The sequence below is a fragment of the Gilliamella sp. wkB292 genome, assembly GCF_001690235.1.
Lineage (GTDB): Bacteria > Pseudomonadota > Gammaproteobacteria > Enterobacterales > Orbaceae > Gilliamella > Gilliamella apicola_F.
In genome coordinates this window covers 1-57,671 of sequence record NZ_LZGO01000063.1, presented here as the reverse complement: position 1 = coordinate 57,671, position 57,671 = coordinate 1, and the positions used below count along the sequence as shown (strand labels likewise).

Annotated in this window: 52 protein-coding genes and 1 pseudogene (1 of these 53 running past the window's edge); 25 read left to right on the top strand and 28 right to left on the bottom strand. The window is 34.9% G+C overall.

Annotated elements, in window-relative coordinates; all coding sequences use genetic code 11:
• Together A9G09_RS07925 and A9G09_RS07920 are read left to right on the top strand one after the other, a co-directional pair.
• Positions 1 to 313: the end of an MFS transporter gene (locus A9G09_RS07925; RefSeq protein ID WP_065634328.1), read on the top strand. The gene continues 863 nt to the left of window position 1, outside the view; only the last 313 of its 1,176 coding nucleotides appear in the window; its start codon lies beyond the left edge, outside the window; it ends in the stop codon at positions 311 to 313.
• Positions 314 to 865: 552 nt separating this feature from the next.
• Positions 866 to 1,906, top strand: coding sequence for an NADH:flavin oxidoreductase/NADH oxidase (locus A9G09_RS07920; RefSeq protein ID WP_065634327.1), 1,041 nt, complete (start codon positions 866 to 868; stop codon positions 1,904 to 1,906).
• A gap of 63 nt (positions 1,907 to 1,969) precedes the next feature.
• Here A9G09_RS07920 and A9G09_RS07915 read toward each other — a convergent pair whose 3' ends face one another.
• Positions 1,970 to 3,154, bottom strand: a complete 1,185-nt coding sequence (locus A9G09_RS07915) for an FAD-dependent monooxygenase (protein ID WP_065634326.1) — start codon at positions 3,152 to 3,154, stop codon at positions 1,970 to 1,972.
• 14 nt (positions 3,155 to 3,168) lie between these two features.
• Positions 3,169 to 3,345: a Sec-independent protein translocase subunit TatA gene (locus tag A9G09_RS07910; RefSeq protein ID WP_065634325.1), complete on the bottom strand. Its 177-nt coding sequence runs from the start codon at positions 3,343 to 3,345 to the stop codon at positions 3,169 to 3,171.
• Here A9G09_RS07910 and A9G09_RS12895 point away from each other — a divergent pair.
• The 3 genes from A9G09_RS12895 (at position 3,339) to A9G09_RS07900 (ending at position 6,770) form a co-directional block, all read left to right on the top strand.
• Positions 3,339 to 3,515, top strand: coding sequence for a hypothetical protein (locus A9G09_RS12895; protein WP_176700967.1), 177 nt, complete (start codon positions 3,339 to 3,341; stop codon positions 3,513 to 3,515). The two genes, A9G09_RS07910 and A9G09_RS12895, sit on opposite strands and share 7 nt — an antisense overlap.
• 478 nt (positions 3,516 to 3,993) lie before the next feature.
• Complete coding sequence (locus A9G09_RS07905) at positions 3,994 to 4,680, top strand: LexA family transcriptional regulator (RefSeq protein WP_065634324.1); 687 nt, start codon at positions 3,994 to 3,996, stop codon at positions 4,678 to 4,680.
• 254 nt (positions 4,681 to 4,934) lie between these two features.
• Positions 4,935 to 6,770 (top strand): ABC transporter ATP-binding protein, encoded by a 1,836-nt coding sequence (locus A9G09_RS07900; protein WP_065634323.1) that lies wholly within the window; start codon positions 4,935 to 4,937, stop codon positions 6,768 to 6,770.
• 60 nt (positions 6,771 to 6,830) lie between these two features.
• Here the strand turns inward: A9G09_RS07900 and dacB are convergent, their stop codons facing one another.
• Positions 6,831 to 8,264: a serine-type D-Ala-D-Ala carboxypeptidase gene (gene dacB / locus A9G09_RS07895; RefSeq protein WP_065634322.1), complete on the bottom strand. Its 1,434-nt coding sequence runs from the start codon at positions 8,262 to 8,264 to the stop codon at positions 6,831 to 6,833.
• 175 nt (positions 8,265 to 8,439) lie between these two features.
• Between dacB and A9G09_RS07890 the strand changes: the two genes are divergently transcribed.
• On the top strand, positions 8,440 to 9,474 hold the full coding sequence (locus A9G09_RS07890; protein WP_065634321.1) for a TerC/Alx family metal homeostasis membrane protein: 1,035 nt from the start codon (positions 8,440 to 8,442) through the stop codon (positions 9,472 to 9,474).
• 37 nt (positions 9,475 to 9,511) lie between these two features.
• On the opposite strand, the gene cycA is transcribed toward A9G09_RS07890, so the two are convergent.
• Positions 9,512 to 10,885: a D-serine/D-alanine/glycine transporter gene (gene cycA / locus A9G09_RS07885; protein ID WP_065634320.1), complete on the bottom strand. Its 1,374-nt coding sequence runs from the start codon at positions 10,883 to 10,885 to the stop codon at positions 9,512 to 9,514.
• Positions 10,886 to 11,084: 199 nt separating this feature from the next.
• On the opposite strand from cycA, the gene mltA reads away from it, so the two are divergent.
• The 3 genes from mltA to asmA all read left to right on the top strand — a co-directional run bounded on the left by mltA (position 11,085) and on the right by asmA (position 14,751).
• The gene (gene mltA / locus A9G09_RS07880; RefSeq protein WP_065634319.1) at positions 11,085 to 12,173 is read left to right on the top strand and encodes a murein transglycosylase A; all 1,089 of its coding nucleotides are present in this window, start codon (positions 11,085 to 11,087) and stop codon (positions 12,171 to 12,173) included.
• Positions 12,174 to 12,243: 70 nt separating this feature from the next.
• Positions 12,244 to 12,825 carry a dCTP deaminase gene (gene dcd, locus A9G09_RS07875; protein ID WP_065634318.1) on the top strand — a complete coding sequence of 194 codons (582 nt, stop codon included), beginning with the start codon at positions 12,244 to 12,246 and terminating at the stop codon, positions 12,823 to 12,825.
• A 36-nt stretch (positions 12,826 to 12,861) separates the two neighbouring features.
• Positions 12,862 to 14,751, top strand: a complete 1,890-nt coding sequence (gene asmA, locus A9G09_RS07870; protein WP_065634317.1) for an outer membrane assembly protein AsmA — start codon at positions 12,862 to 12,864, stop codon at positions 14,749 to 14,751.
• A gap of 72 nt (positions 14,752 to 14,823) precedes the next feature.
• Here the strand turns inward: asmA and hslU are convergent, their stop codons facing one another.
• The 11 genes from hslU to sucC form a co-directional block, all read right to left on the bottom strand.
• Complete coding sequence (gene hslU, locus A9G09_RS07865) at positions 14,824 to 16,152, bottom strand: HslU--HslV peptidase ATPase subunit (protein WP_065634316.1); 1,329 nt, start codon at positions 16,150 to 16,152, stop codon at positions 14,824 to 14,826.
• A gap of 26 nt (positions 16,153 to 16,178) precedes the next feature.
• A complete protein-coding gene (hslV, locus tag A9G09_RS07860) occupies positions 16,179 to 16,706 on the bottom strand; it encodes an ATP-dependent protease subunit HslV (RefSeq protein WP_065556332.1) in 528 nt (175 codons plus the stop codon).
• Positions 16,707 to 16,845: 139 nt separating this feature from the next.
• Complete coding sequence (gene tolA, locus A9G09_RS07855; RefSeq protein ID WP_218056868.1) at positions 16,846 to 18,060, bottom strand: cell envelope integrity protein TolA; 1,215 nt, start codon at positions 18,058 to 18,060, stop codon at positions 16,846 to 16,848.
• Between the two features lie 32 nt (positions 18,061 to 18,092).
• Positions 18,093 to 18,512: a colicin uptake protein TolR gene (gene tolR, locus A9G09_RS07850; RefSeq protein ID WP_065634314.1), complete on the bottom strand. Its 420-nt coding sequence runs from the start codon at positions 18,510 to 18,512 to the stop codon at positions 18,093 to 18,095.
• 6 nt (positions 18,513 to 18,518) lie between these two features.
• On the bottom strand, positions 18,519 to 19,199 hold the full coding sequence (gene tolQ / locus A9G09_RS07845) for a protein TolQ (RefSeq protein WP_065634313.1): 681 nt from the start codon (positions 19,197 to 19,199) through the stop codon (positions 18,519 to 18,521).
• Entirely contained in the window at positions 19,200 to 19,595 is a 396-nt protein-coding gene (gene ybgC, locus A9G09_RS07840; protein ID WP_065634312.1) for a tol-pal system-associated acyl-CoA thioesterase, read from the bottom strand. It lies immediately after the preceding gene.
• Positions 19,596 to 19,779: 184 nt separating this feature from the next.
• Entirely contained in the window at positions 19,780 to 19,890 is a 111-nt protein-coding gene (locus tag A9G09_RS12740) for a cytochrome bd oxidase small subunit, CydX/CbdX family (protein ID WP_141671549.1), read from the bottom strand.
• A 9-nt stretch (positions 19,891 to 19,899) separates the two neighbouring features.
• On the bottom strand, positions 19,900 to 21,036 hold the full coding sequence (cydB, locus tag A9G09_RS07835; RefSeq protein WP_065634311.1) for a cytochrome d ubiquinol oxidase subunit II: 1,137 nt from the start codon (positions 21,034 to 21,036) through the stop codon (positions 19,900 to 19,902).
• A 19-nt stretch (positions 21,037 to 21,055) separates the two neighbouring features.
• Complete coding sequence (locus tag A9G09_RS07830; RefSeq protein WP_065634310.1) at positions 21,056 to 22,627, bottom strand: cytochrome ubiquinol oxidase subunit I; 1,572 nt, start codon at positions 22,625 to 22,627, stop codon at positions 21,056 to 21,058.
• Positions 22,628 to 22,726: 99 nt separating this feature from the next.
• Positions 22,727 to 23,599, bottom strand: a complete 873-nt coding sequence (gene sucD, locus A9G09_RS07825) for a succinate--CoA ligase subunit alpha (RefSeq protein ID WP_065634309.1) — start codon at positions 23,597 to 23,599, stop codon at positions 22,727 to 22,729.
• Between the two features lie 25 nt (positions 23,600 to 23,624).
• Positions 23,625 to 24,794: an ADP-forming succinate--CoA ligase subunit beta gene (gene sucC, locus A9G09_RS07820; protein WP_065634308.1), complete on the bottom strand. Its 1,170-nt coding sequence runs from the start codon at positions 24,792 to 24,794 to the stop codon at positions 23,625 to 23,627.
• Between the two features lie 179 nt (positions 24,795 to 24,973).
• Between sucC and fldA the strand changes: the two genes are divergently transcribed.
• The 5 genes from fldA (at position 24,974) to cls (ending at position 28,590) form a co-directional block, all read left to right on the top strand.
• Positions 24,974 to 25,486: a flavodoxin FldA gene (gene fldA, locus A9G09_RS07815; RefSeq protein ID WP_065634307.1), complete on the top strand. Its 513-nt coding sequence runs from the start codon at positions 24,974 to 24,976 to the stop codon at positions 25,484 to 25,486.
• A gap of 78 nt (positions 25,487 to 25,564) precedes the next feature.
• Entirely contained in the window at positions 25,565 to 26,023 is a 459-nt protein-coding gene (gene fur / locus A9G09_RS07810; RefSeq protein ID WP_065634306.1) for a ferric iron uptake transcriptional regulator, read from the top strand.
• Positions 26,024 to 26,095: 72 nt separating this feature from the next.
• Positions 26,096 to 26,638, top strand: coding sequence for an inner membrane-spanning protein YciB (locus A9G09_RS12735; protein WP_065634305.1), 543 nt, complete (start codon positions 26,096 to 26,098; stop codon positions 26,636 to 26,638).
• Between the two features lie 24 nt (positions 26,639 to 26,662).
• Positions 26,663 to 27,121: an acyl-CoA thioester hydrolase YciA gene (gene yciA / locus A9G09_RS12730; RefSeq protein ID WP_065634304.1), complete on the top strand. Its 459-nt coding sequence runs from the start codon at positions 26,663 to 26,665 to the stop codon at positions 27,119 to 27,121.
• 5 nt (positions 27,122 to 27,126) lie between these two features.
• Complete coding sequence (cls, locus tag A9G09_RS07795; protein ID WP_065634303.1) at positions 27,127 to 28,590, top strand: cardiolipin synthase; 1,464 nt, start codon at positions 27,127 to 27,129, stop codon at positions 28,588 to 28,590.
• 24 nt (positions 28,591 to 28,614) lie between these two features.
• Here the strand turns inward: cls and cpdA are convergent, their stop codons facing one another.
• Positions 28,615 to 29,445 (bottom strand): 3',5'-cyclic-AMP phosphodiesterase, encoded by an 831-nt coding sequence (gene cpdA, locus A9G09_RS07790; protein WP_065634302.1) that lies wholly within the window; start codon positions 29,443 to 29,445, stop codon positions 28,615 to 28,617.
• 168 nt (positions 29,446 to 29,613) lie between these two features.
• The gene (nudF, locus tag A9G09_RS07785) at positions 29,614 to 30,243 is read right to left on the bottom strand and encodes an ADP-ribose diphosphatase (RefSeq protein WP_065634301.1); all 630 of its coding nucleotides are present in this window, start codon (positions 30,241 to 30,243) and stop codon (positions 29,614 to 29,616) included.
• A 140-nt stretch (positions 30,244 to 30,383) separates the two neighbouring features.
• Between nudF and tolC the strand changes: the two genes are divergently transcribed.
• Positions 30,384 to 31,739, top strand: coding sequence for an outer membrane channel protein TolC (tolC, locus tag A9G09_RS07780; protein WP_065634300.1), 1,356 nt, complete (start codon positions 30,384 to 30,386; stop codon positions 31,737 to 31,739).
• 148 nt (positions 31,740 to 31,887) lie between these two features.
• Here the strand turns inward: tolC and A9G09_RS07775 are convergent, their stop codons facing one another.
• Positions 31,888 to 32,778, bottom strand: a complete 891-nt coding sequence (locus A9G09_RS07775) for a LysR family transcriptional regulator (RefSeq protein ID WP_065634299.1) — start codon at positions 32,776 to 32,778, stop codon at positions 31,888 to 31,890.
• 84 nt (positions 32,779 to 32,862) lie between these two features.
• On the opposite strand from A9G09_RS07775, the gene A9G09_RS07770 reads away from it, so the two are divergent.
• Positions 32,863 to 33,543: an NADPH-dependent F420 reductase gene (locus A9G09_RS07770; RefSeq protein ID WP_255307699.1), complete on the top strand. Its 681-nt coding sequence runs from the start codon at positions 32,863 to 32,865 to the stop codon at positions 33,541 to 33,543.
• Between the two features lie 124 nt (positions 33,544 to 33,667).
• Positions 33,668 to 34,447, top strand: coding sequence for an SDR family oxidoreductase (locus A9G09_RS07765; protein ID WP_065634374.1), 780 nt, complete (start codon positions 33,668 to 33,670; stop codon positions 34,445 to 34,447).
• 140 nt (positions 34,448 to 34,587) lie between these two features.
• On the opposite strand, the gene A9G09_RS07760 is transcribed toward A9G09_RS07765, so the two are convergent.
• Positions 34,588 to 34,890 carry a MerR family transcriptional regulator gene (locus tag A9G09_RS07760; RefSeq protein ID WP_065634297.1) on the bottom strand — a complete coding sequence of 101 codons (303 nt, stop codon included), beginning with the start codon at positions 34,888 to 34,890 and terminating at the stop codon, positions 34,588 to 34,590.
• A 147-nt stretch (positions 34,891 to 35,037) separates the two neighbouring features.
• Between A9G09_RS07760 and A9G09_RS07755 the strand changes: the two genes are divergently transcribed.
• Together A9G09_RS07755 and A9G09_RS07750 are read left to right on the top strand one after the other, a co-directional pair.
• Complete coding sequence (locus tag A9G09_RS07755; protein WP_065634296.1) at positions 35,038 to 36,201, top strand: MFS transporter; 1,164 nt, start codon at positions 35,038 to 35,040, stop codon at positions 36,199 to 36,201.
• 3 nt (positions 36,202 to 36,204) lie between these two features.
• Positions 36,205 to 36,873, top strand: coding sequence for a YcdB/YcdC domain-containing protein (locus tag A9G09_RS07750; RefSeq protein ID WP_141671548.1), 669 nt, complete (start codon positions 36,205 to 36,207; stop codon positions 36,871 to 36,873).
• Positions 36,874 to 36,979: 106 nt separating this feature from the next.
• On the opposite strand, the gene metG is transcribed toward A9G09_RS07750, so the two are convergent.
• Positions 36,980 to 39,007, bottom strand: coding sequence for a methionine--tRNA ligase (gene metG, locus A9G09_RS07745; RefSeq protein WP_065634295.1), 2,028 nt, complete (start codon positions 39,005 to 39,007; stop codon positions 36,980 to 36,982).
• Positions 39,008 to 39,264: 257 nt separating this feature from the next.
• Between metG and apbC the strand changes: the two genes are divergently transcribed.
• Positions 39,265 to 40,332: an iron-sulfur cluster carrier protein ApbC gene (gene apbC / locus A9G09_RS07740; protein ID WP_065634294.1), complete on the top strand. Its 1,068-nt coding sequence runs from the start codon at positions 39,265 to 39,267 to the stop codon at positions 40,330 to 40,332.
• An 88-nt stretch (positions 40,333 to 40,420) separates the two neighbouring features.
• Here the strand turns inward: apbC and A9G09_RS07735 are convergent, their stop codons facing one another.
• Together A9G09_RS07735 and A9G09_RS07730 are read right to left on the bottom strand one after the other, a co-directional pair.
• Positions 40,421 to 41,167 (bottom strand): phosphatase PAP2 family protein, encoded by a 747-nt coding sequence (locus A9G09_RS07735; RefSeq protein WP_065634293.1) that lies wholly within the window; start codon positions 41,165 to 41,167, stop codon positions 40,421 to 40,423.
• Positions 41,168 to 41,488: 321 nt separating this feature from the next.
• The gene (locus A9G09_RS07730; protein WP_065634292.1) at positions 41,489 to 41,842 is read right to left on the bottom strand and encodes a DMT family protein; all 354 of its coding nucleotides are present in this window, start codon (positions 41,840 to 41,842) and stop codon (positions 41,489 to 41,491) included.
• A 264-nt stretch (positions 41,843 to 42,106) separates the two neighbouring features.
• Between A9G09_RS07730 and tpx the strand changes: the two genes are divergently transcribed.
• Entirely contained in the window at positions 42,107 to 42,622 is a 516-nt protein-coding gene (gene tpx / locus A9G09_RS07725; RefSeq protein WP_065634291.1) for a thiol peroxidase, read from the top strand.
• A gap of 143 nt (positions 42,623 to 42,765) precedes the next feature.
• Positions 42,766 to 43,941 (top strand): sugar transporter, encoded by a 1,176-nt coding sequence (locus A9G09_RS07720; RefSeq protein WP_065634290.1) that lies wholly within the window; start codon positions 42,766 to 42,768, stop codon positions 43,939 to 43,941.
• A 15-nt stretch (positions 43,942 to 43,956) separates the two neighbouring features.
• Here the strand turns inward: A9G09_RS07720 and A9G09_RS07715 are convergent, their stop codons facing one another.
• Positions 43,957 to 45,882 (bottom strand): ABC transporter ATP-binding protein, encoded by a 1,926-nt coding sequence (locus tag A9G09_RS07715; protein ID WP_065634289.1) that lies wholly within the window; start codon positions 45,880 to 45,882, stop codon positions 43,957 to 43,959.
• 195 nt (positions 45,883 to 46,077) lie between these two features.
• On the opposite strand from A9G09_RS07715, the gene A9G09_RS07710 reads away from it, so the two are divergent.
• Positions 46,078 to 48,249 carry a phage holin family protein gene (locus A9G09_RS07710; RefSeq protein ID WP_218056866.1) on the top strand — a complete coding sequence of 724 codons (2,172 nt, stop codon included), beginning with the start codon at positions 46,078 to 46,080 and terminating at the stop codon, positions 48,247 to 48,249.
• 69 nt (positions 48,250 to 48,318) lie between these two features.
• Here A9G09_RS07710 and glyA read toward each other — a convergent pair whose 3' ends face one another.
• The 3 genes from glyA to A9G09_RS07695 form a co-directional block, all read right to left on the bottom strand.
• Positions 48,319 to 49,575: a serine hydroxymethyltransferase gene (gene glyA, locus A9G09_RS07705; RefSeq protein WP_065634287.1), complete on the bottom strand. Its 1,257-nt coding sequence runs from the start codon at positions 49,573 to 49,575 to the stop codon at positions 48,319 to 48,321.
• Positions 49,576 to 50,016: 441 nt separating this feature from the next.
• Positions 50,017 to 50,580 (bottom strand): hypothetical protein, encoded by a 564-nt coding sequence (locus A9G09_RS07700; RefSeq protein WP_065634286.1) that lies wholly within the window; start codon positions 50,578 to 50,580, stop codon positions 50,017 to 50,019.
• A gap of 292 nt (positions 50,581 to 50,872) precedes the next feature.
• Positions 50,873 to 52,525 carry a PT domain-containing protein gene (locus A9G09_RS07695; RefSeq protein ID WP_065634285.1) on the bottom strand — a complete coding sequence of 551 codons (1,653 nt, stop codon included), beginning with the start codon at positions 52,523 to 52,525 and terminating at the stop codon, positions 50,873 to 50,875.
• Between the two features lie 727 nt (positions 52,526 to 53,252).
• On the opposite strand from A9G09_RS07695, the gene A9G09_RS07690 reads away from it, so the two are divergent.
• Complete coding sequence (locus A9G09_RS07690; RefSeq protein ID WP_065634284.1) at positions 53,253 to 54,695, top strand: LTA synthase family protein; 1,443 nt, start codon at positions 53,253 to 53,255, stop codon at positions 54,693 to 54,695.
• A gap of 8 nt (positions 54,696 to 54,703) precedes the next feature.
• Positions 54,704 to 55,129, top strand: a pseudogene (locus A9G09_RS07685) (LysE family translocator); the annotation flags it as partial.
• 140 nt (positions 55,130 to 55,269) lie between these two features.
• On the opposite strand, the gene A9G09_RS07680 reads toward A9G09_RS07685, so the two are convergent.
• Both A9G09_RS07680 and A9G09_RS12890 read right to left on the bottom strand, forming a co-directional pair.
• On the bottom strand, positions 55,270 to 55,833 hold the full coding sequence (locus A9G09_RS07680) for a hypothetical protein (RefSeq protein ID WP_065634282.1): 564 nt from the start codon (positions 55,831 to 55,833) through the stop codon (positions 55,270 to 55,272).
• A gap of 149 nt (positions 55,834 to 55,982) precedes the next feature.
• Positions 55,983 to 57,671: PT domain-containing protein (locus tag A9G09_RS12890; RefSeq protein WP_176700966.1), on the bottom strand; the 1,689-nt coding region annotated here is incomplete at its 5' end.

Genomic DNA, 57,671 nt, shown 5'->3' with positions numbered 1-57,671 from the left:
ACTACTATCTTGGCTACCACTTTCACTAGCGCAGTATTCAATCATAGCGCTAATTTTAGGCGTAATATTGCTCGATTTTTCGGTACAAGTTACCCATGTTTCTAATATGAGTGCTATTTATCAAATTAGACCTGAAGCCCGCAGTCGAATGAACACGGGTTATATGGTTTGCTATTTTATAGGTGGCATGCTGGGCTCGGTTACCTCAACCTACTTATTTAGCCACTACGGTTGGGTATCGATAGCCATTACCGGAACGCTATTGGGTTTGTTTGGTATCATCAGTTGGTATATTTACAATAATAAAAAATAGTTCAATCATTTAGATCTAACTCATTAATATCATAAAATAGCTCAACCCTATTTTTTAATAAAAATATTTGAGCTTTAGTTAATAAAGTTTTACGCATTGTTTATAATCTTATTTTTTCTTCTGCTTAAACAAACCGAATTGTTGATTGTTTAAGATGATCGATTAAATAACCATAATTAACTCTTGATTTTATTATAGATTGGCCTAATTAAGATTCTTGGCACAAGGATTAATCCGAATTGAAAATAATAAAAATTGATATCGTTCATATCATTAAATAGAGTAAAAACTAATACTATACCCTTTTGCACATAACAAGGTGAAACTAAATAATCCTCTTCTTGCTTAGAATAAGATTATTTATAATACAACAGCTCAATAGCAGTTAATATTGAAAAGTACATCGTTGTTCTATAAATTAAAGCAACCATTATGGTCGTAATCATCACTAAAATGCTTTCATTAATATTTAATAATCATAAAGATACCATCAATATTTTTAAATAAAAAACGGTTTAATGATCCAATTACTCAATACTTAAGGAGTCATTTATGGCAAAAATTTCATATCTTAATACGCCATTTACTGTAAAAAAATTAACACTAAAAAATCGTATTGTGATGCCGCCAATGTGTCAATATCAAGCAACGGATGGCGTGCCTAATGATTGGCACTTTGTTCACTATGTATCGCGTGCGGTAGGGGGTGTTGGATTAATTATTGTAGAAATGACTAATATCGCACCAAATGGTCGAATCTCGCCAAATTGTCTGGGTTTATGGAATGATGAGCAAAAAGATCAATTCAAACGAATTGTTGATGCGGTACATGCACAAAATGGCAAAATCGCTATCCAAATTGCCCATGCCGGACGCAAAGCATTAGGTACATCTGATGTTGTTTCCTGCTCACCAATTAAATATGATGGCGCTAACGAAGCCATGGAAAAATGGCAATACCAAACACCTCGCGAATTGTCGAAAGATGAAATCATCGAGATAATTGAAAAATTCAAACAATCGACCCAAAGAGCAATTGCAGCTGGGTTTGACGCGATTGAAATACATGCGGCACATGGCTATTTGATCCATCAATTTTGCTCACCAAAAAGTAATCACCGGACTGATGAATATGGCCAAGATAAATTATTATTTGCTAAGCAAGTTATCAAAGCCGTCAAATCAGTAATGCCATCGGATATGCCTTTAATTGTTCGTTTTTCAGCCCAAGAATATGGAAAGGACGGCTATGATGTTGAGTATGGGCGTAAGTTGGCCAAATGCTTTGCTGATGCTGGAGCAGACGTATTAGATGTCAGTGGTGGGGGTGACGGGCAGTTAGATCCAGCACATACCCCTGAATTTCATGCTGGTTATCAAGTTTATTTAGCGCAAAGCATTCGCAAAATAACAAATTTGCCGATTATTACCGTAGGTATGCTCGAAGATCCTTATGTAGCTGATTATGTATTAAGTACCAAAGATGCTGATCTTATTGGCATTGGACGAGGATTATTACGCGATCCATATTGGGCTTTACATATCCCATCCTCACCATTTATACCAAGCTCTTATGCTGTAGCTTTTAAATAACTCAGTTTTATACTTCATTATCCATCAAGTCATGCTTAAGGGTAATGAAGTAATAAATTTCACTTAAATATGCATAGCATATTTAATTAACTGTTTTTTGATAGGAGAGCAATGATCAATAGTATTCATACCAACTGTTCTTATTAATTTTTTAACAAGGTTATCACCGTTAAACATATCCTGTATGGTTCGCATAGCAGTTAACATCACTAAGGTATCTTTTCGACGCATAAATTGAAACAATTTTAAATTATCAACTAATCCAAAATCTTTTTGTTGATTAATTAATTTTTTAATTGTTGTAACCAGTAATGCTGAATCTTGAAATCCTAAATTGACGCCTTGCCCTGCTAAAGGGTGAATGGTATGAGCAGCATCACCAATTAACACTAAACGATGTTTAATAAATTGTCTTGCTAAACGTGCTTTCAACGGAAAAACCATTCTTGGATTGATTAACTGACATTGACCGACTTTATCACCCGTTAAATGAAATAATTCATTGCAGAAATCTGATTCTGACATTGAAGATAGCATTGCCGCATTATCAGGCTTGGTTGACCAAACCAAACAACTTTTATTTTGTTGCCAAAGAGGCAAAAAAGCGACAATACCGTTCGGATAAAAAATCTGTCTTGCACAAGATTGATGTGGGTAACTCGTTTCAACTGTCGTTATTACAGCATGATGAATATAATTACGCTCAAAAACAGAAATGTTTTCTTGCTTGCGAATCCAAGAGTGAGCACCATCGGCACCAATAACTAATTTAGCATATAATACAGTTTCATTAGATAATGTTAGGCAAGCGTAATCTTGGCTAAACTCACTATTAATTGCTTGATCATGATAAATGGTGATGTTAGTACGTGATAATGCGTATTGATAAAGATAGTGAGATATTACATCATTTTCAATGATATAACCAAGATTAGTATAACCATAATCTTTGGCATGAGCAGCTAAATGTGCTTGACCATTTTTTTCCCAAACACCTATTTCAGAAAAATCTTGTACTCGTTTACTTGCTAATAAATCATCCCATATCCCAATTTGCGCAAAATAACGCTGACTAGCATTATTTATTGCAGACGCTCGAATACCTATCTCATCATAAAATAATTGTTGATGCTGATGAATGTTAACATCGATAAGCGCAATGTTTAAACCATGTTGACTAAGTGCGCAAGCAGTTGCTAAACCAACTAATCCGCCACCAACAATAGCAATATCAAAATTTTTATTCATACCAACAAATATCGCTACTTATTATCAAGTTTATTATCGTTTTTGACTTCAGTGTCATCATCATTCATCGCTTTTTTAAACCCTTTTAAAGCTGAACCCAAATCAGACCCTAAATTACGTAGTTTTTTTGTGCCAAATAATAAAATGACTACAGCAAGAAACACTAAAAGGTGTGGAATGCTAAATGACATATGAAAATCCTCTTTTAAAAAGTATTACTGCTATGCTTGATCCAAAACAACAAAACAGCGCTTATAGTATTGGCTCAATTATACTCTTTTTATTAAGGGATTTCACAACAAGTTATTTCAGAATAAAAAAAAGACCTGTATATAAATATACAGGCCAACATGAAATATAAGGAATATAAGGAAAGAAAACAATGAAAAATCCTTACCCTGCTTATTATCCATTTTTTTTCGTTTTAGTCAACGTTTTTTCTTTGCTTTCTTGTTTATTTAAAGAAAGGGTGCAAAATTAAAAATAAAACAAATAAAATCAGTAAAATACAATATAATAACCACTTAATTATTTCATTTTAAATATTTTAACTTAAATCAAAAATCATTAAAAAAAACATATTAAATTATAAAAATACTTTATTTTTCGTATAAAATAACTTTTTTAAAACAGAAAAAAACACATCATCATTTTTTTAAAAACTCTAATTTTAAAACGTAAAATTAAAAAAAAATCAGAATATAAAACGAATAATTTAACCAAAATTAAGAAAAAACATTTTTAAATACAAACTATTCTGATAATCATATGTATAAAACTAAAAAAATATGCTCTATAATTAGTAAACGGATGAAAATAAAAAGTAGACAGAAATAAATATGATTAAAAATAAAAATGTTAAAACATTTAAAGATAGATTATATAGCTCTATGCAAGGTTTATCTGTTTCTGCCTTTGCTAAAAAATGTGATATGTCAGAGACTGTTATCAGAGACTACTTATCAGGTAAAACATATCCATCTCTTACACGCTTAGAAGTCATTGCAGAAAAATGTAATGTATCTTTCAACTGGCTTGCTACCGGTTATAAATTAGAAGTTTTCGATCCTAAAGACGAAGATGATGGTATTTATAACGAAAATATTTATCGAATTCCTGTTTATAAAAAACAGTTACCCACTAAAGAAGAAGCGCAAACTCAGCGTTATGTTCGTGAAACCCCACCAGTGATGAATTATCCTATTGTTGAGGGTTGGGCAGCTCATCGAGGCCTAGATATCCGAAAATTAATAATTTATTGGGCTAAAGGCGATCTAATGGCGCCAGACATTGAAAATAATAATGGGGTTATCATCAACACACAAGAAAGTGAACTTATTGATGGTGCCATTTATTTAATCGAATATGAAAATTTTACCTTGCTTAGGAAAATACGATTAACACTGGGCAGTTGGATCTTAATTTGTAACAATAACCAATATCCCACTATTGAGGTTCCGAAAGCTCATTTCGAAAAATACAATATTGTGGGTCGTGCAGTACAAATCATTAAAGATGTTTTTTAACACCATAAGTAGCAATCCAAATTAGTTCAGGCTATAATTTAAACACGAGGAAATTTACAACCTGTAATTTCCTCATTAATTTACTAATAGGTATAATTTTCCTACATCAGGTAGAAAGCTAAATAATGTTCATCTAAAAATATCACTCAACAATTTAGTGTTTAGATAATTTATATCTATAACTATTACCCGCATATTTCTATTGATCATTGATAAAAAATCAATGGCTAACCTTACTAATTATTGGGTCAATTATGTATCGATTTTTTGAAAAATTGGTGTCAGCTTATCCTAAAGATGACGCACAACCTACCGCTAAAAACTTTTTTAAATTTATTTGGCAATCCACAAAGGGAATTCGCATATTTATATTATCACTTATTATACTTAGTGGTTTAAGTGGCGCTTTTGAAGCTTTCTTATTTGCAGCTCTAGGTAAAGTAGTTGATTGGCTGGCTGTCATTGAGCCAAGTAAATTTTGGCAACAAGAAAAAAGTACCTTAATTTTATTTAGCTTAATCATTCTAGCAAGCACATTGATTATTGGCTTACAAACCATTATTAAGCATCAATCACTAGCTGGTAATTTTCCAATGAGATTACGTTGGAATCTACATCGCTTAGTCCTAAATCAAAGTATGCGATTTTTTCAAGACGAATTTGCAGGCAGAATATCAGCAAAAGTCATGCAAACAGCTCTTGCCGTTCGAGATACCTGTTTTTTAGTAGCAGATATTTTAGTTTATGTGCTTATCTCATTTATCACTATGGCAGCAATTATTGGACAACTCGATCCTTGGTTCTTATTACCTTTTTTTGGCTGGTGTATCCTTTTTGGCATAGCTATGTACTATTTCATTCCACGCTTAAGTAAAGTGGCGAGTATGCAGGCAGACGCCAGATCAACCATGACAGGGCGCGTGACAGATGCTTATACCAATATTATGACAGTAAAACTTTTTTCACATGCTGGCAATGAAGCTAAATATGCCCAAGAGTCGATGGATGAATTTTTAATTACAGTTAATAAACAAATGCGCCTAGTGAGCAGTTTTGAAATTGTGAATCATTTGCTTTCTATTTCACTGATTTTAAGTACGACAGCGATTTCACTATGGCTATGGAGCCAGCAATTAGTCGGAGTGGGTGCGATTGCCACAACAACCGCAGTTGCACTACGATTAAATGGTTTTTCACATTGGATCATGTGGGAAATAGCCTCCTTATTTGAAAACATTGGTGTTGTTAAAGATGGAATAAAAACTTTTTCAGCGACTCAAGCTGTCACAGATAAACCGGATGCAACTGAGCTTAAAGTCAATCAAGGTAAAATTGAATTTCAGCATATAGATTTTAATTATGATAAAAAACGGTTGAATGCGGTAATCGAGAATTTAGATCTTACTATCAATCCTGGTGAAAAAATTGGATTAGTTGGTCGTTCTGGTGCTGGTAAATCGACACTAATTAACTTGCTGCTACGTTTTTATGATTTACAAAGTGGTAAAATTACTATTGATGGTCAAGATATTACCAATGTTACCCAAGAAAGCTTACGTGCCAAAATTGGTATGGTCACCCAAGATACCTCACTACTGCATCGTTCAGTAAAAGAAAATTTACTTTATGGTAATAATCAAGCCAGTGAGCAAGAGATGATCATAGCGGCGAAAAAAGCCCATGCCGATGACTTTATTCAAACATTAGTCGATGCTAAAGGTAGAACAGGTTATAACGCCTATGTAGGCGAGCGAGGTATAAAATTATCAGGAGGGCAAAGACAACGTATCGCAATTGCTAGAGTCATTTTAAAAAATGCCCCTATTTTACTTTTGGATGAAGCAACAAGTGCACTTGATTCTGAAATAGAGCAAGCCATTCAAGAAAGTTTATATACCTTAATGGAAGGAAAAACCGTTATTGCGATAGCCCATCGTTTATCCACCATTGCAGCAATGGATAGATTAGTGGTATTAGATCAAGGTAAAATCATTGAGCAAGGTACCCACCAACAGCTATTAAATAAAAATGGCTTATATGCACAGCTTTGGAAACATCAAAGTGGCGGCTTTTTGGGTGATAACCTTTAGCGAATTATCGATTAAAAAAGGAAGAATATACGCGCAAGTATAATCTTCCTGTAATACACATTAGTTAACAAAATTCTTATAAAATTCAGATTCAAATTTCATAATTGCACTTTTAGGCTCATTTTGGCTTTCAGCTTGATATCCTGACAGTAACTGAACAAAGGCAATATAACGACCATCTGATTTTTGAATAAATCCAGCTAAATTATAACTACCTTGTATATAACCAGTTTTCGCAATGATAGCTTCTTTAAACGGTGGTTGGCTAAAGCTTTTACGATACTGCAAAGTACCATCTATTCCTGCAATGGGCAGTTTTTCAATTATTCCTAAGCGTGCATTATTAGCTGCAATATATTGTAATACTTCCATTAATTTATCGGCACTAACTAAATTTAATCTAGACAATCCTGAACCATCCGCAATGACAAGATTCTCTAAATTAATTCCTGCTTTTTTGCGTAAAATTTGCTTTACCGCATCACTTCCATTACGCCAGGTGCCAGAGATATTAAAATAGTGGGCACCCAGAGTTCTAAATATAGCATCAGCATACAAGTTATTAGACTTTTTCAACATCACTGTTAATAAATCAGACAAAGGAGCTGACTGACTTGAGGTTAACAAGGTAAGTTGTGAGTTAGTTTTTTTGTTTTTTTCTATTATGCCACCGGTATAACTTATTTTTTGTGTTTTCAGTTCATTCTTTAAAATCGTTGAAAAATATTCAATACTATCAAGAACGGCAAACTTTAATGGCGTTTTATCGGCACTAGCTGAGATACACCCAGACAAATAATATCTATTTTTATCTGAATAACTCACATCAAGTTCGCAATATTTATCATTTAAATCTTTACTATTTGCAGCAACAGTCCGCACATCACTGGTAATTATCACAGGATTACTAGCGGCAACAGAAGCAGATGCAATTGCCCCAACTTTATTCGGTGTAATTGTTGCGTAAAAACAGTTATCATCAATTGTTGCGGCTGATGAAGGTGCGCTATAGCAAGCCGTTAAGTTATTCCATGACCAGCCTGGTGCTTTATCATGACTGGTAAAAATCGAGGTATCTAAAATTATATTACCTGCAATCTTTTCAATCCCTTTTTGGCGTAAAGCAATGAGCATACTGCGTAATTTTTCACGCGAAAACGTTGGATCACCACTTAATTGGATAATTAAATCACCATTTAATTGCTTATTGCTTATTGTGCCATTAGTTTGCATTCGCGTAATAAACCGAAAATCGCTACCTAACTCAAGTTCGGCTGCTAAAGCAGTAATCACTTTTTGCGTACTAGCCGGTTGCTTGAATTGATCACTTTTATATTTAGCTAAAAGTTTAGGATTATTCTCAACCGTCTGTACTAAAATTGATATATCACTGCCCTTGGGTAAAGTAGAAATATAAGGTTCAACAGATTGTGCTTGGAGTAGACTGGAAAAAAAAGCGATAATAAATAAGATAAATAGCCGAAAATTTAGCATGGAAGTTTGCTCGAAAGTTTAATAAACAAAGACAGTTTAAAGAATTTGATAAATATATCTTTTTTTGGTTTTGCTATCAATATATACTCAATCATTTTTATGATGATGTTTGATGCAACTCAAAACAATACTTACATTATGTCATAAATCAATCTGAATATTAGGTAATGTCACTATGATTCACAACTCATTAGGTTTCCCTATAGAAACCATTTTAGTTTTTATTATACTAGCAATTGTAGCAATAAGTATTGATTTATATGCTCATCATAATGATAAGCCTATTAGTCTAACCAATGCTATAATCTGGTCTATTTTTTGGATTGTTATTGCATTATGTTTTGCGCTATTTTTATATATTCATCACGGCGCTGAAATAGCAAGCTTATTTTTAACAGGTTATGTGCTTGAAAAGGCGCTTTCAATCGATAATTTATTTGTCATTATGGCACTGTTTTCGTGGTTCAGCATTCCTGAAAATTATCGTCATCGATTACTTTACTTAGGCGTGATAGGCGCAATTATTTTCCGAGCTATTTTTGTCATCATTGGTACAGAATTATTAGCGCTAGGTCCTTGGATGGAATTGGTTTTCTCCGTCGCTGTTGCCTACAGTGGCATAATGATGTTAAAAAATCAAAATCATGACGAAACTATCAAAGATTACTCACACCATATCGCTTACCGAATTGCTAATCGTCTGTTTCCAACCTATCCCAAACTAGTTGGCCATCACTTTTTTTTGTCACAAAAACAAGTGCAAAATGAATTGACTAAACCAGAAAATAAAAATTTAAGCAATATCAATACGAATAAAGCGTTATATGCAACACCGCTTTTTTTATGTATTGTCGTTATCGAGCTAAGTGATGTCATGTTTGCTTTTGACTCCGTGCCAGCAGTTATTGCGGTGAGCCAAGAACCTTTAATTGTCTATAGTGCAATGATATTTGCTATTTTAGGTTTAAGAACAATGTACTTTGTATTAGAAGCGATGCAACAATATCTAGTACATTTAGGTAAAGCTGTTATTTGCTTATTATTTTTTATCGCTATCAAATTGGCTCTGAATGCTAGCAACCATTTGTTCGGATACGGGATCGATATAACCCCAACAATGAGTTTATATATTGTGTTAGGTCTATTAGCTTTAGGTATTATTGCAAGTTTTATCTGGCCTAAAAAGAATAAACCCGCAAACAATTCATAATATTAGGCAGGTGAAAAACCTGCCTAAATGTTAGATTTTACTGTCTTTTTAAACCACGAACACAATAACTTACCGCTAAAATAACAAACCAAATTGGTGTTGCTATAAGCGCTTGGCGGGTATCTGTTTCAAACGTCAATAATACAATTACGAAAGCAAAAAATGCCAAGCATACATAACACATTAAAACGCCACCAGGCATTTTAAATTTAGATTGCTGATGTAAATCCGCTTTTTTTCGATAATAGGCAATATAAGAAATCAGAATCATCGACCAAATAAACATAAATAAAATAGCGGAAATGGTAGTAACAATGGTAAAAGCTGCCATTACGTCAGGTACTAAATAAATTAAAACTACACCACCAAATAAACAGGTACAAGAAAACAGTAAACCATTGGCGGGGACAGATCTGCGCGATAATTTTCCAAAAGGTTCTGGAGCATCTTGTTTTTTGGCTAACCCAAATAACATTCGGCTTGTAGAGTAAATTCCACTATTGGCAGAAGATGCAGCTGAAGTTAAAACTACAAAATTAATAACACTGGCGGCGGCTGGTAAACCAATTAAGGTAAATAACTCAACAAACGGGCTTTTATTTGGCGAAATTAAAATCCAAGGTGTGACACTCATAATAATAATTAACGCAAAAACGTAAAAGAAAATAATACGAGCGGGTACCGAATTGATTGCTCGAGGTAGATTTTTATTTGGATCAACAGTTTCAGCGGCTGTAGTACCCACCAATTCAATACCAACAAAAGCAAAGATTGCAATTTGAAAACCAGCAAAAAAGCCCATTGAACCATGAGGGAAAAACCCACCATAATTCCATAAATTGGCAAAGGAAGCTGTTGTATTGGTCTGTTCTGAGTGAAAGGCAGTCAAAATCAAAACAAGCCCAACAACAATCAAGGCTAAAATTGCAACAATTTTAATCATTGAAAACCAGAATTCGGTTTCACCAAACATTTTCACTGTTAATAAATTCAACGTTAATAACACAATTACCGTCAATAGCATTGGGATCCATGCGTGTAATTGAGGAAACCAATGCTGCGCATAACCAGCAATAGCAACAACATCAGCTATTCCAGTGATTACCCAGCAAAACCAATAAGTCCATCCTGTAAAAAACCCCGCCCAAGGGCCTAACAGATCATTGGCAAAATCACTAAAGGATTTATATTTTAAGTTAGACAAAAGGATTTCACCCATGGCTCGCATAACAAAAAATAAAATAAAGCCAATTATCATATACACAAAAATAATCGATGGTCCTGCAAGACTGATCGTTTTACCTGACCCCATAAATAAGCCGGTACCAATAGCACCACTGATTGCGATTAGTTGAATATGTCGATTGGAAAGATTTCGTTTAAGATCACTGTTTGAAGATGTATCGCTCATCGCATTGATTACCTTTAAGTTTCAAAATTTCACACTACTATCCGTAGTGTAGGACTATAAAGTTTATACCGTCAAACCGCAAGCTTAATTGTTATGAAAACTTTTTATGGTAACATCACATTTAGTGGTAGTTTCTTATAATAGAATTGTGTAGCATAACCACCTATAATTTTATAACGTATTATAATGATTAATTAAGATGAAAGAAAATAACCGCTATTATCGAACATATATTGTATGCATTTTATTTGTACTTACCGTTTTAACTGGATGTCAAAGTAATGCAAAACGTCAATTTAAACAAGGACAACTGTACAAAGATGGTAAACTGAGTTCACCACTGAATGTTAGTCATCCAGATCTCGGGATCCCAGTCAATATTACCGATTATGTGCTTCAGGTTAACAAAATTAAATCTACATCCCCATCTTTATATCGAAAAAATGAACATATTTATAAAGCAATAGATAACTGGATTAACCGGTCGTTAGGGGCGGATGAATTTAACAAAGTTGGGCTAAATAGTTATGAAATGGCAGGTCAAGATGGTTATGGTAATGTCCATTTAACGGGGTACTATACCCCTGTCATCAAAGCAAGACACCAACCAAATGCAGAGTTCAAATACCCTATTTATAAAATGCCTGCAAAAAGTACTGGAAGATTACCAAATCGCGAACAAATTTATAATGGCGCTCTATCAGGAAAGGGTCTTGAAATTGCTTACAGCAATTCCTTAATGGATAATTTTATTATGGAAGTACAAGGAAGTGCTTACATTGATTTTGAAGATGGTACCCCTTTAGTTTTCTTCTGTTATGGTGGTAAAAATGGTCATGGTTATTCAAGCATAGGACGCTTATTAGTCGAACAAGGCGAAATCGATAAAGACAAAATGTCGATTCAAGCCATTAAAGATTGGGCTAAAAACAAAAGTGAAAAACAAGTCAAAGCGTTATTAATTCAAAATCGTTCATTTGTTTTTTTCAAACCTCAACCTAATGCTGAAGTTAAAGGTGCAGCAGCGGTACCACTGGTTGCCAATGCATCAGTGGCATCAGATAAATCACTTATTCCTATTGGCTCAGTTGTGTTAGTGGATGTTCCCTTACTTGATAACGATGGTCAATACCGAGGTCGTCGGGAAACGCGGTTGATGGTCGCGTTGGATGTTGGTGGCGCAATTAAAGGACAACATTTTGATCTTTATTTAGGAATTGGTGATAAACCAGGAAAATTAGCCGGATACTATAATCATTATGGCCGCGCATGGGTCATTAAACCCTAAATTATCAACATCGACGGCATCGTTAGAACCTGTTAGAATAAGCAAATAACAGTATATTTAAGGATAACTCATGAGATTATGCGATCGAGATATCGAAGCGTATTTACAAAGTGGTAAGCTAAAAATTACACCGCAACCAACAACTCATTGCATCAATGGTGCAACCGTCGATGTTAGATTGGGTAATAAATTTCGTACCTTTCGGGAACATACTACACCTTATATAGACTTAAGTGGTCCTAAAGAACAAGTATCAGCGGTTCTTGAACGCGTAATGAGTGAAGAAATGGTCCTTGCAGAAGGCGATGCTTTTTATCTTCATCCCGGTGAGTTAGCTTTAGCCGTCACGTTAGAGTCCGTCACTATTCCTGACGACTTAGTTGGCTGGCTAGATGGCCGTTCATCACTGGCAAGATTAGGATTGATGGTACATGTGACCGCTCACCGTATCGATCCTGGTTGGCAAGGACAAATTGTATTAGAGTTTTACAATTCTGGAAAAATTCCATTAGCGCTTAGACCAGGAATGACAATTGGTGCATTAAGTTTTGAAACATTAACTGGAAAAGCAGCAAGACCTTACAACAGCAGAAAAGATGCAAAATATAAAGATCAACAAGGTGCAGTTGCCAGTCGTATTGATAAAGACTAGCACGCTTAGTAGCTTATATTCTAAAGGAACATTAATATGATCAAAAAAATATTGGTTACGCTTTTAATTTTAATCCTCATTATTTCAATCGGCATTGTCTCATTAATCGTTTTTGTTGACCCAAATAATTTTCGAGGATTTATAACCGATACCGTCAAAGATAAAACAGGCTATGAATTAACTATCGAGGGAAATTTACGTTGGCACATTTGGCCACAAGTCAGTATCTTGACTGATTCGGTTAAGCTTTCTGATCAGGATGCAAAAAAACCTATCCTAACAGCAGATAATATGCGTTTAGATGTGGAATTATTCCCACTGTTTTCTAAAAAATTGACTGTCAAAAATGTATTTATAAAATCGGCTATTATTAATATTACCGATGAAAGTAAAGGATTGGTTTTTGAGAACAAAGAAGCTAACAAGCCAAACACTTCTAACGGTGAAATATCACAAACTAAACAACCAGCAAAACCATCGAGCTGGGCGTTTACATTTAATAAGCTTGAAGTAACTGATAGTACTGTTGTTATTCAACATAAAGATGATTTGATTAACTTTCGCAATATTAACTTAGCGATCGAGCAAAAATCAGATAGAAAAATGACAATTGATGTAAAGGGCAATGTTGATCGTAATCAACAAGATCTTTATTATGCTGCTAATGCTGATGTGGATTTAACGCAATATCCTAATAGCGCACTAATTGACTTGAAGAAGTTTGAATATACTTATAAAGGCATTACCTCATCGTTCAAAGCTCTAAAAGGCAATATAAATGGACTATTTAATTATCAACAAACAAATCCAATGCAAATAAGTAGTAAAAATTTATCTTTTTCAATCAATGAAAACAATTTTAATGGTGCATTTACTGCTATTTTAGACAACAAACCTGATATTGATCTACAGCTTAACTCAGATAAACTAAACCTATCGACTTTTTTAACCAATGATAAAAAAGTAAACGACAATATCACTATACAACAAACCCCGCCTGTTGTATCAAACGTTGAAAAAATTGAGAATGAGCTCAATTTTCTTAATAGCTTTAATGCTAAACTTAAACTCAATTTAAAACAATTAGATGCTAATAAAATCATATTGAATAATATCAATGTAAATATGGTCAATAATGATGGTGTAGCCACCTTTAATGATATCAATTTTGACTTTGCTAAAGGCCATGTAATGGCAACAGGTATCGCAAATGGTAAGCAAAAAAATACACTAATTAAATTAAGTCCTAAAATTAGTAATGTTGATCTGAATACTTTCTTTACCCAAATAGAAACACCTAATGATTTGCAAGGATCATTTAATGCAAATGGTGATTTAGAAGCGAACACATTAATAGCTAATCGACTATTAGAAAGTATCAAGGGTAACGTAGCAATCAATGTGACCAATGCCAGGTTAAATAATATTAATATCAATAATATTATTCAAAATGCAGCGGCAAAATATACCAAAGATATCTCTAATCCAGAAAATCAAAAAAACTATACTGAATTTTCTAATATCACAGCTAATGGATATTTAAGTAATGGTAATTTAGAACTAACAACGTTAGGCGCTAATTCTCAAACACTTGATGTCACCTCTGGATCAGGCAGAGTTGGTATGACTAAAAAAGATTTAGATGTTAACATGAATATTAAACTCTTAGGTGGCTGGAATGGTAAAAATGAAACCATTGCAAAACTACAAAAGCTAACTATACCGTTACATATTTATGGGCAATTTGCTAATCTGCATTACCAAATTGATTTAGAACAAGTCATTAAGGATTTATTCAGTGATAAGTTGCAAGACAAGTTAGATAAGCTACGCAATAAACTTGAAGGACGTAATTCAAAAGATGACTCTAAATCAAATTCTAAACAAAAAGCAGTAGATCTTTTAGAAGGTTTACTAACTAAATAAAAAATAAGACAAATGAATAACAAAAAAGGTGAGTATTATACTCACCTTTTTGTTTAGCAATTAAAAATAAAGCTACAAAATAAACTTACTCAGATCTTCATCTGCAACGAGTTTATCTAAATGCTCACCAACATACTTAGCATCAATTGTAACTGTTTGCCCATTAAGTTCACTCGCTTCAAACGAAACTTCTTCCATTAAACGTTCGAGCACGGTATGTAATCGACGAGCACCAATATTTTCATTTTGCTCATTTACTTGCCAAGCAGACTCAGCTATTTTACGTATACCATCTGTCGTAAAATCAATATTCACACCTTCTGTTGCCATAAGTGCTTTATATTGTACAGTGAGTGATGCATTTGGCTCAGTTAAAATACGCTCAAAATCTTCACTGGTTAATGCTTGTAATTCAACTCGAATTGGTAAACGCCCTTGAAGTTCCGGTATTAAGTCTGATGGGCTTGCTGTTTGGAATGCACCAGAAGCAATAAATAAAATATGATCAGTTTTTACTGAACCATGCTTAGTTGATACCGTGCACCCTTCAACTAAAGGTAATAAATCACGCTGCACCCCTTCACGAGACACATCTGGACCAGAAGAGTTACCACGCTTACAAACTTTATCAATTTCATCAATAAACACAATACCATTTTGTTCAACAGCTTCAATGGCTTGATGTTTGAGTTCTTCAGGATTAACTAATTTAGCTGCTTCTTCTTCAATTAACTGTTTAAATGCATCTTTAATTTTCATTTTACGTGGTTTAGTTTTTTGACCACCTAAATTCTGAAACATCGATTGTAATTGATTTGTCATTTCTTCCATGCCAGGAGGCGCCATGATTTCGACACCAATATTTACGCCTGCCACTTCAATTTCAATCTCTTTATCATCAAGTGCACCTTCACGCAGTTTTTTTCGAAAAGCTTGTCTAGCTGTTGAATCGTTATTATTTTCAACCTGTCCCCATCCATCTTTCGCTGGTGGAACCAGTACATCTAAAATACGCTCTTCAGCTAACTCTTGTGCACGATTGCGATTTTTTTCTATCGCTTCTTGGCGAATCATTTTGACAGCAGAATCGGTTAAATCACGAATAATGGAATCAACCTCTTTACCAACATAACCGACCTCTGTAAATTTTGTCGCTTCGACTTTAATAAATGGAGCATGGGCTAATTTCGCTAGCCTTCTAGCAATTTCGGTTTTACCTACCCCTGTTGGTCCAATCATTAATATATTTTTGGGTGTTACTTCATGGCGTAACGCTTCATCAAGCTGCATACGACGCCAACGATTACGCAATGCAATAGCAACAGAACGTTTTGCTTTATCTTGACCAATGATATGTTGGTTTAATTCGCTTACTATTTCGCGAGGAGTCATTTCAGACATAATAAATTTCTCTTAAATCGGATTAATTAATAATTAAGTTCTTCAATTGTTTGGAAGTTATTGGTATATACACAAATATCTCCCGCTATTGATAATGACTTTTGCACAATATCATGTGCAGATAATGAAGTATTATCCAGTAGCGCACGTGCTGCCGCTTGAGCATAAGGTCCTCCCGAACCAATAGCAATCAAATCGTCTTCTGGTTGAATAACATCACCTGTACCAGTAATAATTAATGAGGCACTTTCATCGGCAACAGCAAGCAATGCTTCCAATTTACGTAACATTCTATCGGTTCGCCAATCCTTAGCTAATTCTACTGCTGATTTAGTTAAGTGACCTTGATGCATCTCAAGTTTTCGCTCGAATAACTCAAAAAGCGTAAACGCATCAGCAGTACCACCTGCAAATCCTGCAATTACTTTGTTATTATATAATCGACGAACTTTACGGGCATTGCCTTTCATAATTATACGTTCACCAAGTGTCACTTGCCCATCACCACCAATAACCACTTGCCCTTCACGGCGAACACTGACTATTGTTGTCATATTCTGCTCCTTCTCTTACTTACAATAACTAAATTTGGAATGAATAGAGAATATATTGGGACGTTTAATTCGTTTTCAACATCTTTCAGTGAAAGATGTTGAAAATTTATTTTATGAAGAACAAAATTTGAGCATTAAGTTATTTTGGTTGGAATTCAAGAGTCATATTTTTTACTTCATTATACAGATTATTGGCAGGTCTTGGTATCACCGCAAGTTTGGTAGCGGCAAGCGCTTCGCGGCATAAAGCATCATCCCCACCTTTTGAAATTACATTAAGTAATAATCCATCGGGGGCAATTTGAATCTGCAAAACACAGTGTTGACCACTATAAACATTAGGAGGATTAATAAATTTATTACTTATTGCATTTTGTACTAATGACTTATATTTGTCTAATTCACCATCCGATACGCCTTTACGACTAGCGGTTGATCCCTGAGCATTTGAAGTACTTGGCGCACCTGATGAAGTTAATCCACCTAACAGATCATTTAATGCTTTATCATTTTTAGCTTGTTTAGCTTTTTCTGCCGCAGCTTTTTGGGCGGCGGCTTTTTCTGCTGCGGCCTTTTCAGCGGCAGCTTTCTCGGCTGCGGCTTTTTCAGCAGCGGCTTTCTCTGCCGCAGCTTTTTGAGCGGCAGCTTTCTCGGCTGCGGCCTTTTCAGCGGCGGCTTTTTCTGCTGCAGCCTTTTCAGCAGCGGCTTTCTCTGCCGCAGCTTTTTGAGCAGCAGCTTTCTCGGCTGCGGCCTTTTCAGCGGCAGCTTTTTCTGCTGCAGCCTTTTCAGCGGCAGCTTTCTCGGCTGCGGCCTTTTCAGCGGCGGCTTTCTCTGCTGCGGCTTTTTCAGCGGCGGCTTTCTCTGCTGCAGCCTTTTCAGCAGCGGCTTTTTCTGCTGCAGCCTTTTCAGCAGCGGCTTTTTCTGCTGCAGCCTTTTCAGCGGCAGCTTTCTCGGCTGCGGCCTTTTCAGCGGCAGCCTTTTCAGCAGCAGCTTTTTCTACCTCTTGCTGTTTTTGTTGTTCAGCAATTTTTAAACGCTCTTTCTCAAGATCCTTTAACCGTTGCTGTTCAGCTAATTGCTTTTCTTGTAACTCTTTAGCTTGATTTTCTAATTGTTGTTGTTTTTGTTTATCCGCCTTTTGTTGACTGGTTTGAGCTTGTAATTGCCTTTGATATTGTTCAGTCATAACCGATGGATCAACCATAATCGCATCAATTGATTGGCCATTAATACTACCATAATTAGCATTATCATCCTGTATAGCTCTATAGCCAAGAATGATAATTAATATTAAATGCAATAAAATAGATATTACAATTGGTACGCTTAATTGAGAATTTGGCTTATAAGACATTGCTGACATTTTTAACGTATTATTATGTTTAATTAAATTGGTTGAGTCATCAATCCAACAGATTTAACGCCTGCAGATTGTAATAAATTCAACGCCTTTATAATTTCTTCGTAAGGAACATTTTTAGCACCACCAACTAAAAAAACAGCTTTTTCGTTAAGTGAAATTTGATGCTTAACCTCGGCAACAATTTGCTCTTGAGGTAAATTTGATTGACGATCTTGATCAATGATCAATGCGTAAACGCCAACATCAGACACTTCAATGATGATTGGTTTATTATCTGAAGGTGAAACTGTTTTTGATTCCGACGCTTCAGGTAAATCAACTTCAACACTTTGACTGATAATGGGTGCAGTTGCCATAAAAATCAATACCAATACCAATAGTACATCCAATAATGGAACTATATTGATTTCGGATTTTGTGGAATAACGTGAACGTCTGCTCATAATTAATTACTTCCTAACAGCAACAGCTTGACGTTGTAAAATAGCTGAAAATTCATCAATAAAGTTTAAATAACTTTGCTCTATTCTACTGACGCTTAATGATAAACGATTGTATGCCAACACCGCAGGAATAGCAGCAAATAGCCCTATAGCGGTTGCAATCAATGCTTCTGCAATACCTGGTGCAACCATTTGAAGTGTTGCTTGTTTAACTGCACCTAATGAAATAAATGCGTGCATTATCCCCCAAACAGTACCAAATAAACCAATATATGGACTGATAGAACCAACCGTTCCTAAAAAAGGAATATGTAATTCTAAATTATCAAGTTCACGATTCATGGCCAGTCGCATTGAGCGAGATGCACCATCTAATGCCGCTTCTGGCATATTTGGATTAATTTGATATAGTCGAGAAAACTCTTTAAAACCCGAATAAAAAATATGTTCTGTACCACTAATATCTTCTTTATTGAATTTTGCTTTATCAAATAAAACATTTAATTCATCAGATGCCCAAAAACTATTTTCAAATTGATCAACTTGTTTTTTAGCTTTTCCTAAAATTTTACTACGTTGAAAAATAATAGCCCAAGACATAACAGAAAAGCTCAGTAGCAATATCATCACACATTGTACTAATAAACCTGCTTGTAAAAACAAATCAATAATATTAAGATTTTCCACTTATATAAACTCCGAAACTAATAACTTAGGAAGCCCACATGGCTTCATTTTAGTCATATCTACACATGCAATAATCACATCAGCAGTACTGATAGCTTGCTTGTTTTGATTAAAAATAGTCTGTTTAAAGATAATAGACGCCTTGCGAACTTGCTCAATGCTACTGCTAATTGTTAGCATATCATCTAAACGAGCTGGAAAGAGGTAGCTAATATCCATCTTTTTTACAACAAAAGCAATACCTTCTTGTAATAACTTTTGTTGACTAATATCAAGTTGTCTTAGCATTTCGGTTCTAGCTCGTTCGAAAAAAGCAAGATACCGAGCATGATAGACAACTCCACCTGCATCGGTATCTTCATAATAAACCCTTGCATTCCAATTAAATTGTTTCATATCCAAATATCACGTAAAAAAATTTGTTACTATTATATCTAAATATAAAATTCGCCGCACTATGATATAAAATTACTTAAATGAAAACAATTATCATTTGTGACTAATTCGATTATAGTGACAATTTTTAAATTAAAAAAAGGTGACGATAAGCCACCTTTTTAATTAACTTTATACTACTAACTTACTGATTATTTGACTCTTTATCACTACTAATATGTTCTACCCATAATCCAGTAACGGCAGATAACATACAAGCTGCAATAATGCCTACAAACCATAATACATAATACATATCTGTTCCTTAATAAAGAGAATGTTTATTATTTTCAATATGATTTTTATCAAGTCGTCCAAACATTTTAATATATGACCAGATAGTATATAAAAGCACTATTGGTAAGAAGATTAATACCACTACAAACATAATATTAAGTGTTAATTGACTTGATGTTGCATCCCATATAGTTAGACTTGCATTTGGCATAATGCTTGATGGCATAATAAATGGGAATGTCGCGATAGCATAAGTAAATAATACACATGCAATTGTTAATGACGATAAAATGAAAACTAATGCGTTTTTATTTAAACCAGAACAAAGGATAGTTAACAATGGCAAAACTACACCTAAAACAGGCACTAACCACAAAATTGGATAATTCATATAATTTGTTAACCATGATGTATCGGTAGATACAGTCTTCGCTAATGGATTAGAGGCTGCATTGTGATCAATAACACTTGTCACTTCATATCCATGAATACCAAAAGCCACCCAAACTCCAGCTAAAACAAAAGCAATGACTAAAATCAAACTCGCAATTTGAGTCGCTTTTCTTGCGCGCAAATAAAGCTCACCAGAGGTTTTCATTTGCAACCATGCTCCGCCATGAGCAACTATTAACATTAAACTAACGACGCCAGTTAATAGAGCAAATGGGTTAAGCAAACCGAAAAAGTTACCATCATAAAATACACGATAAGTATTGTCGTATCTAAACGGAACACCTTCTAGTAAGTTTCCAAATGCAACGCCAAATACCAATGCAGGAACAAAACTCCCAACAAAGATACCGCCATCCCATAAGTTACGCCATTTTGAATTTTCTAATTTACTACGATAATCAAAACCAATTGGTCTAAAAAATAGCGCACATAACACTAAAATCATCGCAATATAAAAGCCAGAAAATGAAGCAGCATAAGCCATTGGCCAAGCTGCAAATATACCTGCTCCACCAGTAATTAACCATACTTGGTTACCATCCCAGTGAGGTGCAATGGCATTTATCATAATACGGCGTTCTGTATCAGTTTTTCCGATAAATGGTAGCAAAATACCCACCCCCATATCGAATCCATCTGTGACAACAAAACCGATTAAAACAACACTAATCAGCACCCACCAGATGAAGCGTACAATTTCGTAATCAATCATTGTGTATACTCCCTATGCCCTATTCTGTTACCGGTTGTGTTTTTTCATAATGATAGTTGCCTGTACCTAAAGAACTCGGTCCCAAACGTGCAAATTTAAACATTAAGAACATTTCAGCAACTAAAAATAAGGTATAAAGACCACAAATCAATATCATTGTAAATAATACTTCACCTGGAGTTAATGACGAATTTGCTACACCTGTTGGTAAAATATCTTGAATAGCCCAAGGTTGACGACCGTATTCAGCAACAAACCAACCACACTCACAAGCAAGCCATGGGAATGGTAAAAACAACATTAATAAGCGATGTAACCAGCGTCTTTCTGTAATTTTATTTTTATAAGTGGTCCACAAAGCAAAACCAGTACCAAGAATCATCAATAATCCTAGACCAACCATACCACGGAATGCCCAAAATAGCGGCCAAACGGTAGGAATAGAATCCTCAGCAGCAGCTTTAATATGTTGTTCTGTTGCTTCAGGAATAGTTAAATTATCACGATCTGTAAAGCGTTTAACCAAATAGCCATAACCTAAATCAGCTTTATTATCTTCAAAAGCTTTTAATACGGCAGGATCTTGATCACCTTTTTGAATTTTTTCCAAGTTTGTATAGGCCAAAACACCATTACGAATCTTAGTTTCATTGGTATTTAAGATGTCTTTCAAACCAATAACTTGAGTATCTAATGAACGTGTTGTCATAATGCCCATAACATATGGAATCTCAATAGCGAATAAATTTTCTTTATTTTTTTGAGAAGGAAAAGCTATAACGTTAAATGATGCTGGTGCAGGTTGAGTTTCCCACTCACCTTCAATTGCAGCGAGTTTAGTTGGTTGAACAGTAGTCATTTCGTGACCAGCTTCATCACCCATAAACGCAACTAAAATCGACATGATAAAACCAAACATTGCCGCCACAGCAAAAGAACGTTTGGCAAAAGCAACATCACGTTTTCTAAGTAGATAGTATGAACTAATACTTAAAACAAAAATAGCACCAGTTAAATAACCTGCTGCAACAGTATGAACAAATTTATATTGCGCAACAGAATTAGTAATTAACTCAAAAAAGTTCGCCATTTCCATTCTAGCATTGATAGGATTAAATTCAGAACCAACAGGGAATTGCATCCAACCATTAGCCACTAATATCCACAATGCAGAAAGATTTGAACCAAAAGCAACGCACCAAGTAACCAATAAGTGCTTACCTCGACTTAATCTATCCCAACCAAAAAAGAATAGACCAACCATTGTTGATTCTAGGAAAAATGCCATTAAACCTTCAATAGCTAGTGGTGCACCAAAAATATCCCCCACATAGTGTGAGTAATATGACCAGTTCGTGCCGAACTGAAATTCCATTGTCAAACCTGTGGCAACACCCACGGCAAAATTAATACCAAAGAGTTTTCCCCAGAATTTGGTCATATCTTTCCAAACTTGCTTACCACTTACAACGTATACTGTTTCCATAATTGCTAACAAAAACGCTAAACCAAGCGTTAATGGTACAAAGATGAAATGATACATTGCAGTGAGTGCAAATTGGAGGCGTGATAGTTCAACTATATCAAACATATTTGCTCCCTACTCCATAAATGCTCACTAAATTAATATCGTTATTGCTCGATATTGTACATCAATATTTTAAAATATAATTTGACGGATATCAAAAAACTACATATTAAATTGTTTTTTTACAACATCACCGATATCAGCCAAACTACTAACAACAGTTATACCGGCAGCTTGTAGCGTTCTGGTTTTTTCTTCAGCAGTGCCTTTATTACCCGAAATAATTGCACCAGCATGCCCCATACGTTTACCAGATGGTGCAGATACCCCTGCAATATAACCAATAACAGGTTTAGAGACATGTTTTTTAATATACTCAGCGGCTTCCTCTTCGGCGCTACCACCAATCTCACCAATCATAACAATAGCTTCGGTTTTAGGGTCTTGCTCAAGTAATTTTAAAATTGAAATAAAATCACTACCCGGAATAGGGTCACCACCAATCCCGACACAAACTGATTGACCTAACCCGATGTCGGTAGTTTGTTTAACTGCTTCATAAGTTAAAGTACCCGAACGGGAAACAATGCCTATTTTACCGGCTAAATGAATGTGACCCGGCATAATACCTATTTTACATTCATCAGGAACAATAATTCCCGGGCAGTTAGGTCCAATCATGACAGTATCGGTTTGTTTTAGTTTTTCTTTAACTATTAACATGTCTAAGGTTGGAATACCTTCTGTAATACAGACAATTAATTTAATGCCGGCATCAATTGCTTCTAAAATTGAATCTTTACCAAATGCGGCTGGTACATAAATAACACTTGCAGTAGCTCCCGTGGTTGCAACTGCTTCTTTTACGGTATTAAAAACGGGTAAACCTAAATGCTGAGTTCCGCCTTTCCCTGGTGTTACACCACCAACTAATTTAGTGCCATAGGCTAGTGCTTGCTGTGAATGAAAAGTTCCTTGGCTGCCAGTAAATCCTTGGCAAATAACTTTGGTATCTTTATTAACTAAAATTGACATAATTTCCGTTCTCCACTCTTTCTTATTATGCAACAGCAACTATTTTTTGTGCAGCATCAATTAAACTTTTTGCAGTAATAATATTTAACTGACTTTCAGCTAATATATCTCGAGCAATCTCTGCATTATTACCTTCAAGGCGGACAACAACGGGAACCGCAAGACCTATTTCTTTTATTGCGCTAATAATTCCATCAGCAATTAAATCACATCGAACAATACCACCAAAGATATTGACTAAAATTGCTTTAACATTTTTATCAGATAAAATTAATTTGAATGCTTCAGATACACGCTCTTTAGTCGTGCCACCACCGACATCTAAAAAGTTAGCCGGTTCACCGCCATATAATTTGATAATATCCATAGTAGCCATGGCAAGACCAGCACCATTAACCATACAGCCAATATTACCTTCTAAAGATACATAGCTAATTCCCTGTTTGGCTGCAATTGATTCGCGTTCATCTTCTTGTGTGGTATCTCTTAGCACATTTAAATTTGGATGTCTAAAAAGCGCATTATCATCAATAACAATTTTCGCATCTAAACAAATCAGCTCTTGAGAATCAGTAATCACTAAAGGATTTACTTCAGCTAAAGACACATCGTTTTCTAAAAAAAGTGTAGCTAGATTGACAAATAATTTAGCAAATTGATTAATCAGCTTACCTGATAAACCCAATTTAAATGCAAGTTCACGACCTTGATACGCACAAGGTCCGGTTAAAGGATCAAGTGAAATTTTATGAATTAGATGGGGTGATTTTTCAGCGACACTTTCAATATCAACCCCGCCCTCTGTAGAGGCCATAATAACTACTCGTTTAGAACTTCTATCAATTACTGCACCTAAATACAGTTCTTTATCTATATTCGATGCTTTTTCAATGAGAATTTGATTAACCGGTTGACCTTTAGATGTAGTTTGATAAGTCACTAAATGCTTACCCAGCCACTTTTCAGCAAACTGTTTGATTTCATTAAAATCGTGTGTACAAATCACGCCACCTGCTTTACCACGACCACCAGCATGAACCTGACACTTAGCCACCCAAGCTTGAATATCTGCTTGAGACGCCAATTTAGCTAAGGTATCTTGTACTTCATCAATTGAGTTACAAACATAACCTTCTGGAACAGGTAAATTATATTGCTTAAAAAGATATTTTGATTGATACTCGTGCAGGTTCATAAATAAATTCCATAACTTAAGTTATTATTAAATTTTCAACAATTCTAATCCAAGATCAATCAATTGTGTAGAAAAATAATATGGTATGATGATTGTAATTGAGAATTATTGCTGATAACAGGTGACAATGATATACTCAAAAAATATTTTTTATATTGTAAAACAGTGAAGGTACAAATATGGCAAACGTCGGTATTTTTTTTGGTAGTGATACAGGTAATACAGAGAATGTAGCTAAACAAATCCAACTCATTTTAGGAAGTGAACAAGCAGATCTTTTTGATATTGCAAAAACCACCAAAGAACATATAGAAAAATATGATTATCTTTTTTTCGGCATTCCGACTTGGTATTATGGTGAATCACAAGCAGATTGGGATGATTTTTTTCCTAATCTAGAACAAATTGATTTTAATGGTAAAACCGTTGCTATTTTTGGTTGTGGCGATCAAGAAGATTATGCTGAATATTTTTGTGATGCAATGGGAACAATACGCGATATTATTGAACCTAAAGGCGCAAAAATTGTTGGGCATTGGCCAACTGACGGATACAACTTTGAAGCGTCTAAAAGTTTAGTTGACGACAACCATTTTGTTGGATTAGCGATTGATGAAGATCGTCAACCTGAATTGACTGAGCAACGTATTTCAACTTGGGTAAATCAAGTAAAAAGTGAAATGAATATTTAACCTATCAAAGTGATTTATTTTATTTTCCGTACTTAATCTTATAATACAACTGATTAACTAACTAAACTGGAATGCAATATGACAAATCATGATAACGATAATAACGCTGCGCTAAAAAGCGCAGGTTTGAAAGTTACTTTACCAAGATTAAAAATTTTAGAGCTATTGCGTGATCCTTCATGTCAACATATCACAGTCGAAGATCTTTATAAAAAGTTACTTGATATGGGTGAAGAAATTGGACTTGCCACAGTTTACCGTGTTTTAAATCAATTTGATGATGCGGGTATTGTTACACGTCATAATTTTGAAGGTGGACGAGCGGTTTTTGAGCTCGCAACTCAAAAACACCATGATCATTTAATATGTTTAGATTGTGGCGAAGTATTTGAATTTCGTGATGAAATTATTAATACTAGGCAAAAAGAAATTGCCGAACAATATGGCGTTAAATTAACGTTCCATAGTTTGTATCTTTACGGTCATTGCCAATCAGGAAATTGTAAAGCACATCCCGAACTTCATACCAAAAAATAAGGCCTATTATTAATAGGCTTTTTTTCTTATTTAACTCTTAATAAGTATCTCATCTATCAGGTTAATAATTACATGAAACAACTTTTGAATTTTATTCCACTGATTTTCTTTTTTGTCTTTTTAACAATGTATGATATTTTTGCTGGCGTTCAAGCACTCATGATCTCAGCAACCATTGCTTTTCTTATTATTCTCGTTATTTATCGAAAAATAGATAAAGTAGAGTTGTTATCATACCTGATGATCATGATTTTTGGTGGTTTTACATTATATACTCGTGAACCCAATATCATTAAATGGAAAGTGACAATCATTAATTTTATCTTTGCTTCTGCTTTATTAATTAGCCAATTTATTTTTAAAAAAAATCTTTTACAGAAAATGCTTGGTAAAGAGTTGCAATTAAATTTAGCTGTCTGGAACAGACTAAATTTGTTATGGATAGTATTTTTCATTTCGTGTGGAGTCATCAGTTTAATCACAACTTATTATGCTCCTGATGAATTTTTTTGGATTTTCAAAGTATTTATTTTACCCGGTGCCTCTTTACTATTATCATTAATATCTGGTATCTATATTTATCGAAATTTAAATAAAAACGCTAGTACCGAGTAAAATGTTATAACTAAGGCTTTCATCATGAAACAAGACACAACTAATCCTAAAGGACAATTGGTATTAAGAACACTTGCGATGCCTGCTGACACAAACCCACATGGCCATATTTTTGGTGGTTGGATTATGTCACAAATGGATCTAGCTGGCGGAATTTTATCAAAAGAGATCGCCAGAAACCGTGTAGTAACAGTCAATGCAAGTAGTATCACATTTTATAAACCGGCAATGGTAGGCGATGTTGTCTGTTGTTATGCTCATTGTATTAAAACAGGTAAAACCTCAATCACTATAGGCATTGAGGTTTGGGTAAAAAAAGTACTCGACACATCAGACACCCCTCAACGTTTTTGTATTACTGACGCAGTATTTACTTATGTATCAGTTGATAAACATAACAATCCTAAGCCATTACCTGAAATTTTTCAGCATTATGATTGTAGCAAAGATCCCATTAGTCAATTAAACTTAAGCAATAGTTAACTAATATGCAATATACTTCATTTCATGCCTTAATTAGTTCATTAATCTTCTTCGTTTATTGGTTGATAATCGTTGCAGTAACTTTACGGATAGTGTTTAAGCGTAGGCCAACAACTTATGTCATTGCTTGGATGCTGGTCATTTACATCTTACCTATCGTTGGAATTATTCTTTATTTTTCACTTGGTGAAGCACATTTAGGCCAACAACGCGTTAAACGTGCGCAAAAAATGCGACCAATCATTGCTAATTTTATCAATCGAATTAGTGTATTTTCTGATATTTTTACCACCAAAGTTAGCCAAGTAAGTAAACCCATTTTCCAACTTTGTAAACATCAAACCGGACTTGATGGTATAAACGGTAACCATATCGAACTGCTTAGTGACACCGATACCATATTTGATAAACTCATTGAAGACATTAATCAAGCCACTTCTAATATTGAAATGGTTTTTTATATTTGGAACGAAGGCGGTCGAGCAGATGATGTTGAAAGCGCACTGATTTCTGCCACAAAACGAGGTGTAACATGTCGTTTAATGGTTGATTCAGCTGGTAGCCGCCATTTTCTTAAAACTAATGCAAGCAAAAGAATGCGAGCTGCTGGTATTATAATTGTTGAAGCGCTTAAAGTTAATTTACTGCGCTTTATGTTTAGACGGCTCGATCTTCGCCAACATCGTAAAGTGGCTATCATTGACAATTATATTTCATACACAGGTAGTATGAATATTGTTGATCCACGCTTTTTTAAACAAAATAAACATGTTGGTGAATGGGTCGATGTCATGGTAAGAATGCGTGGACCTGTAACGACCTTAATGGGCGCAATTTATGCTAGTGATTGGGAATTAGAAACCGGTACAGATTTAGCTTTACCGCAAATTACCGACTTTGCAGAGCCGCCAGAAGAGAAAAAGCATATCATGCAACTTATTGCTTCTGGCCCTGGTTATACGGAAAACATGATCCATCAGGTGCTACTTACTGCTATTTATTCAGCACAAGAGCAAATTATTTTCACCACACCTTATTTAGTACCAAGCGATGATATTTTACATGCAGTTTGTACTGCTGCACAAAGAGGTGTTGAAGTAATTATCATTGTTCCTAAAAAGAATGATTCATTAATGGTCAAATGGGCAAGTCGAGCTTTCTTTTCAGAACTGCTCGATGGTGGTGTAAAGCTATATCAGTTTAATAATAACTTATTGCACACAAAAAGTGTGTTAATTGATAACCAGTTAAGCTTAGTTGGTACTGTAAATTTAGATATGCGCAGTTTATGGTTAAATTTTGAAATTACCACCGTCATTGATGATGCTGAATTTGCCCAATCGTTATCTAACCTTTTACAAAAATATTTAGCGCAATCAGACGAAGTAAATATCGAAACGTGGAAACAACGACCAATTTGGCAGCACGTAGTTGAACGGCTCTTTTACTTTTTTGCTCCATTACTGTAATTGGTTATATTTAATTACAGTAATTTAATAGCCATTTTGTGATAAATCAGGTACAAATCGATTGTCGCCAATCCGAAAAACAGACGTGCTAATTGAGCCATCATCTTTTAATTTAATTTCGCGCCAGCCTGGCGCATCTTTATCTGCTAACTGAAAATCATAGCTATTTGGTTTAAATTGAACACAAGTTGATGGTGTTGAAAACGCTAAGCAGTGATGCCATAAATTATCTTGCTCTTGATGAATATGCCCCCATCCCACCCCTTTTATTTGTTGGTAACATTGGATAATTTGTTCCAATTGATGACTATTTTTTAATATATGTTGATCAAGCCAATGACAACTGGAGGATATAGGATGATGATGCAAAAAAACCAATGCATTCTTATCTGGGTATTGGGCTAAAGTATGTTGTAAAAATTCAAGCTCTATATTGCTTAAAAAGCCATAAGCTTGCCCTTCAACTTGGCTATTAAGAAGAATGATTATCCATTTATCACCAAGTGATACAACCTTATTATCAGCTAAATTATAATCGGCAAAAACAGACTGCATATAGCCATAGTTATCATGATTGCCAGCTAACCATACACAAGGCGTTTTTAAACTTATAATTTGCTCTGCAAAACGTTGATAAGCAGTTTTTGATCCATCTTGTACAAAATCGCCAGTTGCTACAATTAAATCATACTTTCTTTTCGTACTTTTTATTTCATCTAACACCGCTAAAAAACTTGCATTTGAATTTACGCCAAGTAATGCACTATTATCATCTGAAAAAAGATGCATATCGGTAATTTGTAATATTTTGGCGTGTTGTTTATTTTGTGTTGGAAGCTGTAAAAGTGATTCCAAAATTCACCTCAATTATTCATTAATACATTACAGTTAATGACGGAAATAGCAAAACCTAGGGGTGTAGCGAGTGATATAATTTTTATTATAAATCCTAGCGTTATATTAAAGTGTAAAATAGATCACATTTTAATGAAAGAAATAATTAAATGTGATCAACAATACTCATTACATCCACTCATTTTTTAATCGATGATGATTAAGTTGTAACCACTGTAGTGCAATAATCGAAGCCGCATTATTAATTAAACCATCTTCTACCCATTGGTAAGCTTGTTCTCTGCTCACTACATGGACTTTAATATCTTCGTTTTCTTCAGCTAATCCATGAACGCCTTTTGCTGTCGTTGAATCAACCTCACCAACCAAAATATACAATTTTTCAGTTAGACCACCAGGTGAAGCCAGATAACTTGTAATTGGCATACAACGACCAACTTCAATCCCTGCTTCTTCCATAGCTTCGCGCCTTGCAACATCTTCACAAGATTCATTTTCATGATCCATCATGCCGGCAATCAGCTCTAACATCCATGGTGTATCTTGAGTTTCAATAGCAGCAATACGAATTTGTTCAATTAAAACAACTTCATCACGTTTAACATCATAAGCTAATAACACGACAGCGTGACCACGTTCTAAAATTTCTCTAGTGACAAATTCACTAACAGAACCATCGAATTTGCGGTATTGAAAACGATATTCAAGTAATGAAAAAAAACCCTTATACAAAACTCGTTTAGTTAGATTGAACACATCGTTTTTGTTGAAATGGACAGGATTATTGATAATTTTCATATTGTTTCTCAATTTTAAGCTAAATTTTAATAAAAAGTGCGAATGTTACATAAACTATGCTTACTATATGCTAATTATCTGTTAAAATCACTTAAATCAACGTACTATTATATTTTAATGTTTCTTAAAAGAGATAATTGATGAAAAAAACGCTAACTTTTCTAATCGGCTTAACATTAAGCCAAGCAGTTTTTGCTGAAAATTTGGTTCAGGTTTATGAACAAGCCAAAGAAACGAACCCTGATTTACGAAGTTCATTAGCCGATAAAGACAAAGCTTATTCAGCAATTTCTGGCTCTCGAGCAAGTTTATTACCACAAGTTGGGTTAAGTGCTTCTTACGGTGTAACACATGGTCGCCGTGATACTAGTGGACAAAAAAGCAAAAGTGGTAATTTATATCAAGTCACTTTATCACAAAGTATATTCAATTTTGCTAATTGGAAAAATTTAGATATTACAAAAAAACAAGCGAGTATTGCGGATATCACCTATCAATACCAAGGGCAAACATTAATTTTAAATACTTCAGTTGCTTATTTTAATGTGTTAAAAGCGCTTGATGCATTAAGCTTTATCGAAGCTCAGAAAAAAGCCATTGGTCGTCAATTAGAACAAACCCAGCAACAACATCAAGTGGGTTTAGTGGCTATTACAGATGTACAAAATGCTAAAGCTAATTATGATTTAACCGTTGCACAACAAGTTAATGCATTAAATGATTTAAATAACGCCATTGAAGACTTACGGCAAGTCAGCGGTCGTTTTTATTCCCAGTTAGCAAGTATTAATACCAATACGTTTAAAACTGAAATGCCAACTCAAATCGGCGCATTGTTAAAACAATCAGAAACATCAAATCTGAATTTATTAACAATGAAATTAAATCAAGATATCGCGCGCGATCAAATCAAGTTAGCACAATCTGGTTATATGCCAACAGCAAGTGTTGATGCATCGACAAATCTCAATAAAACCGACCGATATGGTAATTATAGTTCTGCTGGCACACCTGCTGCCCGTAATGGTAAAAGTTATTCGGGCAGTAACTATGTTGGCGTGAGTGTTAGTATGCCAATCTTCTCGGGCGGTGCAACCATGTCTCAAGTTGAACAAGCGCAACACAACTTTGTCAGTTTTAGCGAAAAACTTGAAAGCACCAATCGTAGCGTGATCAATCAAGTTCGTTCTTCTTATAACAACATTTCGTCATCTATCAGTGCAATCAAAGCTTACCAACAAGCGGTTGTCTCTGCGGAAAGTTCATTAGAAGCAACCACATCAGGATACCAAGTTGGAACACGTACTATTGTTGATGTATTAAATGCCACAACTCAGCTTTATAGTTCTAAGCGCAACTTATCTGATGCTAAATATACTTATTTAACGAGTTTATTGCAGTTGAAGTATGCAGTTGGAACATTAACTGCTGATGACTTAGTTTACCTTAACAATATGTTAGGAAAAGAATTAAGCACAACAGTGACAATCAAATAAATAGTAGTTTAAATCCGTTTAAACTATTAACTAAAAAGGCGACTTAGTCGCCTTTTTTTGTTATCAATATTTTAACTAGTGATTATATTATCCCACTTAGACTCCGTCATATCGACCAATATACATATAGTAAACAACATCGAATAAGCTAAGCCATCTTATCCACTATAAATTCAATAAACATCTTTAATTTCAACAACTGGCGTTTATCCGCTGTATAAAGTAGATGAACTTCTCTAGGTGGTGGTAAATACTCCTGTAGAATGGGTAATAATTTATGTTGTTTAATTGCTTCACTTAGCATTGACTCAGGTAACATCGTTACTCCCAATCCTTGAATTGCGGCTTGTGCTAACGCAAAGGTATCATTACTTTGTAACATTCCGGATATAGGAAGATTAATCACTTGACCATTGACTTTAAAAGACCAAAGATGATCTTTTCTTGTTGGATTAACATATTGATAAATTAAACATTGGTGTTTTTTTATATCATTGGGTACTGATGGTATTCCATATTGAGCCAAATAACTTGGCGCAGCAGCAAAAATAAGTTGAAAAGATTTGAGTTTACGAGCAATTAGGCTTGAATCATCTAATACCCCGATACGAAATACAGCATCAAAATCATCCTGCACTAAATCAACATAGCGATCACTTAATTGAAGATCAATATTTACTTTGGGATAACGCTTCATAAAACAGCTAATAACTGGAATTAAATTGAAATGACCAAAACTGACTGGCGCACTGATCCTTAATCGACCATTAGGTTCTTCACTAAATTGCTGGGCAAGATTTTTTGTTGCTTTAACTTCATCAAGAATAAACAAACACCGCTCATAATACTGTTTGCCAAATTCAGTTAAATGCTGTGAACGTGTTGTTCGATTAAGTAGCTTTAAACCAATGTATTTTTCTAGGTAAGAAATATATTTAGTGACCATTTGAGGTGAAGTATTTAACGAAACAGATGTAGCAACAAAAGATCCTGTTTTTACTGTCACAACAAACGCTTCCATGCACTTTAACAAATCCAATTATCAACTCCCAGTTGTTAATAAATCAATTATTATCGTATTTATTATCTATTATTTTATAAAGATAATACAACTACTTTATTTATTCAGAGGAAATATAAAATGAAAAAAATATCGATTATTGGCGCTGGCTTTATTGGTCAAGCTTGTGCAAAATTATTTATAGAATCTGGGTATCAAGTTATGCTAAGCAACTCAAGAGGAAAAAATACACTTTTCAGCGTAGCAAGCTCGATAGGTTGTCAAATCGGCAGCCAACAAGAAGCCATAGAATTTAGTGATATTATCGTAACTGCAATACCTTTTGCTAACTATAAACAGTTACCAACAGATTTGCTAAGTAACAAAATTATTATTGATACCATGAACTACTATCCTGATAGGGATGGTCATTTTGAGTTATTGGATAATCATCAAATAACAACCAGCGAACTTGTCGCTCAACACCTTAACCAATCGAAAGTAGTCAAAGCATTTAATGCTATTCTTGCAAAAGATATCGTTAAAGATGCTAAACCAAATGATAAAGTTAACAGAAGAGCGCTGCCTGTCGCTGGTAATGATATGCCAAGCAAACAGGTAGTTTGTCAGTTGCTTGACCAAATTGGCTATGATTATATTGATGTTGGCAATTTGTCAGAAAGCTGGCGATTTGAACGAGCTAAACCTGCTTATTGCATTTCACTTAATCGTGAACAATTAAAAGAAGCTTTAGCAAAAGCGACCAAAGAAGGTGAATTACCACATAATTCATGGAAATCTTAAATTAAGGGATACAATTCAATTATCTTTAATGCTTTAATATTAAAAAAAATGGCAATTAACCGTTTTATTTAATTACTAGACAAATTAAATTTAATAATCGTTTTAATGGAAATAAAATATGAATATGACAGATAAAAGATACACAGCTATAACAGGTGCGAGTTCTGGTATAGGTTATGCAACAGCACTTGAATTTGCTAAACGCAATAAATCCCTTATTCTTATTGCAAGAAGGGAAGAACAATTAATTGATCTTAAAAACAAAATTGCAGAGACCAACCCAGCGGTCGATGTCATTATAAAATTATGTGATTTATCCGTAGCCAGTAATGTACATTCACTTTTTCAAGATCTTGATCAATATTTTATCGAGACTTGGATTAACAATGCGGGTTTTGGCAATTATGGAAGTGTTAAAGAGCAGGACTTAAATAAAATTGAATCAATGCTACATTTAAATATTGAAGCATTAACAATTCTATCAACACTTTATGTCCGTAAATACCAAGATCAAGCGAATACTCAAATAATTAATCTTTCATCAAGAGGCGGATACACAATAGTACCAAATGCAGTCACATACTGTGCAACTAAATTTTATGTTAGTGCATTCACTGAAGGTTTAGCTCACGAATTAAAACAAGCTAAAGCGCCATTACAAGCTAAAGTCCTTGCGCCTGCTGCAACCAAAACAGAGTTTGGACAAAAAGCTAACAATGTCACCGATTATGACTACAATAAAAGCTTTGCAAAATATCATTCAGCCGAACAAATGGCACAATTTTTGTTGGCGTTATACGATAGTGATAAAGTCGTTGGTGAAATTAGCACTAAAGACTTTTCATTTTCACTTAAAGATAGCATATTCCCATATTCAGGCAATCCAGCTGAAAATCAAAAATAGTAAGATGATGCCATATTACTATTGAATGATATTTGAAAAAAAACTAACTCAAAACCATAACATTGTTATCGTTTTGAGTTTTTTTAAATCTAATTCAAATAAATGGTATCTTAAACAGCTAATGCCTAAAAAACCTAATATTACATCTGAATTAAATTCATCAGTGAGCCAATTTTAGCAAACCTTTCTTCAACTTTCTTAGCTGCACCATCTAATGAATATCCATCATCAATCAATTCTTGAATAAGAATTATCTTTTTAATATTGGCTAAATCAAATTGGCGAGATTTAGATTGCGGGTCAACTGTTTTAATGATGCCTTTTTCTTCCCAATAACGTAATTTCCTTACTGGAATTTTAGTCATTTCAGAAACTTCCCCAATACCAACAATCACAGTTGATAAAAAGTCATCATACGTATTTTTTAATGAATTATCACCCATGTCGAAAACCTGCTTATATTCAAAATAAACGCTTATTATAAGGCACAATATCTTTAAACAACAAATAATGTTGCATTTAAGATAAAAATGACTCTATAATTCAATAATTGTATTTTAACTACAATTATTGAACATTTAGAGCTTAACATGAAATATAAATTAATTATAGGTACCTTTTACATTCCTCTTATTGCACTGGCCGTTGTGAGTCAACTTTATATATTAATGCCTGTCTCAACCAATCTACTACTTTTTGTTACTCACGCAAGTGCCGATAATATTGGATTATTAACCACCTTTTTTGGCATTTTCTACGCTATCGGACTGATTGTCTGGGGAAGTTTATCAGACAAAATCGGCAAGGATCTCTCTCTAATCATTGGTCTGCTATTACTTGCCTGCGTTAGTTTTATCTTACCACTGTTACCAAACTACTATTTACTACTGCTTACTCGTTCAGCTCAGGGATTTTGCGCCGCCTCGTTTCCGCCTGTTGCTTTAGCGTGGATTTCGATTAACTTGCCTGACAGCTCAAAATCTAAAGCGATATCAATAATTAGTTGTGCATTTTTACTTGCAGCAACAATTGGGCAATGGTTAGGGTCGTTATTGATTTCAAACTCACTGTTCTATGCAATGTGGTTTTTAGGCGGTATTTATGCATGTGGTGCCACTATTTTTTACGTCTATCACTTAAAAAGCGAAAAAAATAATCTGGCCGTACCAAATACAACGCTTATTTCAATATTGTCTAAGTTACCAACTATACTGATCAATAAAAAATTGTTTCCAGTATATCTCTGCTCATTATTCGTTTTACTCGGTTTTGTTGCACTTTATTCCGTATTGTATCGTAGTTCGCTTATCAGCCATATTCCAACTTTAAGAAGCATTGGTATTGTTGCTATGTTATTTAGTTTAACCGCAAGTTATCTATTTAAAGTGATCAAACCCGCATATGTGCTAGCAATAGCGCTTTGCTTAATGGTATTAACATTATTGATACAGGCATTTTTTATAAATGATCAAATTAACACGTTATTTTTCCTCTATCTCTCTCATTTCATATTCATCATTGGTCTTGCCTATGCTATTCCTTCTATGATTGTATATGTAGCAACACAATCAGAGATCAAAGATAGAGGTATTGCAACATCACTGTATACTTGTATTTTGTTTATTGGTGTAAGTCTTGGGGCATTTTTACCGTCTTTAATTAACCCTTTTATACTAATAACCGCGCTTTCTCTTTTACTTTTACTCTGCGCAATCCAACTCATCATCAATTTAACCCTCATCATTAGGAATTGATTTATGATAAAACGATTAATCAAACTGACACTAATTTTTAGTTTTTGTTATTCAACATGCTATGCTCAACAATTGCACCAAACAAAGGAAAATACGATGGCCTTAACCGAGTTAACAAACATTAGTACCCAAGCTGCACCCAATTTACAACAATTATTAGATAATAATGAACGTGATTTTAAGTTAGTTTTAACTATTGAAGCAAAGCACAATAAACAACCAGTGACACTATATCGTTTTGAACCGCAAGAAACCATGCAACTTAATAACCAGCATATCTCATTTTTATTGGATAATAATACTGGGAAATTAGCAGGATTTGTTAGATTATTGCCGAAATATCAATCATCTAAAACGCAAGTAGATAAAGATAAAGCATTATCAATAACACTTAAATTTCTAGAAACTTATGCACCCGATTTATTAAACAACTTTAACAATAATTGGATAGATACGCATGATGAACAAATCATCGTTGACGGAAAAAAAGTGACGTTGACAGGTATGAAGGTAAAATGCCGTGATTTAAATACAGGTCTTTACTTTTGGACAATTATTGCACCCGACGAAACAGTAATGGTTTTTGAAAGGGATGTTGAATGGGACTTTATTCGTGCAGGTCGTCAAACACAAAAATGGTTGCACGATAGCTGGTTAAGTAAAAACTTATAATTCAACTAACCATCGTAGTGAGGTGCAATTTCATTTAAATATCTACTTAAAAACATCTTAACAAGCTTTTACGTTTAACTTGTTAAGATGTGATTAATATAAACAGTTACGAAATTCGCATACCCGGTTTTGCTCCGCTATCTGGCGATAATAAGTAAACACCTTCTCTATCGTCTTTACCACTTGCACAAAGTACCATCCCTTCTGAGATACCAAAGCGCATCTTACGCGGAGCCAAGTTGGCAATCATAATGGTTAATCTACCAACTAAAACCGCTGGATCAGGATAGAACTGTTTAATGCCCGAAAATACGTTGCGAGTTTCGTCACCAATATCAAGTGTTAACTGCAATAACTTATCAGAGCCGTCAACTACAGTTGCATTTTTTATTAAGGCAACGCGCATATCAACTTTGGCAAAATCATCAAAATTGATAGTTTCAGCAATAGGTTCGGCGACTTTTTCTTTAGCTGGCGTCGCTAATGCAGCTTGTTGTTTTGTTTCGTCAATCATAGCAGTAATTTTATCCATATCGATACGATTAAATAGGGCTTTAAATCGGTTAATAGTGTGTCCAATTAAAGGTTGATTAATCGAATCCCACGCTAATTGGCTACCTAAAAATTCTTCGGTGCGCTGTGCTAATGACGGCACGATTGGTTTTAAATAAGTCATCAAAATACGGAATAGATGAATACCCATTGAGCAAATATCTTGTAGAGTTTGCTCCTGCCCCTCTTGTTTAGCAACTACCCATGGCGCTTTTTCATCAATATAGCGATTGGCTTCATCAGCCAGTGCCATGATTTCACGTATTGCTTTCCCTGATTCACGTTGTTCAAAGTAGTCAGCAATCACGATTGATTTTTCGACAAATAACGCATAAAGTTCGGGTTCAGCAAGATTATCAGACAATTTACCGTCAAAACGTTTGCTGATAAAACCTGCCGAACGCGAGGCAATATTCACCACTTTATTAACTAAATCACTATTTACACGTTGCACAAAATCTTCTAAGTTTAAATCGATATCATCGATATGTGGCGATAATTTCGCTGCATAATAGTAACGCAAACAGTCAGGATCTAAATGTTTCAAATAGGTGCTTGCTTGGATAAAGGTGCCACGTGATTTAGACATTTTAGCGCCATCGACTGTCACATAACCATGTACAAAAATATTGGAAGGTTTACGATGTTCGCTACCGTCTAACATTGCCGGCCAAAACAAGCTATGGAAGTAAACAATATCTTTACCGATAAAATGGTAAAGTTCAGTTGTTGAGTCTTTGTTCCAAAACTCATCAAAAATCGGTTTATTATGTTTATTGCAGTAATTGAGGAAAGAGCCCATATAACCGATTGGTGCATCTAACCAAACATAAAAATATTTACCTGGTGCGTCTGGAATTTCAAAGCCAAAATAAGGCGCATCACGGCTGATATCCCATGGTTGTAATCCTGCTTCAAACCACTCCTGCATTTTATTAGCTACTTGATCTTGTAATGTACCTGAACGAATCCACGCTTGTAACATATCTGAAAACGCAGGCAAGTCAAAAAAGAAGTGCTCAGAATCTTTCATGATCGGCGTCGCACCTGACACCACTGATTGCGGATTGATTAAATCAATCGGATTATAGGTTGCGCCACAAACTTCACAGTTATCACCATATTGGTCTGGTGATTTACAACGTGGGCAAGTCCCTTTCACAAAACGATCTGGTAAAAACATCTTTTTTTCAGGATCGAATAATTGTGAAATGACTTTAGTTTTAATATAGCCATTGGCTTTTAGCTTTTTATAAATTTGCTCTGATATTTCACGATTTTCAGGACTATGCGTTGAGTGGTAATTATCGTAACTAATATTAAAACCAGCAAAATCTCGTTGGTGCTCGATGTTAACGTCTGCAATCATTTGCTCTGGTGTCATACCTAATTGCTGAGCTTTAAGCATGATTGGCGTACCATGCGCATCGTCAGCACAAATAAAATAGATCTCATTACCACGCATACGTTGATAACGTACCCAAACATCAGCTTGAATATGCTCAAGCATATGCCCTAAGTGAATTGAACCATTTGCGTAAGGAAGCGCACAAGTCACCAATATTTTGCGTTTTGTTGTCATGTCGATTAATTACCTTTTATTACATAATGGCGGAAATAGTACATCAATCGTGGGATTATCGCTAGATTTATGCCATAATTTAATAACATTTCTCTCAAATTCAACATGAATTCAAAGTGTAATAGGCATAATTAATCATATAAAATGGCAATACTTAATTTATCGATTAGATAACTGTTTGTCATCGTACTTGAAATACTAATAATTTAAAACAATATAAGTAGAAAGCTGGTACACAAAATTTAAGGTCAAAAAACATGGAAGCAAAACAGATTCTTGAAACATTTACGCATCCTACTTTACAAAAAAATTTAGTTGCACTTGGTGCGGTTAAGCGATGTGAATATGTTGATGAGTCCCTCACAATTCATTTAACCATGCCATTTGCTTGGGGACTTGCTTTTGAAGAGTTAAAAGCTAAGTTAACGCCTGAGTTACTTAAGTTAGATAATGTTAAAAATGTGAATTGGCAGCTTGACTATAACATAGCCACTTTAAAACGCGCCAATAGTCAACATGCTGTTAAAAATATTAAAAATATCATTGCTGTTAGCTCAGGAAAAGGCGGGGTTGGTAAATCGTCAACAGCAATTAATCTAGCCCTTGCATTACAAGCGCAAGGCGCTAAAGTTGGCATTTTAGATGCTGATATCTATGGTCCTTCTATTCCAACAATGTTAGGCACAGAAAAACAGCAACCATTAACCCCAGATAATAAACATATGAGCCCTATTATGGCATATGGACTGGCGAGTAACTCTATTGGTTATTTAGTTGATGCTGATGGTGCTATGGTATGGCGAGGCCCAATGGCGAGTAAAGCATTGTTACAAATTTTACAAGATACACTTTGGCCCGAGCTCGATTATTTAGTTATCGATATGCCACCAGGCACTGGCGATATACAACTAACACTTGCACAAAGTATTCCTGTGACAGCAGCGGTTATTGTTACAACTCCGCAAGATATTGCTTTAATTGATGCTAAAAAAGGCATTACCATGTTCAACAAAGTCAACATTCCAACGCTGGGAATTGTTGAAAATATGAGTTATCACATCTGTGAAAATTGTGGTCATCATGAAGCTATTTTTGGAGAAGGTGGTGCTAAGCATTTAGCCGAGCAATATCACACTAAATTATTGGGCCAAATACCCCTACATAAAATGCTACGGCAAGATCTTGATTCTGGCAAACCAACTGTAATTAGTCACCCCGAAAGTGAATTTACACAACTTTATTGTCAAATAGCCAGCTTAATTGCTAGTGAACTTTATTGGCAAGGGGAAACTATTTTGCCAGATATATCATTCAAAGCAGTATAAGAGTTAATCAATTGGCTTTTTATGATGAAAAGCCAATTTCAATGCTAATTATAAATTACAACTTAATAACGCTAAGTTAAATTTTAGATCAATGATTTTTTAAATGACTAAATTCCGCTTTAGCTTTAGCTAATTGCTGATTAAATGCAGGGTTAGTATGTAATTGTGCGACAACTGCTGCTGCCATCACTTTAGCGGCATCCACATCACTTTGCCAATGATAGCCACAAATTACCCGACTTTCACCAATCTCATAACCACGTTTTAAAATTTCATTTTGACGCTCAGGATTTATCTCAGCCAACACTAGCGAAATAGCAAACCCCATTGTGGTGTGGCCTGACGGATATGAACCATTAGTGGATAATGTTTTTTCATCCTCTGGTCGACAAGTTGGTTCGTTAAAAAAAGAGAACGGCCTAACGCGATTATAATGGTTTTTCGCTGAACGTGTGGCGAGATCCCCCGCATCTTCTTTCATCGTGGTAATTAGTTTATAAATCTCAGGAGTTGTTTTGATTGATATTTCGTGACCAAAAGATGGCGAAAACTGTTTAGTAACATTATCTTTACTGGAGTCAGCATCTAAATAGGCTTGATGGCCTCGCTCAGTATTACGCATAGATTTTCCCCAATCATATTGAGCTTTATCTCTTAAAAAATCAATACTATTATAAGATGGTGGGGGTGGTAGCAATAATAGACTATCAGGTGCTTGATCTTCTTTAAGATAAAAATCTTGCGGATCGGTAGTGACATCTTTCACGCCTGCCGCAAAAGCATTTGCACAAAATAAACAACCAATGATAATACTTTTGACAAAAAGTTGTTTCATATACATCTCCTTACTAAACTTGGCATTACACTATCAATATAGTCTGTGAAACAAATTGCCTTGTTAGTTCCTTTAAGTAATAAAAAATTTTGATAATGCGTTGCTAAAACGCTATTTGATCAGATTGACTACTTCACAGTCAGCCAATCTTAAATGGAATTATTTTTGGAATAAACAGTCGGATTTTTGTTATGTGATTAGTGTCACATATTGATAAATGCGATTTTGTTTGTGTTGAGCAGAAAATTTTTTAACAAACCTATTTGCTTTATCTTTAACCAAATCGTATTTATCAATATTTATTCAGGTTGTGAAAGTCTATTAAGCAAAGAGTTTATCTCGAAACATAAAAAATACAGCGCCAAGCAAACATAAACCGGCCCAAATATAATCGGTTTTGAATGGTTCTTTTAAAATGTAAATTGAAAATGGAATAAACACAGACAAACTAATCACTTCTTGAATAATTTTTAACTGACCCGCGGTCGCGACTTGAAAACCAATTCGATTAGCAGGGACTTGTAATAAATATTCAAATAATGCAATACCCCAACTTATAAAAACAGCAACTATCCAAGCTTGATTATGTAAAAAACGTAAATGTCCATACCAAGCAAAAGTCATAAAAATATTACTAAAAGTAAGTAAACACACAGTGATAAGAAGTTGGCTCATAATGATCAATAAAGTATTAGAAAAGGAAATAACATTATATACCTACACCTAATAAAGCTGCAAAATGGATAAATAACCATTGCGTTTAAATCGCAATGTTTTTAGCAATTTTATTAATTGGGTAAATCATCATTATTCACCCTGTGATACTATTGATGATTATTTAATCTAGCTTTATAGTAAAGAAAGTTTTTCTATCCTCACCTTTCCATCTTATTTCTACTACTGTTAAGTTAATGTGACACTAAAAATTAGGAGAAAGTTATGCAAAAACGAGTTAATGAAGTCACGATGAAAGGAACGCCTGTTACTTTGCTAGGACCAAAAATAACAATTGGTGATACTGCGCCAGATTTTACTGTTGAAAATAGTAAAATGGAGCCGATAAAATTATCGGATTTTAAAGGCAAGATTAGAATAATTAATTCGGTACCATCAATTGATACCTCTGTGTGCAGTGCGCAAGTTCACCGTTTTAATGTTGAAGCTGCAAAATTAAAAGATGTCGTAATATTCTCTGTCAGTGTCGATCTGCCATTTGCATTAAATCGATACTGCGCGGCTGAAGGAATTGATGCAGTAAAAGTGACATCAGATCATAAAAATCTGGATTTTGGTTTAAAATATGGTGTTGTTATAGAAGAAAAACGATTACTTACAAGGGCTGTGTTTGTCGTTGATAAAGATGATAAAATCGCTTATGTTGAATATGTTAAAGAAACGTCGAACGAACCTAATTACGATAAAGTGTTAGCCGCAGTCAAAGCGTTAACAAACTAATTTTACCCATTATGAAAGCTATGTCATCTAAAGATCATAGATGGCATAGCAAAGCAAGATTTATGCTACCTATCCGTTTAATAACTAACAATATTCAGTTATAATTATTCAAAATCAATTTATCCCTTCAATAAAGTTATATCATGAATAATGCCAATAAACGGTCTCGAATTTGGTCGTCGATACTTTGTCTGGCTTTTGCTGGATTCATTTTCAACACCACTGAATTTGTTCCCGTTGGATTACTACCCAACATTGCTGAAAGTTTTTCGATGGATGTTGCTCATGCCGGGCTTTTATTAACCATTTATGCTTGGGCGGTATCGTTATTGTCTTTGCCATTGACGGTATTGACCTCAAAAATGGAAAGACGAAAATTATTAGCAGGACTGTTTTGTTTGTTTATTTGTAGTCACATTTTAGCGGGTTTTGCTTGGAATTTTTATAGTTTGATGGTGGCTAGAATTGGTATTGCTTGTGCGCATGCCGTTTTCTGGGCTATCACTACGCCATTAGCAGTTCGATTAGCGCCAAATGGCAAACGGGCACAGGCAATGAGTTTTATTGTTGTAGGTACATCAATGGCTACCGTATTAGGTATTCCAATTGGTACAATGATAGGACAACTCGTGGGCTGGCGAGCAACCTTTTTATGCATCAGTATCATTGCATTTTCAATTATGGTGTTATTACTCTACTTATTGCCTCAAGTACCCAGCTTAAATGTTATTTCACTTAAAGACATTCCAAAAGTGTTAAAACGCCCTGTTCTTTTGAATATCTATTTATTGACGGCGATAATTATCACGGGTCATTTTACTGCTTACACGTATATCACACCATTTATGATGAAAGTGGGCGGTTTTAGCCAACATGTTATTGTCATTATATTATTAGCTGTTGGATTTTCAGGCATGATAGGTAGCATACTTTTTGCTCGCTATGCTGACAAATACCCTATTGCGATTCTCGTCTTACCCATGATAGGGCTAATAATTTGTTTATTGTCTTTATATGTTTGTGCTTTAAGCCTTTATACTGCAATTATGCAAAGTATGTTATGGGGTCTTTCGATAACTATTATTGGTATGGTAATGCAAAGCAAAGTGATTGACGCTGCACCTGATGCTGCAGATATTGCCACATCGGTCTATTCAGGTATATACAATATCGGAATTGGTGGCGGCGCTTTTGTCGGTAGCCAAGTTTTAGTTGTACTCTCAACCCATTACATTGGCTTTGTTGGCTCAATTTTTGTTGTTATTGCATTACTTTTATTCTTTTTATTATCCAAACGAATTTGGTTATTAGCAAAATAAGCGCTAAACAAGCGCTTATTGGCTTAACGATTCAAGTTGTTCCCAGCGTGTAAATACAGTTTCTAATTCAGCTTCTTTATCGGCCAAATCTTGTAATATTTTGCTAGTAACGTCATGAGGTTGGTTAAAAAAGTCACTATGACCTATTTGTGTTTGTAAATCACTAATAGCCACCTCTAGTTGCTCAATCTTAATTGGTAATTGAGTCAATTCACGTTGCTCGTTATAACTCAGTTTGCCTCTCTTTTTAGTGGTTTGATCTTTGTTATCAACAACTAGATTAGCTTCATTGTTAGTTGATTTACTCGACTGATTAAGAGGTATTTGTGCTTTAACGGGGTTGGCTTGTTGCTGTTGTTGTAAAGCATCGTTATAACCACCTGCATAAATACCAATATGACCATGATCTTCAAAAAACCAGCATTGCGTGACAACATTATCCACAAATTGCCTATCGTGGCTAACAAGTAAAACCGTTCCTTGATAATCATTAACAAGTTCTTCTAGTAATTCTAACGTCTCAATATCAAGATCATTGGTTGGTTCATCAAGTACCAATAAATTACTTGGTTTTAAAAAGAGTTTTGCTAATAACAGACGATTACGCTCACCACCGGATAATGCTCTTACTGGAGTACGTGCTCGTTTGGGTGGAAATAGAAAATCCTGTAAATAGCCTAAAACATGCCTTGGGCGCCCATTTACCATCACTTCTTGCTTACCTTCAGCAAGATTATCCATTACGGTTTTTTCGGGATCGAGTTCTAATCGATACTGGTCAAAGTACGCAACTTCTAACTTGGTTCCACAATGAACATGACCGGATGTTGGGACTAAATCACCTAACATTAATTTTAGTAATGTCGTTTTACCCACTCCGTTAGGTCCAATTAAGGCGATCTTATCACCTCTTAAGACTTGCACGGTAAAATCTTTAATTAATTGTTTATTTTCAATTTGATAACTGACATCATCAAGTTCAAAAACAATTTTACCTGATCTTAATGCTTCTTCGATTTGCATCTTAGCACTGCCCATCACTTGACGGCGCTCGCGATGCTCTTGCCGCATTGCTTTTAAGGCGCGTACTCTGCCTTCGTTACGTGTTCGGCGTGCTTTAATACCTTGACGAATCCAAACCTCTTCTTGAGCTAATTTTTTATCAAATTCCGCATTTTGTAGTTCTTCAACCCGTAATGCTTCTTCTTTGCCAATTAAATAACTATCATAATCACAACCCCATGATGCAACCTTACCGCGATCCAAATCAATAATACGCGTCGCCATTTGTCGAATAAAAGATCGGTCATGAGAAATAAAAACAATACTGCCATTAAAACTTTTTAAAAACTCTTCTAACCATTTAATCGTTTCAATATCCAAATGATTGGTAGGCTCATCAAGTAATAAAACTGTTGGTTGACAAACCAGCGCTTTGGCTAAAGCGGCTTTACGTAACCATCCACCCGACAATGATGATAATAATGCATCACCATCTAAAGAAAGCGATGAAATCACATTACGAATACGATTATCTAGTTGCCAACCATTTTGATGATCAAGTTGCTCTTGAATTTTTGCCAACTTAGTTAAATTACTTTCTGTTGGATTTTGCTCAATTTGATGAGATAAATCATAATAATCTCGTAATAACTGCGCCTGATCTTTTAATCCTTCTGCCACAAAATCAAATACATTACCTTGAATATCTCGAGGAGGATCTTGTTGAAGGCGTGAAACAATAACATTATTTTCATAAATAATTTGTCCTTCATCTAAAGGCACTTCTTTATTAAGGACTTTAAGTAACGTCGATTTACCTGCCCCATTACGTCCAACAAGACAAACTCGTTCATTTGCTTCAATCGACAGATCAATATGATCAAGCAGTGGTGCATCACTAAATGAAAGATAAGCATTTGTAAGGTTAATTAATGACATATTTTTGGTTTTATTTGGATATTAAATAATAAAGCGTTATTCTATCACAAAGTTGTAATAGGCAACTAAATTCAATTTTCAAAGTTGTAGTTAAAGGCTTCACTATGGTGAGCATTCAATGCTCTTCTTTTAAAAAATAAATACTGCGATATTTTTACTATTTATCACTATCAATGATATTTCATTATGGAGGTTATGATGAGCCATATGTGGACATTTCAACGTGTGGGTGGATTAGATCAAGTCGTTTTTAAAAGTGCTGACGATATTATTGATTTACCACAATTAGATCCCAAATTATGGGTGGCATTAAGTTGCCCTACAACAGGGTTAGATTTTGACGAAAGAACACTTGCGTTATTAGATGATGATAAAGATGGGCGAATTCGTATTCCTGACATTTTAAATGCAATTAATTGGATAAAAGACAAAATAGTATCTTTTGATAATATTTTAACAAGCCGGCCGACCTTACCTTTATCAGAGATCAACACATCGACCGAACAAGGTAAAAAATTATTAATAACCGCTCGTAGTATCTTAGCCAATCTAGGTAAAAATCAAGCGGAGTCTTTGACGCAAGATGATGTACAACAATCGTTTAAAATAAATGCAAGTAAACTCTATAATGGCGATTTGATTTTTCCTGCATCTGCTCAATTACCAACTCAAATGCAATCTTTTATTGAATTTGCCATTAAAACTGTTGGTGCAGAAAAAGATATGAGTGGACAAGATGGTATAACGCTCGACATCGCTAAAGCTTTTGTAAGTAATATCAAGATATGGCAACAATGGCAAACAGATATTAGTAATACCCAAACACCTTTTGGTGCAAATAGTGCAGAAATATGGAAATTAATCCAATTACTTAAACCTAAAATTGATGATTATTTTTTACGTGTTGAACTGGCGCAATATGCGCCCCAAGCACAATCAGTACTTAATGTTGATGAGAAGTATATTGTACCAAATCAAAATGGACTGTTATCAAATGAAGCACTCGCTCAATTACCTTTATCTAAAATTGATAACAGCCTAACACTTGACTTAGTCAATGGTGTTAATCCGCTTTGGAAAGACAAAATTAGCCGTTTTAAAACATTAGTTGCAACTTCATTGACTAATCCAAATCAACTTAGTCAATCAGAATGGAAAGCGATACAACATAGCTTGGAAGGCTACGCTACATTGATTAATTCTAAACCGGAAATGGTGAAATTAAATGTCACAACCAACCCAACTGAAAGTATAGAGGATATACCAAATCAACTCATCAATGATTCGACAATCGATCATTTATTGCTTGAATTTGAAAAAATGATTGAACAAGACAGTAAAACACCAATTTCAGCATCAGATGTATTAGTGTTAGAAAAACTGGTGCTTTTTCAAAAACACCTTTATCGTTTATTAGTTAACTTTGCTTCATTTGCTGATTTCTTTTCACTGGAAAAAAGAGCCGCATTTCAATTAGGAAAACTTTATATTGACGGTCGTTGTGCCACATTATGTGTTGCGGTAGAAAATATAGCTAAACACTCAACGATGGCCAATTACTCCGAGTTATGTCTACTTTATTGTGAATGTACCAGACTAGGCGAAAAACAGACTATTGCAGCAGCAATCACAGCGGGGCAAGGTGATCTATTAATAGAGGGGCGTAATGGTGTATTTATCGACAACGATGGCAATGACTGGGATGCCAATGTAGTTAAAATGATAACTAAACCCATTAGTATTCAACAAGCAATATGGGCACCTTATCAACGTATAGGGCGTTTAATTACGGAACAAATTAACAAATGGGCAACAAGCAAAGATGCTGATATCGAAAAATCCAGTGAAAAAGTCATCCAACAGCCAGAAACAAAATTTGATATTGGTAAAAGTGTCGGAATTTTTGCTGCTATAGGCTTAGCTGTCGGCGCCATAGGTACTGCACTAGCCACACTATTTCAAGCTATTTTTTCACTTACTTGGTGGCAATTTCCACTGGTTTTTATCGGTCTGTTTTTAATTATTTCAGGTCCTTCTGTTGTTTTAGCTTGGTTAAAATTAAGGCGTAGAACACTTGGTCCTTTACTTGAAGCATCCGGCTGGGCAATTAACGGGCAAGTAAAAATCAATCTATTATTAGGAAGATTACTTACCAGCAAAGCAGAACTACCGGATAACGCTAAACGAAATTTACGCGATCCATTAAAAAGAAGAAATAAAAAATTAACTATAGCATTTTGGTTAGCCATTGTACTTGGCATAGCTATAAGTGGAGGATGGCTTTGGTATAAAGGGTATTTCAATCAATATTTAGAACCGGAAAAGTCTTCAGTTCAAAAAAATACCACAACAACTTCAGAAAAATAAAAGCATAAATAAAATATATTTATGATGATTAATTTCGCCGACTTAGCGGTCGGCGAATATCATTTAAAATTAATGTTGATAAACCGGTAGTCGCTTACAAATAGCTAGCACTTTTTCTTTTACTGCTTGTATAGTTTGCTCATCATCAATATTATCTAGCACATCACACATCCAATTCGCGAGTTCTCGTGATTCGGCTTCTTTAAAACCACGTCGGGTAATTGCCGGCGTACCAATACGCACACCAGAGGTAACAAATGGGCTTTGTGGATCTTTAGGAACACTATTTTTATTCACTGTAATATTTGCACTACCTAAAGCAGCATCCGCTTCTTTACCTGTGATATTTTTATCAACCAAATCAATTAAAAATAGGTGGTTTTTAGTTTCGCCAGAAACTACTTTGTAACCACGTTTTAAAATAACTTCAACCATCGCCTGTGCATTTTTTACGACTTGTTGTTGGTAAATTTTATATTCTGGCTCCATCGCTTCTTTCAGTGCAACTGCTTTTGCTGCAATAACATGCATTAAAGGGCCACCTTGCGCACCAGGAAACACCGATGAGTTTAATTTTTTATAAAGATCTTCACTACCATTTTTAGCTAAAATTAATCCACCACGTGGACCGCCAAGCGTTTTGTGTGTCGTTGTTGTTACAACGTGCGCATAAGGCACTGGATTTGGGTAAACACCTGCGGCAACTAAACCTGCAACATGGGCCATATCAACAAAAAAGTATGCCCCTACGCTATCAGCTATTTCACGCATACGTTTCCAATCAACAATACCTGAATAAGCTGAAAAACCACCAATAATCATTTTAGGTTGCGACTCTTTAGCGATTTTAGCTAATTGCTCATAATCGATATGACCGGTAGCATCAACACCGTAGGCAACAATATTATAAAGTTTACCTGAAAAACTAACAGGTGCACCGTGCGTCAAGTGACCGCCTTCAGATAAATTCATGCCTAAAACAGTATCGCCAGGCTGTAAAAGAGCGGTATAAACAGCAAAGTTAGCTTGTGACCCAGAATGGGGCTGTACATTGGCATAATCGGCGCCAAATAATGCTTTAGCACGATCTATGGCTAATTGCTCAACAATATCAACATATTCACAACCGCCATAATATCGTTTACCGGGATAACCTTCCGCATATTTATTGGTCAGTTGAGAGCCTTGAGCCTGCATAACACGAGGGCTGGTGTAATTTTCTGATGCGATAAGTTCGAGATGATCTTCTTGTCGTTGTTCTTCACCTTTAATCGCATCCCACAAATCCTTATCATAATCGGCAATTGTCATTTCTTTACTAAACATGTTGGCTCCTTGTTGTCAATCACATTGACCTTGCGGCTAATTGTTGTATTAATATGTTCAAAAAAAATCGTGTTCGATTATCGTTACTTAATTAACCAGCAATTTCAATCTTTTTTTAATCATTATAAGTAATATTTATATGAAAAATGCTGAAAAAGAGATTTGCTATTTTGGTCTACAGTTTTAATTATTCACTCACTAAAGGAATTGATAGGTCAGTTTCGCTTAGGTATTAACTCGTTGATAAAATAATAAGTAAAAATGTGAATAAATAGTGATTGGTTGAGTGAAATCGTTAATTAACTAGCGGATTGTTTTCATGCTTATCCGATTTGATATCGGCTATTTCATTATTGTGTGAATAACTTTCTCTCAAAAAAGTGTGTTGAGATTTTACATTATTTTAAATAATAAAAATGCATGTTTTTTATACTAAAAATTTTATCTCAGACGGCTTCGCCCCTGTGATAAAATTTTTTCCTTCAAACCTCGGATAAAACCCGATTCTATTGATGATGGATATTTATCCTGTCGCCAATTCATTAAAAAATAATACTCTTGCTCGCTGAGTGTTAGCTGCCTGCTGGCTGCTAACTCTCTGCTCAAAGCCGATACTTCTAAGTTTTTTTCAGCCTCTACTAGCTCTGTTTTATTATTTCGCTCGATTTCTTCTTTCTTTAGTAGATAATTTTTTTGCTTGAGATACCAACTGTTATAATCTGCTAAATCCTCTATTTCATGTGTTAACTTTATTTCATAACCATATTCATGATGAATTAATCTACGACCAAAATGTTTTTCTAAGGTTGAAACCGGTAATCCACCTCGTAGAATAAGATCGCCACCACTTTTTTTATGACGAACACCGCATACTTTCACCAAAAGATTTAATTCAATTCTAGCCAAATAAAGCGACATGCCATACAACTGCGCAAATATTCCTTGCTTGAAAAAATAAATACTAGTGCGACTATTACTTTTCTCTAATTTATCAATTATATCCATACTACATTTAACCTTTATCTAATCAATAGTGATTATGAATTTTAATCAAATCAGTAATGCTCATTTTGTATTCAGCTAGTAAAAAATTCATCCATCCATAAAGTTACTTGATATATTTATTCACTAAATAATACGCACATGTGTATGCCATAACATAAGCCTTATTTCAATGAAAACACTATTGTTCATTAAACAGACATTATAAAAAAACAGTATTATCATCCTAAATTTTATTGCTTTTTTAAACCCAAATTTTTAAAAATCTAAAACACATGCTCGACATAAATGATTGCTAAGGAGCTACACATACTGAATAGACAGAAAGATGTCCACCAAAAGCGTAGATAACTCCATCGTCGAAGAAAACACGATAATAACTATCACTTTGTCCACGATCTCTTGTCCAATATAGACATGTTTCGCTATTATTAAAATCTGCATTTGGATAATTTCCCATTTTGCCCCACTCAGCTAAAAAACTTGCCCCAATGTAACGCTGATAAGGTGAGAAATCCGATGTTGGTACAGCTGATTGACAAGTTGGATCATCTGGAAATGGACAATAGCCGTTAGTAAGATCTTTTACTGTTGGAAGCTGATAACCTATGCTATCACACCAAGTTTTTGCGTTATCGTAATTAACTTTATTTTGTCCCCTATTAACAAACCACTGCTTTAACACAAACCCATATTTTATTACTTCTTTACCTTGATTATCTTTACCCACTAATTCAAATGTTGCAGGTAAGTTCGGTTTTGGAATAATACCAGGGGTAAGTGCTTGCTTTTGAGCCTCACTTGCAACAGGTCCAGTCAGTGTCACTCGCACACTGGTACCACTACTATTTGGAATCATTGTGGCTGTGATCCCCCCATGTGTTACTACAGGCCAATTTAATGCTCCTGTCCCGCTTATATCAAGATCAAAATATAAATTGTCAGCACCCGTAGTCGGAAAGTTAATGCCATATGACTCGGGCGTGATAGATTGAACAAGAAAACCATGGTCTGGATTCCAAATATTAGGTGGACCAGCAATCTCTCCACCTAGACCCTCATCATTGAAATGACGACCATATGCAAGGCTTGGTTTAACATAACATACTTTAGGCGTACTTGGGTAAAGATAATAACTATGACTGCCTCCCGTAAAGCTTCCTATTGAGGGGATCCCATAATTTGTTGCTAACGAACCTGCATCTGCACTGAGTGTTAATTTATAAGGCGATTTACACGTGTCTAACTCACTATTTGGATTCGACTTTACATAATTGGTGACATCTTCTCCTGCCGCATTTTCCCACTTTATTTGCATATTACCCGTTATCGTAAATAATTTATCACCATCCGGATCGTACCAATAATTATTTGTCACAACCACATTGGCTAAGGTCGTTGATGGATAATTTGCAAACGGCATATTTGTCACAATATCACTAAATGTCGATGACACCTTATCTATCATAATAGGATCTGTCGCACTTGAATTGTCTTCCAATGCCGAAATCACCTTATTTTTTGGTAAGGTGATTGATAACAACGGTAGTATTGTCGATGAAGCACTCTTACCATTGTCAAAACTTAAATACGGACTACTACCATTAATCGACTTTGCTGTCTGTGAACTTAATCCATAAACGGGCATACTAAACAGCACCGGACATAACAAAAACACTAACAATAAACGTCGTTTTATAAATAATTTTAATAATAAGTCTAATTTGGATAAAACGGCTAATTTTAACCGACCAACAAATTGATTAATGAAAAAATAAAATAATAAAAAGGAATTTCTGGCGGGAATAATAACGCTAACGAACGCGCTAAAAAAGTGAATTATTCTATATGTGGCTGGCTGGCTGGCTGGCTGGCTGGCTGGCTGGCTGGCTGGCTGGCTGGCTGGCTGGCTGGCTGGCTGGCTCCGTAAACAACTGTATTTTAACATATTTTTAATCCTTTTTAAATAATCCATTGTTCTTTTATACTAAATTTTGAACAATACTGTATGCCAGTCATAATATTGACTTACCGAGTATAAAAAAAACAATCAAACTCATCAATGATAAAATAGTTAATAATTGTAAAGTCTACTTTAATGATAGCTGATAATAATTTGCAGGTTTGTTGTTTATTAAAAAAGTGAATACATACCGTATCGTTATCGATCTTATTGCTTAAATTAAACTGTATAGATCGGAAAGATGCTTCACCAGTAGCAATCACTTCATAAGCTTTATTTTATTTTCAGAAAATAACAGAATGATAACTGTGTTTATATAATCTTTTTTTATTTATTCAAAAACAAGTTAAGTTATTTTAGTTTTCGATACATCTAACCTCTAATAGACAATGTTATTTTCATCCACATGTTTGTCAAATTTATAGGTCACGCATAATAGTCAGAATCTTTGGTAACAGAAGTAAGTAAAAAAACCAATAGCAACAAAACAGTGAAATTCTTCATATTATTTTTGCTTTTTTATTAACCTATTAATTTAATATCAAAAAAATAAAAAAAAGATTGTTAATTTTTTTAATAACTTTAACCTCCAATGCTGAGTGGCCAACAATAATGGAATATAATGTTCGTTATACCACCCTTGGTTACTTTTTTATTTTTTCAAGAATACGTATATACTGTGACAAAGTTAATTGCTGAGTAACACGTTTTTATGCCTTTATCTACCCTTGTTATTTTACCTTTTTTGCTACTAACTATTCTTTTCGCTTCATTATTTAAACAAAAAAAATGGCAACTATTGATCATAGTATTAATGACAGTTTTTATTGTGATGGAACTGACCTCGATCTATTTTAGTGGTGGATTTATCGATTATCAGTTTTACGTTAATTTAAATGTTAATGATATTATTGAAGGGCTGTTTATCTTTAAATTACAAGCCGTACTTGTGATTGCGGTATTTTTTATATTGATATATTTGCTGACAAAGTTAGCTAATTTGTGCCAACATAAATGTCGATTATCGATCCGAATATTAATTGGTGTAATAGCAATTATCTCATTAAGTTATCAAAACGGTCCATTTAGCCGAATATACGAGATCTATCAAGTGACCTGTGCACCTAAACGATCATTTGAGCAGGCACTACACGCATTAAACATGGACAATTATCCAACTAAGCAACAAATCACTAGTGAAAAAGGTAAAAATATTATTGTTCTATCTTTAGAATCGTTTGAACAAGGTTTTTTTGATTTTACTGATATTACGCCACATTTACGCCAACTACGGCAAGACTATACCTTCTTTGCTAATATGCCAATGAGCGCTGGTAGCAGTTGGACAACAGCTTCAATGTATACTTATATGACTGGTATGCCATTTTTAATTGGTGAATATTCGACATCACCGCTGGCCAGCGCAAATAAAACACAGTTAGTCAGTTTGGGGGACGTACTTAAACAAGCAGGCTATGAAACGCGCTACGTTATGGCTGGTCCTGAATTTGCGGGTATTGGACACATAGCCGAGCTGTTAGGCATGCAAGTCGTTTCTGAGAAAAACTATGCTGGCCAATATCCTAATGCGCCTTTTGGTTTATATGATAAAGATATATTAGATATAGCCCACAAACAGGTAACGAGTTTGCATAGCTCAGGTAAACCCTTCGCGCTATTTATTTCAACCATTTCAACGCATGCGCCAAATGGTTTTTATGACGAACGAATGCGATCGGTGATTGCACCGAAAGACGATAATATGTCATTTGTTGCTGCTTCGTTAGACTATAATGTTGGTCAGTTTATTAAGCAGTTAAAAGATCAAGGACTACTTGAAAACACCGTGTTTTATATCTTCCCCGATCACTTAATGATGGGTGCGGCAACTCCAACGATAAAACATCTTGCAGAAAAAGAACGTAAGCTTTATTTGCTCACAAATGCACAAACAGCTGATTTACAAAAAACACCCGATCAAACCATTTATCAGATTGATTTGCCAAGGCTCATTTTAAATGGTGCTCAAATTAACAGTAATGTTAAATTTTTAACCGATTATTTAACTCAACCAAATTTAGATAAAAAACAGTATATTGAACAAAATAAACCGAATATTGCTAGTTTGAATCAAGCTGCTCAATTGTTGAATTAGGCATAATTATGACTCTTAATACCGTACTTTTAGTGTCAACCATCAGTTGTCTTGGCATGATTTCGCCTGGCCCTGACTTTTTTTTGGTTTTGAAAAACAGCTTAACTTATAGCCGAAAAATAGCGCTGTTGACGCGTTTGGGAGTCATCACTGCAATATTAATCCATATGAGTTATTGTGTAGCCGGTGTGGCAGTACTGATTGCTGCTACGCCATTACTGTATAATGTATTACGCTATGCGGGTGCCGCTTACTTATTATGGCTTGGCATTAAAGCATTACTTGCAAAAAAGACCAATACCACTTATGTAAATCAGCAATTAATTGACAAACAAATGTCCGCTAAATCCGCATTTATGCAAGGGTTATTGTGTAACTTACTTAATCCTAAAGCAACGTTATTTTTTCTAGCTATTTTTACACAGGTATTAAATTAACTTGTTGATTGGTTAGATACTTAGCCACTTGATATCGGCTATTTCATTATTATGTGAATAACTTTTTCTCAAAAAAGTGTGTTGAGATTTTACATTATTTTAAATAATAAAAATGCATGTTTTTTATACTAGAAATTTTATCTCAGACGGCTTCGCCCCTGTGATAAAATTTTTTCCTTCAAACCTCGGATAAAACCCGATTCTATTGATGATGGATATTTATCCTGTCGCCAATTCATTAAAAAATAATACTCTTGCTCGCTGAGTGTTAGCTGCCTGCTGGCTGCTAACTTTCTGCTCAAAGCCGATACTTCTAAGTTTTTCTCAGCCTCTACTAGCTCTGTTTTATTATTTCGCTCGATTTCTTCTTTCTTTAGTAGATAATTTTTTTGCTTGAGATACCAACTGTTATAATCTGTCAAACCCTCTATTTCATGTGTTAACTTTATTTCATAACCATAATCATGATGAATTAATCTACGACCAAAATGTTTTTCTAAGGTTGAAACCGGTAATCCCCCTCTAAGAATAAGATCGCCACCACATTTTTTATGACGAACACCGCATACTTTCACCAAAAGATTTAATTCAATTCTAGCCAAATAAAGCGACATGCCATACAATTGCGCAAATATTCCTTGCTTGAAAAAATAAATACTAGTGCGACTATTACTTTTCTCTAATTTATCAATTATATCCATACTACATTTAACCTTTATCTAATCAATAGTGATTATGAATTTTAATCAAATCAGTAATGCTCATTTTGTATTCAGCTAGTAAAAGATTCATCCATCCTTGGACTAACATTGTAAAAAACGTATCAGTATATTGAAAATTAATACATTTTTTAGTAAAAATCTAAAACACATGCTGCTCTACGTGAATTAATAGTTTGATCCCAATAGTGTACATTCCCAGCCCCAGACCATACATCATAAGGCGAAGTTGTAACGCCATCATCAGATGCAGCCCAATAATAAGTAGGTAACCAGGCACTATTTGGGTAATTTTCAGGCGCATTATCTGTTCTACCCCATTCATTAAATATACCGCCAATCCATTTACCATTGACTTTATAACTCAATTGTCGACGATAAATATTAACGCTTCGACCAGGTATGCCACCATTCCAATTTATATCAACATTATTTGCATTTGTGTAATCTTCCATTCGAGCTAAACGATAAGGCCCAGCTAAACTTTTACAAGTTGAATAGGCAGAACTATATGTTCTTGGGGTTAAAGGTACATACCAACGTCGCAAATAAAAACTGTACAATATATTTTTCTTTGCCGTATCAGAATAAATTTTAAAGATAGGAAATGATGGTGGTCGTACACCATCCTTTAACACGGCTCCATTAGTACCCGGGGATTTTAGTACCACTTTTATTGCTTTTTGCTTGGCACTATTGCCCCAACCTGGCGTGTCTTGTACAGATAATCGAGCATAGGCATTCATTGAGGTGCTACTACCGTCGTAGGTTACTGTTGAACCATTGATTGACAGTACTGTTTCAGGCGTTATACCACCCAAAATTAAATAAAATTCCATATTATTTGCACCAGTTGAAGGAAAATTACTACTCGATGATGCTGGATTTTTAGGCACAAACCCTTTCCCTCCAACCCAATCAGGGCCATCTAAATCACTAAGATTAACACCTGGATAGGGGTAGGAGCTTGAATCCATTGCTACATTAGGTTGTACATAACATACTTTAGGCGGACTTGGATAAAAATAATAACTATGACTGCCTCCGGTAAATTGACCTATATCCGGTATACCATAACTGGTTACTAAAGCACCATCATCAGCACTGAGTGTTAATTTATAGGGAGATTTACACGCATCTAATTCACTATTCGGATTTGACTTTACATAATTGGTGATATCTTCTCCTGCCGCATTTTCCCACTTTATTTGCATATTACCCGTTATCGTAAATAATTTATCACCATCCGGATCGCGCCAATAATTATTTGTCACAACCACATTGGCTAAGGTCGTTGATGGATAATTTGCAAACGGCATATTTGTCACAATATCACTAAATGTCGATGGCGCCTTATCTATCACAATAGGGTTTGTCGCACTTGAATTGTCTTGCAATGCCGAAATGACTACTTTATTCGGTAGCGTAATAGATAACAACGGCATTATTGTTGATGAAGCACTCTTACCATTGTCAAAACTTAAATACGGACTACTACCATTAATCGACTTTGCTGTTTGTGAACTTAATCCATAAACGGGCATACTAAACAGCACCGGACATAACAAAAACACTAACAATAAACGTCGTTTTATAAATAATTTTAATAATAAGTCTAATTTGGATAAAACGGCTAATTTTAACCGACCAACAAATTGATTAATGAAAAAATAAAATAATAAAAAGGAATTTCTGGCGGGAATAATAACGCTAACGAACGCGCTAAAAAAGTGAATTATTCTATATGTGGCTGGCTGGCTGGCTGGCTGGCTGGCTGGCTGGCTGGCTGGCTGGCTGGCTGGCTGGCTGGCTGGCTGGCT

Coding starts and splice junctions, on each gene's coding strand:
- A9G09_RS07920 (WP_065634327.1), top strand. CDS start 866: ATGGCAAAAATTTCATATCTTAATACGCCATTTACTGTAAAAAAATTA.
- A9G09_RS07915 (WP_065634326.1), bottom strand. CDS start 3,154: ATGAATAAAAATTTTGATATTGCTATTGTTGGTGGCGGATTAGTTGGT.
- A9G09_RS12895 (WP_176700967.1), top strand. CDS start 3,339: ATGACATATGAAAATCCTCTTTTAAAAAGTATTACTGCTATGCTTGAT.
- A9G09_RS07910 (WP_065634325.1), bottom strand. CDS start 3,345: ATGTCATTTAGCATTCCACACCTTTTAGTGTTTCTTGCTGTAGTCATT.
- A9G09_RS07905 (WP_065634324.1), top strand. CDS start 3,994: ATGATTAAAAATAAAAATGTTAAAACATTTAAAGATAGATTATATAGC.
- A9G09_RS07900 (WP_065634323.1), top strand. CDS start 4,935: ATGTATCGATTTTTTGAAAAATTGGTGTCAGCTTATCCTAAAGATGAC.
- dacB (WP_065634322.1), bottom strand. CDS start 8,264: ATGCTAAATTTTCGGCTATTTATCTTATTTATTATCGCTTTTTTTTCC.
- A9G09_RS07890 (WP_065634321.1), top strand. CDS start 8,440: ATGATTCACAACTCATTAGGTTTCCCTATAGAAACCATTTTAGTTTTT.
- cycA (WP_065634320.1), bottom strand. CDS start 10,885: ATGAGCGATACATCTTCAAACAGTGATCTTAAACGAAATCTTTCCAAT.
- mltA (WP_065634319.1), top strand. CDS start 11,085: ATGAAAGAAAATAACCGCTATTATCGAACATATATTGTATGCATTTTA.
- dcd (WP_065634318.1), top strand. CDS start 12,244: ATGAGATTATGCGATCGAGATATCGAAGCGTATTTACAAAGTGGTAAG.
- asmA (WP_065634317.1), top strand. CDS start 12,862: ATGATCAAAAAAATATTGGTTACGCTTTTAATTTTAATCCTCATTATT.
- hslU (WP_065634316.1), bottom strand. CDS start 16,152: ATGTCTGAAATGACTCCTCGCGAAATAGTAAGCGAATTAAACCAACAT.
- hslV (WP_065556332.1), bottom strand. CDS start 16,706: ATGACAACAATAGTCAGTGTTCGCCGTGAAGGGCAAGTGGTTATTGGT.
- tolA (WP_218056868.1), bottom strand. CDS start 18,060: ATGTCTTATAAGCCAAATTCTCAATTAAGCGTACCAATTGTAATATCT.
- tolR (WP_065634314.1), bottom strand. CDS start 18,512: ATGAGCAGACGTTCACGTTATTCCACAAAATCCGAAATCAATATAGTT.
- ybgC (WP_065634312.1), bottom strand. CDS start 19,595: ATGAAACAATTTAATTGGAATGCAAGGGTTTATTATGAAGATACCGAT.
- A9G09_RS12740 (WP_141671549.1), bottom strand. CDS start 19,890: ATGTATTATGTATTATGGTTTGTAGGCATTATTGCAGCTTGTATGTTA.
- cydB (WP_065634311.1), bottom strand. CDS start 21,036: ATGATTGATTACGAAATTGTACGCTTCATCTGGTGGGTGCTGATTAGT.
- A9G09_RS07830 (WP_065634310.1), bottom strand. CDS start 22,627: ATGTTTGATATAGTTGAACTATCACGCCTCCAATTTGCACTCACTGCA.
- sucD (WP_065634309.1), bottom strand. CDS start 23,599: ATGTCAATTTTAGTTAATAAAGATACCAAAGTTATTTGCCAAGGATTT.
- sucC (WP_065634308.1), bottom strand. CDS start 24,794: ATGAACCTGCACGAGTATCAATCAAAATATCTTTTTAAGCAATATAAT.
- fldA (WP_065634307.1), top strand. CDS start 24,974: ATGGCAAACGTCGGTATTTTTTTTGGTAGTGATACAGGTAATACAGAG.
- fur (WP_065634306.1), top strand. CDS start 25,565: ATGACAAATCATGATAACGATAATAACGCTGCGCTAAAAAGCGCAGGT.
- A9G09_RS12735 (WP_065634305.1), top strand. CDS start 26,096: ATGAAACAACTTTTGAATTTTATTCCACTGATTTTCTTTTTTGTCTTT.
- yciA (WP_065634304.1), top strand. CDS start 26,663: ATGAAACAAGACACAACTAATCCTAAAGGACAATTGGTATTAAGAACA.
- cls (WP_065634303.1), top strand. CDS start 27,127: ATGCAATATACTTCATTTCATGCCTTAATTAGTTCATTAATCTTCTTC.
- nudF (WP_065634301.1), bottom strand. CDS start 30,243: ATGAAAATTATCAATAATCCTGTCCATTTCAACAAAAACGATGTGTTC.
- tolC (WP_065634300.1), top strand. CDS start 30,384: ATGAAAAAAACGCTAACTTTTCTAATCGGCTTAACATTAAGCCAAGCA.
- A9G09_RS07765 (WP_065634374.1), top strand. CDS start 33,668: ATGACAGATAAAAGATACACAGCTATAACAGGTGCGAGTTCTGGTATA.
- A9G09_RS07760 (WP_065634297.1), bottom strand. CDS start 34,890: ATGGGTGATAATTCATTAAAAAATACGTATGATGACTTTTTATCAACT.
- A9G09_RS07755 (WP_065634296.1), top strand. CDS start 35,038: ATGAAATATAAATTAATTATAGGTACCTTTTACATTCCTCTTATTGCA.
- A9G09_RS07750 (WP_141671548.1), top strand. CDS start 36,205: ATGATAAAACGATTAATCAAACTGACACTAATTTTTAGTTTTTGTTAT.
- metG (WP_065634295.1), bottom strand. CDS start 39,007: ATGACAACAAAACGCAAAATATTGGTGACTTGTGCGCTTCCTTACGCA.
- apbC (WP_065634294.1), top strand. CDS start 39,265: ATGGAAGCAAAACAGATTCTTGAAACATTTACGCATCCTACTTTACAA.
- A9G09_RS07735 (WP_065634293.1), bottom strand. CDS start 41,167: ATGAAACAACTTTTTGTCAAAAGTATTATCATTGGTTGTTTATTTTGT.
- A9G09_RS07730 (WP_065634292.1), bottom strand. CDS start 41,842: ATGAGCCAACTTCTTATCACTGTGTGTTTACTTACTTTTAGTAATATT.
- tpx (WP_065634291.1), top strand. CDS start 42,107: ATGCAAAAACGAGTTAATGAAGTCACGATGAAAGGAACGCCTGTTACT.
- A9G09_RS07720 (WP_065634290.1), top strand. CDS start 42,766: ATGAATAATGCCAATAAACGGTCTCGAATTTGGTCGTCGATACTTTGT.
- A9G09_RS07715 (WP_065634289.1), bottom strand. CDS start 45,882: ATGTCATTAATTAACCTTACAAATGCTTATCTTTCATTTAGTGATGCA.
- A9G09_RS07710 (WP_218056866.1), top strand. CDS start 46,078: ATGATGAGCCATATGTGGACATTTCAACGTGTGGGTGGATTAGATCAA.
- glyA (WP_065634287.1), bottom strand. CDS start 49,575: ATGTTTAGTAAAGAAATGACAATTGCCGATTATGATAAGGATTTGTGG.
- A9G09_RS07700 (WP_065634286.1), bottom strand. CDS start 50,580: ATGGATATAATTGATAAATTAGAGAAAAGTAATAGTCGCACTAGTATT.
- A9G09_RS07695 (WP_065634285.1), bottom strand. CDS start 52,525: ATGTTAAAATACAGTTGTTTACGGAGCCAGCCAGCCAGCCAGCCAGCC.
- A9G09_RS07690 (WP_065634284.1), top strand. CDS start 53,253: ATGCCTTTATCTACCCTTGTTATTTTACCTTTTTTGCTACTAACTATT.
- A9G09_RS07680 (WP_065634282.1), bottom strand. CDS start 55,833: ATGGATATAATTGATAAATTAGAGAAAAGTAATAGTCGCACTAGTATT.